Origin of the sequence: Rhodococcus sp. UNC23MFCrub1.1 (assembly GCF_000686025.1) — a bacterium.
Taxonomy (GTDB): domain Bacteria; phylum Actinomycetota; class Actinomycetes; order Mycobacteriales; family Mycobacteriaceae; genus Rhodococcoides.
Map to the genome: position 1 here is coordinate 571262 of NZ_JMLQ01000001.1, position 56407 is coordinate 627668.

Genomic DNA, 56407 nt, shown 5'->3' on the forward strand with positions numbered 1-56407 from the left:
GCGAGCGCTTCGCTCCCGGTTCCGACGCGGCACGGCTCCTCGTCCTCGGTGCCGCGATCATGTCGCTCATCCTGCTCGGCATCTTCCTGCTCGCCTCCGCGGGGATGCAGCGGCACTACCCGCTCGTCGCGCTGTTCGGCCTCGCTCTCAACATCGGCCTCAACGTCGCGCTCATCCCGAGGTTGTCCTACAACGGATCCGCCATCGCCACCGTCGTCACGTTCGGTGTCACGGTGATCATGCTGTGGGTCGTGATCGAGCGCAGCATGCCCATGTCGGGGCTGCTCGCCGTGTCGCCGATCCTCGTGCTCGCCGCCGTCACGGCCGCGGTGACGGTCGGGGCGACACTGCTCGTCGACGCGGCACCGTCCCTGTGGTTCCTGATCTCGGTCGTCGCGGCGCTCCTGGTCGCCGCGTGCGGGTTCCTCCTGACCAAGCGTGACTCGCGCAGCAACTCTCCTGCCCCGGAGGTCGCCTCGTGACTCCGGATCGCACCACCGTGTTCGTCGCGCACACCGCGAACATCTCGGGTGCCGAGAAGATGCTGCTGTCGCTGGTGTCCGAGGCACTGCGGGGGCCGGGCGACGTCACCGTCGTCTGTCCCGTCGGGGCGCTGTCCGAGGCGCTGCCCGACGCCGCGGTGCACGTCGCGATCCCCGAGCTGGGCCTGGGCGGAGAGCAGGGAGTCGCCCGCATCGGCGCCGCGGCGAGGATGGCGGCGCGGTGGGTGTCCGCCGCACGGACGCTGCGTGCGGTGACGCGACGGCCGGCGACCCACACCGTCGTCAACTCGCTGTTCGCCCTCCCCGCAGCGCGACTCGCCCGGCCACCGCACGGTGTCGCCTGGCTGGTGCACGATGCGATCGCGGCGGGACGCCAGCGCGCCGTGGCATCGGCGAGTCGAGGCGCCGTCCGCCGCGCGGTCGCGTGCACGTCCGCCGCGGCGGCACCGGTACGCGACCTCGGCATCGAGGTGGAGATCGTGCCCTACGGCGTGCCGTGGCCCGTGGAGGATTTCGCCGCCCCCACGCACTCGCCGCCCGTCGTGGGCATGCTCGCGCTCCTCACTCCGTGGAAGGGGCACCTCGTCCTGCTCGACGCGGTCGCGACGCTCGACGACGTGATGGTCGAACTTGCGGGCGGCAGCTTCTCCGGCGATCAGGCGTACGTCGACGAACTGCACACGCGGGCAGCACGTCCCGATCTCGCGGGACGTGTCCGCTTCCTCGGGCACGTCGATCCCGACAGCGCGCTGCGCCGGTGGGACGTCGTGGTGTCGGCCAGCGTTCTCCCCGAGGCGGGGCCCCTGTCCGTCCTCGAGGCCATGTCCCACGGGGTGCCGGTGGTGGCCACCGATCACGGCGGTCCCACCGAGTTCCTCGCTCGCGGGGAGGGCGTGCTGGTCCCGCCGGGTGACGCGGCGGCACTGGCCGACGCTCTGCGAAGGGTGCTCGGCGACGACGCGGCGCGCGCGGACATGGGAGCACGCGCGCGGGACACCGTCGCGACGCGTCACGACATCTCGGTCACCCTCCCCCGACTGTTGACGGAATTGACCGCATGAATGCCACGACAGAAAGAGCCATCATCCATTCCTCACGCGCCCAGAATGGGTACCGCGTCGGTTTCACGACGGCCCTCGGACCGATCTCCCGAACGGTGACACACGGCAATTCGCCTACGCAGGAATGGTCTCCGTCCCTGCGTAGTATCGAATGGGACATGCCGTCGACCGGGCATGACCGCACGCGCACCAGCAACTCGAGGAGATTCGGTTGGCGCCCGTAGACGACCCCGTGCACCGCGGAGACGTACCTCCGCCGATAGATCTCGCCGGGCACATGCGGGAACTGGGACGCGCGTTCCTTCCCGCTCTGATCATCGCGCTGATCGTCGGCGCCGGCGTCTTCGCCCTCCGCGAGTACGGCACCGAGAAGCAGTACGCGGCATCCGTCGTGACGGAGATCCGGGCGACCGGCGAGGTGATCCCCGGCGACGCGTTCATCGAGCAGCTGCGCGCCCCGTTCATCGGGCTGGCCGCGGACAACGACGTGCTCGATCAGGTGCTGTCGCAGGTCGACACAGGCTGGGACGCCGGTGAGCTCGCCTCCCACCTCGAGCTCGCCCCGGGAACGTCGCCGGCGCTGCTCACCTTCACCGTCACCGCGGACTCCCCCGAGCTCGCCCTCGAGGTCGCCCGCACCACGGTGACCACGGTGTCGCAGGCGTCGTCGGCCAACGCCGCCCGCAACGCACAGGGGCAGCTCGAGCAGGTCCAGGCCTCGATTGCCGCCGAGGAGGCGCGCAACTCCCAGCTCATCCCGGGCGACCCCGCCCGCTCCGCGTCGGACCAGTCGCTCGCCGACCTCCGCGACCAGCTGACACAGCTCCAGAGCACGGGCGGCGGGAACCAGCTGGTGGTGCTCGCCGTGCCCGAGCAGAGCACCGCCCCCGTCTCACCGATGCCGGCCTCGGAGGCCTCCGTCGCGGGTCTGGTGGCGTTCATCGTCGCCGCCGAGCTGATCGTGTTGCTGCGCAGTCGACTCGGGCGTCGTCCGCGGCCCGCGTGGGCCCGCCGCGTCGCTCGCAAGTACCAGGCCGACTTCGATCCGAAGGTGACCACGGGCCTGCCGCCCATCGTCGCCGCGACGGTGGCCGCGTCGGACCGGGGCGCGTCGTCGTCCAACGGGAACGGCAGCAACGGCAACGGCACCCGGTCGGCCGGCGCTCGCCACGCCGCTCACGGTCGCATCGAGCAGAACGTGCTGGTACTCGTCGGTGACGACGCCGTGTATCCGGCTCCCACCTCCCTCTCCACGGGCGGGCAGCCCCGCCACCCGGACGCACTCGTCGGGGCCGACCTCACGAGCGAGTGGTGGACCTTCGTCGACGTGCACGACGTCGAGACCGCGGTGGTACTACTGTCGTCCGGTGGACGCGACCGCCGAGCTGCCGAGGGAGTGCTGAAGCAGCTGCGGACGTTCGGCATCCACACTCACCTCGTCGTGCAACCGTCCGGCCGCAAGCGCCGGTCCGATCCCGCCCCGGGTGGACGCACGGCCTCCCAGCGCCCCGAGGAACAGGTCGGACACAATGCCAGACACTGACAAGATCGCGATCGTCCACGAGCGCTTCACCGAGATCGCCGGATCCGAGCACGTCGTCGAACAGCTCGCTCTGCAGTGGCCGGGCGCGCGCGTGTACGCACCCATCGCCCGTCCCGAGGGAACTCCCGCCGGGCTGACCACGCCGCCGAACACCACGTGGCTCAACTCGATCTACAACGGCATCGGTCAGCGGTCCTACGCCCCGGTCCTGCCGCTGATGCCGACGGCGTTCCGTCGTCTGCCGTTACGCGACGCCGAGGCCGTCGTCGTGAGCCACCACGCCTTCGCGACGCAGGCCGTGCACGCGACCGACGCTCCCGTCATCGCCTACGTGCACAGCCCGGCGCGTTGGGCGTGGGATCCGGAACTGCGGGCGGGTGAGGGCGGCGGCCGCGCAGGTGCCGCGATCCTCACGGCACTGTCGGCCGTCGCACGGCGCTGCGAGACAGGAGCCGCGCCGCGTCTGACCACCGTCGTCGCCAACTCGACCGCCGTCGCGGACCGCATCTCGCGCTGGTGGGGACGAGACGACGCCGTGGTGGTGCACCCACCCGTCGACACGGAGGGCTTCACTCCCGATCCGACGGTGGAGCGTGAGGACTTCTTCCTGCTCGCCGGTCGCCTGGTGCCGTACAAGCGTCCCGACATCGCGATCCGTGCGGCAGCCCTGGCGGACGTACCGCTCATCGTCGCCGGCGACGGCCGCGCGATGGAGCAGTGCCGCGCCCTCGCCGGACCGAAGACGGTGTTCCTCGGCCGCGTCTCGCACGAGAAGCTGCTCGAGCTCCACCGCTCCACGCGTGCACTGCTGATGCCCGGCATCGAGGACTTCGGCATCGTTCCTGTCGAGTCGATGGCCACCGGTACCCCGGTCATCGCGCTCGGTGAGGGTGGTGCCGTCGACTCGGTCATCCACGGCACCACCGGATTGCACGTGCAGCCCGGTACCGACGACGAGATTGTCACCGGTTTCGCCGACGCCATGACGTCGTTCGACCCGGCCCAGTTCGATCGAGCGCAGATCCGCGTCTGGGCGGAAGGATTCTCGCGAGCCAACTTCCGCTCACGGATGCAGGAGGTGATCGATGCCGCAGTCTGAGTACCCGTCGACCGAACTCGACCGCACGTTCGCGCCCGCCCAGAACCTGGCGGTCGTGGGACCCGTGGCGGGGCTCGACGTCGAGGCTGCGCGGGCCATGCTCGCCGCGGCGGAGAACGCGTCCCCCACCTCCCGCATCCGTCTCGATCCGCGTGCGGATCAGCGACACTGGGCGTACCGCACCGACATCGGCGCCGGCACCGCCGTCACCAGCAGGCCGGATCTGGCCACCGACGACCTCGGTGAGCTGATGGATCGCGTGCGTACCCGCGAGGGCGTGCGAGCCCCCGTGGAGATCGTGCTGTGCGGTGATTACGCCGTGGTCCACTACTCCCATGGAGTGGGCGACGGCCTGATGGGCGTGACCATGGTCGGTGCCGCTGCCAGCGACCCGGGCTTCGCGATGGCACGCAGCATGGCGCCGTCGCTGCCGAGAAACGCCACGTGGAGCGCTCTTCGACGGCACTACCGATCCAACCCTCGCGCGCTGCAGGACCTCCGGCGCCTGCGCGCCGTCCACAAGCGGCGTGACGCGACGGCCGACGGAGTGCCGACGCGCCGTATCGAGCACTGGGAGTCGACGAAGACCGCGCGCGCGGCCTACATGCGTCCCGAGCAGGTGGCAGCACTGCGATCGTGGTCGAAGGCGAACGCGCCGGGCGCCACCGGCGCGTCGGTCTCGGTGGCCCTGCTCGTCGCCGCTCTACGGTCCGAGGGTGTGCCCCTCGACGAGCACGTCATGATCCTCTTCAACTGCCGCCGATACCTCGACGAGAAGCACCGCGCGGAACACGGCAACTTCGCGATCGGTATCCCGGTCCGCCTGCCCGTGCTGCCGACGCCGGGTGACGTCGCCGGTGTCATGAAGCAGGTCATCGACTCCGGCTGGCCCATCGCCGTGCTCGGAATGGCCGATGCCCGAGCAACTCTCAAGGGTCACCGGACAGCCCCGGCACCGGCGCCGAGCGAGGACGTCGTCACGGTGCCCGACCGACCGCGACTCGCGGTGAGCGACCTGGGCACCCTCTCGATCTACGACCACCTTCCCTGGCTCGACGACGGTCGGCCCCGGCAGATGACGGCTTCTCTCGAACCAGACGGCCCGGACGGCATCTCGATCCTCGTCTCGCAGGTCCAGGGCGGACGTTCGTACTCGGCGTCGTTCTGCAGCGGCATGATCGAGACCGAGACGGTCGACCGTGCCCTCGCCCGCGCGTGTGCCGATCCCGTCGGCCTGCTGAGCCGGAACACGGCCGACCTGCGCTCCGACGGGGAGTGACGTGCGGTGGCCGCGATCGAGACGACGACCGCGCGCCGCCACGTCGCGCTGACCTGGCTGTCGGTGCTGGCCGTCCTCTGCGCGAGTTGCGCTGGGCTGCCGGGAGAGTCGGCCCCGGAGACGGCCGTCGACTCTCTCACCGACGTCGCCGCGGGCTCACTGCTGGGCACCCCTCGTGACTTCGCGGGCTATCCCGCGCTCGCCACCTTGACGGCGGTGTCAAAGACGGTGCTCTACCGTTCGACCTCCGGCATCGACGGCTCCGCCACCGAGGTGAGCGGGCTGGTCCTCGTTCCTCGCGGCGACCCACCGGCGGGTGGGTGGCCGGTCGTCTCCGTCGGCCACGCGACCACCGGTACCGACAGTCGGTGCGCGCCGTCCACCCACATCGGGCTGCTGGGGGCGCTCACCACCGTGATCCCGTTCCTCGCCAACGGTTACGTGGTCGCCATGACCGACTACGAGGGCCTGGGCACCCCGGGGCCGCACCCGTACCTCGATGCCGCCACGGCCGGCAACAACGTGATCGACGCGGTGCGCGCAGCGCGCGAGGTGGAACCGACGGCGTCCGACTCCTGGATCGGCTACGGCGTCTCCCAGGGCGGGCAGGCGGTGTGGGCCGCCAACGAACGGGCCGCCGACTACGGCAACGGACTCCGCCTCGTCGGCACCATCAGCATGTCCCCCGCGACCGACCTGAGCCCGCTCGTCGACGCGATGGTGGCCGGAACACTCACCGCCGAACAGGTCGCGCTGGTGCCGTCGGTCCTGACAGGGCTGTCCGTCGCGCACCCCGACCTCCAGGTGACCGACTACCTCCGCGGTGTGCTGTACGAACGCCGGGACGTCTTCGCCGCCTGCGAGGGCGAGAACGACGGGCTCGAGAGCGCGATCGCCGAGTCTGTCACACCGGCGGACTACGCACCGGTGGACGAGGCCGCCGCAGATCGTCTGCGCGCGTGGCTCACCGAGGCCGGAGTGCCGGGCGCCGCGGCGACCGCGCCCATGTTCGTCGGCTACGGCGAACTGGATCGACTCGCACTCCCGGAGTGGACAGTGGCCGCGGTGCAGCGAGCGTGCGCACTCGGCGACACCATCGAGATCCGCGAGGCACCGGGGCAGGGCCACGGCATCCTGAACCTCGGAAGTGCGCCGGCGGAATGGCTGGACGGCCGGTTCGCCGGGACACCGGCGCCGAGTACCTGCAACTAGGTCACTCCCCGCGCCACTCGCGCTCGAACGGCAGCCGCCACGCATCGGGCGCGACCAGACTGTGGATCGCGTTGGGACCCCACGATCCCGGCGCGTAGGACCGGACGGGCGGCGGGTCCTCGAGCAGCGGTGCCGAGACCTCCCACAGCCGCTCGATGCCCTCGGAGGTGGTGAACAGCGTGTGATCCCCGTGCATCGCATCGAGAATCAGCCGCTCGTACGCCTCCAGAACGTCTGCGGCACTCTCCGTCTCGTGCAGCGCGAACTGCATGCTGAGCTTGTCCAGGCGCATGCCCGGGCCCGGCCGCTTGCCGTAGAAGGAGAGCGACACCTTCGACGAGTCCGTGAGGTCGAAGGTCAGGTGGTCCGGCCCCTGGGCGCCGACGCCGGAGCCCGCCGGGAACATCGACTTGGGCGGCTCCCGGAACGCGATCGAGATGATGCGCTGCCCCTCGGCCAGCTTCTTGCCGGTCCGGAGGTAGAACGGCACACCCGCCCACCGCCAGTTGTCGATGTGGCACTTCAGGGCGACGAAGGTGTCGGTGTCCGAGTCGGGGGCGATGTCCTTCTCGCTGCGGTAGCCGGAGTACTGGCCGCGCACGACGTTCCGCGGATCGAGGGGAAGCATGGAGCGGAAGACCTTGTTCTTCTCCTCCTTGATCGCCTCGGGTTCCAGCGCGGTGGGCGGTTCCATGGCCGTGAAGGCCAGTACCTGGAACAGGTGGGTCACCACCATGTCCTTGAAGGCACCCGTCGACTCGTAGAAGCCGGCGCGGCCGTCCAGTCCCAGAGTCTCGGGCACGTCGATCTGCACGTGTTGGATGAACGTGCGGTTCCAGATCGGCTCGAAGAGACCGTTGGCGAAGCGGAACGCGAGGATGTTCTGCGCCGGCTCCTTACCGAGGAAGTGGTCGATGCGAAAGATCTGCTCCTCGGCGAAGGTCTCGTGCACAGCCGCGTTGAGCGCGACGGCGCTGGCGAAATCGGTGCCGAACGGCTTCTCCATGATGATGCGGGCCCGCTCGACGAGCGTCGCCTCGGAGAGCATGTCGATGACGGCGAGCGCCGCGGACGGCGGTACCGACAGATAGTGCAGCCGCTGCACGCCGTCCCCGAGTTCCTTCTCCGCCGCTGCCACCGCGTCCGACAACGCCTGCGGGCCGGCGGTCTGGGGCACGTAGGTCAGGCGAGTCGCGAAGCGGTCCCACTCGTCCTCCGTCGGTGTGCGCGTGGAGAACTGCTCGATCGCCTCCTTCGCCATCGCTCGGAACTCGTCCGACGTCATCTCCTGCAACGACGTACCGACGACGCGCATCCGCGGCGCCAGTTCGGACAGGACGAGGTGCATCATCCCCGAGAGCAGCTTGCGTTTGGCCAGGTCTCCGGTGGCACCGAAGAGGACGACCACCTGGGGCGGCAACGCGTCCGGGACGGAGGATCGGCGGCGAGTCGTGGTCATGCCCGCGATGCTTCCATCGAACCCGCACTCCCGCTCGGCGGGGGGTGAGCGCCGCGCACGCGCTACCGTGGTGGTCAGCGCCGTGTCGTCGCGCTGCCCGATTCCGCACCTTACGGAGCACCCGCATGTCGTCCCGTCCTGCCCTTCTCCGCACCGTTCTCCTGGCGTGCCTCGCGTTCGTGATGCTGCTGGCCTCGGCCTGCACCATCGGATCGAGTGACGGCGGCTCGGGAGGTGATTCCGGCGGCGCGCCGGAGACGACGCAGGCCGCACCCGCGCCGACCCTCACCCTCGACCCGCCGGACGGCGCGGCCGACGTCAACCCGCTCGCGCCGGTGAGCGTGACGGCGTCGAACGGCACCATCACCGCGGTGCGGATGACGAACGCGGACGGTGTCGTCGTCGACGGGGTCGTGACACCCGACGGATCCACCTGGAAGCCGGCCACCACGCTCGGCTACGGGAAGCAGTACTCACTGGAGATCGACACCGAGGCGACCGACGGCGCCGCGCACGAGCAGACGAGCACGTTCACGACCGTGGAGCCGGACAACTACACGCTGCCGTCCTTCGTGACGTCGGGCGGCAACCTGCTCACGGACGGGGGCACCTTCGGCGTCGGCATCGTCGCGGTGGTGCACTTCGACGAGCCCATCGGCGACCGCGCCGCCGCCGAGCGCACGCTGTCCGTCCAGACCACGCCCGCCGTGACCGGATCCTGGTACTGGGCCGACGACCAGAACGTCCACTGGCGGCCGGAGAACTACTACACGCCCGGAACCGCGGTGACCATCTCCGCGAAGGTGTACGGCGTCGAGGTCGGTGAGGGCCTCTTCGGACAGGAGGACGTCACCACGTCGTTCACCATCGGCGACTCGCACGTCTCCGTCGCCGACGACGACACCAAGCAGGTAGAGGTGTACGAGAACGGCACGCTCGTGCGCACCATGCCCACGTCGATGGGCATGGGCGGCAGCGAGACCGTCGGTGGCCAGACGTTGACGTTCTGGACTCAGCCCGGCGTCTACACCGTGCTGGACAAGGCGAACCCGGTGATCATGGACTCCTCGACGTACGGGCTGCCGGTGAACTCGCGCCTCGGGTACAAGGAGTCGATCAACTACGCGACGCGCATCAGCAACGACGGCATCTACCTGCACGAACTCGAGGACACCGTGTGGGCGCAGGGCAACACCAACGTCTCGCACGGCTGCCTCAACCTGAGCCGGGCCAACGCGTCCTGGTTCTACGACTTCTCGGTGCCCGGCGACGTCGTCGAGGTGCGCGACACCGGCGGTGCACCGCTGCAGCAGTGGCAGAACGGTGACTGGAGCGTCCCGTGGTCCGAGTGGCTCGCCGGGAGTGCGCTGGCCTGATCCGCTCGCGGTCGTCACCACCCCGCGCGCACCTTTACACTGTACGGAGACGCGCGAGGAAGGTTCATCAGGAATGCCGGGGACGACGACAGCACACAGCGCATGACGGGTGTGCTCGCATGATGAACGTGGTCGCGTGACGACCCGCGACGAGCTGTTCCCCGGCACGGACGCCACCTCGACCGCCCATCGCGAGTTCGACTGGTCGACGACGTCACTCGGACCGGTCGAGAACTGGCCGGACGCACTGGTGACCGCCATCCGCACGCTGTTCCCGTCCGAGGTGGGACAGCTCGTGTGGTGGGGCGAGGATCTGGTCCAGCTCTTCAACCACGCCTACACCCCGATGGCAGGCGACCTGTTTCCCGAGGCCGTGGGCCAGCGCGCCGCGGACTGCTGGCGCGTCGGCTGGGAGCAGCTCGGCCCGTTGGCGCACGACGCCCTGCGCGGCACCGCCGTCCATCGCACCCGTCAGCGCGTCCTGCTGGACCGTTTCGGCTACCTCGAGGAGACGTTCTTCACGTTCTCCTACAGCCCGATCCTCGGTTCCGGCGACACGGTGAACGGGGTCTTCGTCGCCACCACCGACGTGACCCAGCAGGTGCTGGCGGAGCGCCGCATGTCGGTGCTGCACGAGCTGGGCTCGATCTCCGTGGCCTCCCGCGACATCGACGACGTCTGCCGGGCGTCACTGGACCTGCTCGCCGGCAACGAGGCCGACGTGCCGTTCGCGTCCATCCACCTCCGCACCACCCACGACGCGGAACTCGGCGAGATCCGTCCCGTCGCCTCGACGTCCACGACGCTCCCCGGTCGGCCGCACACCGCCACGACCGTCGATCGCGGCGTGATCGATCGCGTCAGCACGAGCGGTGTCGGCGAGATCGTGGGCACGACCGCCGTCGTGCTCCCCCTGCACGCGTCGTCGGGCCGACCCGTCGGCGTTCTCGTGGCCGGCATCAGCGCGTTGCGGCGCTTCGACGAGCCGTACCGCGTGTTCCTCGATCTGGTGGCCGGACGCATCTCGACGGCGCTGACGGATGCGTACTCGTATGCGGCAGAACGCCGCCGGGCTCGCGACCTGGAAGAGCTGGATGCTGCCAAGATCCGGTTCTTCGAGAACGTCAGCCACGAGTTCCGCACCCCGCTGACACTGCTCCTGGGTCCGTTGGGCGACGTGGTGGACGACCAGGAGAACCCACTGCCGCCGCACCGGGTGCGATCGCTGCAGACCGCGCGGCGCGCGGCACTGCGACTGCAGCGACTGGTGGACACCCTGCTCGACGTCGCCCGCGGCGATGCCGACGGATTCGTCGTGTCTCTCGAACCGACCGACATCGTCTCGCTCACCACGGACTGCGCCTCGATGTTCCGCGACGCGACGGCGCGGGCCGGCGTGGAACTGCACCTCGCACTCGACGGCGTCACCCACCGCTTCGCCGAGATGGACCGCACGATGTGGACTCACGTGGTGATGAACCTGGTGTCCAACGCGGTCAAGTTCACGACGGCGGGATCGGTGACCGTGAGCCTGCGAGACGACGCGGACACGGTGACGTTGACGGTCACGGACACGGGACCGGGTGTCCCCGAGGCCGACCGAGCGAAGATCTTCGACCGGTTCTATCAGGTCGCGGCCGCCGCCGGTCGCAGCCGCGAGGGGTCCGGCGTCGGACTCTCCCTGGTGCGCGACCTCGTGGCCGCCCTGCACGGCACCATCGACGTGAGCGACGGCCCGGACGGCACGGGATCCACGTTCACCGTGACGCTTCCCCGCACGGTGGCGTCCGCGCCGCCCGCCTCCGACGCCACCACACAGGAGGTCGCGGAAGCGTTGGGCGCCGGGTACATCGGTGAAGCCGACACCTGGCGACCGCTGGACGGCGTCCGGACCGATCCGACACCCGATCAGCGCCAGGTGGTGCTCGTCGAGGACAACGCCGACATGCGCGACTACCTCGTCGGACTGCTCCGCGAACAGAACTGGCACGTGACCATGTTCGCCGATGTCGACTCCGCGATGGCGCACGCCCGCGCCCACCCGCCGGACGTCATCCTCAGCGACATCATGCTGCCGGGACGCTCCGGTCTCTCGCTCGTCGACGAGGCGAGGTCCGACGGCCGGCTGGTGCGCGTCCCGATCGTGTTGCTCAGTGCACGTGCGGGATCCGAGTCGGTCGTCGAAGGCCTCCGCCTCGGTGCGGACGACTACGTGACCAAGCCGTTCCAGCCGGCGGAGCTCGTCGCACGTGTCCGGGTGCACCTCGAGCTCGCCCGGTTGCGGGAGCAGCTGCTCGGCAGCGCGCAACGCGAGGTGTCCTCGCTGCGCACGGCGCTCGACAGCCGCAGTGTCCTGAGTCAGGCAGTGGGCCTGCTGATGGTCACGCAGCGGATGTCGCCGGAGGCGGCCTTCGACCACATCGCGACGATGAGTCAGGCCGCCAACGTCAAGGCTCGGGTGATCGCGGAGCAACTGGTCCGCGACTTCGTGGAGGAGCTCGGGTCCGACCCCGTCGGATAGGCACAGCAGCGCAGGAGGTCTCGTCGCATGACGGAACGCAAGCCGTCGGACATCAGTGTCCAGACGTGGGTGGACCGGCAGATCGCGTCCGCTCAGGAGAACGGCGCCTTCGAGAACCTGCCGGGCCTCGGCAAGCCGATCCCGCCGTCGAGCACCGACGAGTTGTCCTGGGTGCGGGGGTATCTGAAGCGCGAGAACCTCTCGGGCGATGCTCTTCTGCCGACGCCGCTCCGCCTGCGCAAGGAGGTCGAGCGTCTCCCGGAGGCGCTGCGGGACGTACGGTCCGAGGACGCGGTCCGTGCGATCGTCAAGGATCTGAACGCGCGCATCATGGACTGGCTGCGGGCGCCCGTGGGACCTCAGGTACCCATCGGCCGCGTCGACGCCGACGAGGTGGTCGCGCAGTGGACCCGGGACCGGTCAGCGGCTCGGGCAGCGCTCGCGGCGAAGAAGGCATCGCTGCAACAGGCCGGTCTCATGACGTCGGACCCCGCGCCGCCAGCACGCGCAGCGTCACGGGCTCGACGACCCTGGCTGCGATGGGTCCGGCGACGGCCATGATCAGCACGTAGGCCGTGGCGAGTGCGGCCAGCTCGCTCTCCACGGCGCCGGCCGCGACGGCCAGACCCGCGATGACGATGGAGAACTCGCCGCGCGCGATCAGTGCTGCCCCGGCACGCATCCGGCCCAGCTGTCCCACGCCGATCTGCTTCGCGGCCCACGCGCCGGTGGCCACCTTGGTCACCGCGGTGATGACCGCGAGCAGCACCGCGTACCCGAGGACGGGCGGGATCGAGCGCGGGTCGGTGTTGAACCCGAACACGACGAAGAAGATGGCCGCGAACAGGTCACGCAAGGGCTCGAGCACCCGGGTGGCGGCCTGGGCGGTGGATCCCGAGATGGCGATCCCGAGCAGGAACGCCCCCACGGCCGCGGACACCTGCATCGCCGACGCGATTCCGGCCACCAGGAGGGCGAGCCCGAAGACTTTCAGCAGCACCACCTCTCGGTCCCGGCTGGCGACCACCTTCGACACCACCCACCCGTACCGCAGTGCGACGACCAGCACGACGGCGACGACCAACAAGGAGATCCCCACGGCCTCGGCGCCGCCGAGAATGCTGACGCCGCCGAGCACCGCGGTGAGGATCGGCAGATAGAGCGCCATCATGAGGTCCTCGAACACCAGGATGGACAGCACGACGGGCGTCTCGCGGTTGCCCAGTCGGCCCAGGTCACCGAGCACCTTGGCGACGATGCCGGACGACGAGATGTAGGTGACACCGCCGAGCACCAGGGCGCCGATCGGTCCCCAGCCGAGAATCAGCGCTGTCACCGCACCGGGCACGAAGTTCAGCACCAGGTCGACCAGGCCCGCGGTCCACGACCGTTGCAGCCCGGTGACCAGTTCGTTCGCGGTGTACTCGAGTCCGAGGAGCAGGAGCAGCAGCACCACGCCGATCTCGCTCGCGAGATGGGTGAAGTCGTCGATGCCGTCGAGCTCGACGATGCCGCCGTTGCCGAAGAACAACCCGGCGAGCAGATAGAACGGGATGGGGGACATGCCGATCCGCGACGCGAGCCTGGCGAGCAACCCCAGCGCGAAGAAGACAGCGCCCAGCTCGGTCAGTCCGAGCGCAGTCTCTCCCACCCGTCAGCTACCGAGGATCTTCGCTGCGTGATCGAGACCGTCGCTCGTTCCGACGACGACGAGCAGGTCGCCCGAGACGAGGGTGAAGTTCGGCGGCGGCGACGGCTGGACCTGCCCCGCCCGCATGACCGCCACGATGGACACCCCGGTCTTGGTCCGCATGGCGGTGTCGCCGAGAAGTCGGCCGTCGAAGCGGGATCCCTCGTGGATCGGCAACTGCCGGGTCCGGATACCGGGGAGGTCGCGGTGCTCCTCCCCCAGCTGCGCGACGAGTTGCGGCGTGCCCAGCAGGTTGCCGAGCGCCGCCGCCTCCTCGTTCGTCAGCGTGATCGACGCCTGCGTCGAGTCCGGGTCCTCCTTCTTCGACACGATCAGCTCGTTCGTGCCGTCCTTGCGCGTGATGACCCCGATGCGTCGCCCCGTGGACAACGCGAAATCCTTGCGTACCCCGATGCCGGGAAGCAGGGTGACGTCGACGTTCATGCGGCGATGCTAGCCCCTCAGATCAGTCGTGACGGGTCCAACAGTCCCGTCTGCACCGCCTTCACCAGCCGACGCGGCACCCGGTGCGTCACGCCGCCGACGGTGACGGACACCAGATCCGGCGGCGTCGCCTTCCACTGCGAGCGTCGACTGCGCGTGTTCGAGCGGGACATCTTCCTCTTGGGAACAGCCACGGGTCAGGCCTTTCTCGTGCGGGTGCCGTAGCGACGCTCGAACTTCTCGACGCGTCCCTGCGTGTCCATCACCCGCGCCGCGCCGGTCCAGAACGGGTGCGACTCGTTGGTGACGTCGACGACCACCAGCGGATATGTGCGACCGTCCGAGTACTCGACGGTGCGATCGCTGGTGACGGTCGACCTCGTCAGGAACATCGATCCCGTCCCGGAGTCCTGGAATACGACCGGATGGTAGTCCGGATGTACGTTCTTCTTCACTGTGCAGCCCTTCTGTCGTCGTCCGCCCCGACGGCGGAACTGTCTGTCTCGCAGGGATCTTCGTGGTACTGCCCGAAAGGGTCGGCCCACTCGGCCCAGAGCTCGGGAGTCTCGAGCTCGTCCGGCGTGAGCAGCGCGTCGGACAGCGCCGCGTACACGTGCTCGGGATCTGCCTCGTGCACCAGCACCACCAGCGACTGCGCGCGGTCCCCGTACTCCTCGTCCCATGCGAGTGCGGCGAGAGCGCGGCGGGCGGTGGGCGCCTCCTCGTAGTCGTCCGGTGCCATGGCCGCGAGCCATGAGCCCGCGGAGGCAACCCGGAGCCCACCGCCGGCGGACTCGAGCCACAGCACGGCGTCGGGTTGCGTGGCCACCCACAGCCGACCGCGGGTGGCGACGACACCGTCGAGGAGAACGTCGATCGCGTCGTGCAGCCGGCCCGGGTGGAACGGCCGTCGGTCCGTGAACTCGACCAGGGTGACGCCGCACTCCGCCGACAGCGGCGGCTGCCCGTCGAGCAGTGGCGCGTGGGCGTCGTCGACGAGTCCTCGCCGCGCCGTCGCCGGAACGCGGGCCAGCAGGTCTCGCGGACGTTCGCCCGGCAGGATCCAGACCCGCGGCGCGCGTGGTGCGAGCCGCGCCAGTACCGCATCGAGGCGCGCGGCGTCCCACCGATCGACTCCGGTGTCCGCGACGACCAGCAGATCGGATCCTCGAACGGTGCCGACGGCGACCTGCGCGACGGTGCGGTCGTCGAGAAGATCCACGACCTGACCGCCGTCGGGCCCGGGCGGGAACGCCCGTTCGCCGACGAGCTCGTCGCCGGTGGCGTCGGACAGCCAGGTCGCGCCGTCGACGCAGCCGACGACCGCCTCGATGCGCACGTCTCGCGACGCCGTGGCGTCCACCCGGCCGACCATGCCGGTGACGACGGTGTTCTCGATCGCCCAGCAGATCGCCTCGACCTCCAGCGAGGGATCGACCCGGACGACGATGCGTCGCACGGACGAGTCCGCGGAGACCGATCGCAGCAGGGGCAGCAGATCCTCCCGCAGCAGGCAGGAGACGCAGCACCCGAGACCCGCCAGGTCGACGACCCGGGTGGTCGGCGTGCCGTCGTCGTCCATCCGGACCGTCCGCCGCCGCACGACACCGACGGTGGCGTCGGAGAGGTCGTGGTGCAGGACGATCGTGCCCGGCTCCTGGAACGTCGCGCTCACCGCGGCGCCGAGATCCTCCGGCCCGCACACCACGACCAGGGGCGTTCTCCTGTCGGGCGCCTCGAGGTTCTCCATCGGCACTGCACGTCCTTTCGGTTCTTCGAGTTGTCGACAACGATTGTCAGTTACCGGCGTCCGAGCGTACAGTTCCGATACAGCGCTTGTCGACAACTGTTGTCGATAAAGTCACCGGTCACCAGTCGACAGAGAGGAAGGGTTCGCGATGTCCGCGCACTGCGACGTCACAGGACGGGTCCCGAGCTTCGGGAAGTCCGTCTCGCACTCCCACCACCGCACGAGTCGGAGGTGGAATCCCAACGTGCAGCACAAGACCTACTTCGTACCGAGCCTCGGCCGACGAGTGCGGCTGACGGTTTCGGCGAAGGGGATCAAGACCATCGACCGCGACGGCATCGACTCCGTCGTCACGCGGCTCGTCGCGGCCGGAAAGAAGTTCTGACATGGCGAGCAAGAGCACCGACGTCCGGCCGATCGTGAAACTGACGTCGACCGCCGGCACCGGCCACACGTACGTCACCCGGAAGAACCGGCGCAACGATCCCGACCGACTGGTCCTGCGCAAGTACGACCCCGTCGTGCGTCGACACGTCGATTTCCGGGAGGAACGCTGATGGCCAAGAAGTCGAAGATCGCCCGCAACACCCAGCGGGCCGAGATCGTCGCCCGCCACGCGGCACGTCGCCACGAGCTGAAAGAGCTGATCCGGAGGCCCTCGACGAGCGACGAGGACCGGTTCGCGGCGCAGCGGGCTCTCCAGCGTCTACCGCGCGATGCGAGTCCGGTAAGATTGCGCAATCGAGACGCTGCGGACGGTCGCCCGCGCGGGTACCTCCGGAAATTCGGACTCTCCCGCATCGGCGTTCGAGAGAGAGCACATCGCGGGGAACTTCCCGGCGTCCACAAGAGCAGTTGGTGAGATGGAGAACTCATGGCAGTGAAGAGGGGCCCGTCCAAGAAGGATCGGGTCGAGAAGGATCGCAAGCCCAAGAAGAACCCGCTCATCGCGGCGGGCATCACCGAGGTCGACTACAAGGACGTGAACCTGCTGCGTCAGTTCATCTCCGATCGCGGCAAGATCCGTAGCCGCCGTGTCACCGGGCTGACCCCCCAGCAGCAGCGTCAGGTCGCCACCGCCGTGCGCAACGCACGCGAGATGGCGCTCCTTCCGTTCACCACCCGCTGAGTGTCGACCGGTAGGGGCTGACAGGCCCCCCGTGTCAGGAGTTCTCGCCGGATTCACCGTCATCTTCGTGGTCGTCTTCATCGGCTACGTCGTCGCCCGTACGGGCGTACTCGGTGAGTCCGGCGGACTCGTTCTGGGGCGGATGGTGTTCTTCGTCGCCACTCCGGCGCTGCTGTTCGACACCCTCGCCCGCGCCGACCTGTTGGTGATCTTCTCCCCCACACTCGCCATCACGGCCGTGGGGGCTCTGCTGGTCGGAGCCCTGTATCTGGTGATCGCCCTGACGATCACGAAGCGCACGGTCCCCGAGGCCACCATCGGGGCACTCGCCGCGTCCTACGTCAACGCGGCCAACCTCGGCATCCCCATCGCCGTGTACGTCCTGGGCGACGCCTCGTTCGTCGCGCCGCTGCTGCTCTTCCAGATCATGATCTACTCGCCGCTGGCCCTGACGATCCTGGACGTCTCGACGTCGTCGCGCGGCACCTCGCTGGTCGGTGTCGTGGCAGCCCCGTTCACCAACCCGATCGTCCTCGCCGGCCTCGCCGGACTGGCGCTCGCCGTGACGGGTCTGAGCCTGCCCGACCCCGTGATGCAGCCGTTCGCACTGCTCGGCGGCGCCAGCGTTCCCGGCGCCCTTCTCGCCTTCGGCATGTCGTTGCAGGGCGTACGCGTGCTCGAGCGGGGAGCCGGACCGCGCCGCGACGTCGCGCTGGCGACCTTTCTCAAGATGGCCGTGCTGCCCGTCCTCACCTACGTCCTGGCGCGGTGGGTGTGGCGCATCGACGGCCACGACCTCTTCGCCGTGGTGGTCATCGCAGCGCTTCCCACCGCGCAGAACGTGTTCATCTACGCCACCCGTTACGGCCGCGGAACCGTGCTGGCACGCGACACCGCGTTCGTCACGACGTTGGTGTCCGTTCCCGTCATCGCCCTCGTCGCGGCGCTGCTCGCGTGACCGTGGGAGCGAGCTCGGCCGGGCCCGCGCGCGGCCGCGCTACCGTGGAGGTCATGAGGTCGTTCGCCCTGGGGCTGCTGTTGTGTGTCGCACTCGGCGGATGCGGCTCCTCCGACCCCGGCGACGCCGGCGACCTCGAGACCGGCGCGGCGTCCCCCACCGACCTCGTGCCCGTCCCCGGCTCACCGCCGGTTCCCCACGAGGTGGCCGCGGACCAGGTGGGCACCGAGTTCACACCCGGCGCGTCGCTGGTGATGGCGCAGTCCACACCGTTCGAGGCGTGGACCGCGCTGCCGGGCAACCGGATCGCGGTGCACTTCGTCACCGGCACTCCCGAGTGCTACGGCGCCGACGCGACCGTGGAGGAGACCGAGGAGACGGTGGTGGTCACCGTCCGGACCGGCACCCTCGAATCCGCGAAGGACAAGTCCTGCATCATGATCGCCGTGTACGGGACCATGGAGCTGCAGCTCGCGGCCCCGGTGGGCACCCGCACGGTGCTCAACGGGACCTGAGCCGGCTCAGCGCTTCCTGCGGGCGCTCAGATAGTCGCTCACCACCGCGGCACCGAGTCCGTCCAGATCGGGTGCGACGACCCGCCCGCCCACGCGCTGGGCCATCCGGTCCACGACGCGGGCCAGACCGGGATCGTCTCCCAGCCGGAAGATCGTCACCTGCGCACCGATCTTCGCCAGGGTGTCGAGCTCCCTGACCGTCAACCCGAGGGTCCGCGGATGCGGCGGATAATCGAAGAAGGCGTGGCCGTCCGGTTCGAGATGGGCGGTCGGCTCGCCGTCCGTGACGATGAGCACCACGGGTTGGGCGTTGGGATTGCGCCGCAGGTGCGCCGTGGCCAGCATCAGCGCGTGGTGCAGGTTGGTGCCCTGGTCCCACGCGCCGTCGAGCCCCGCCAGTTCCGACGGTGTGAGCGTCTGCGCGTGTCGTCCGAAACCGATCATCGTCAGATCGTCGCCGCGGAACCGCGTGCTGACGAGGTGATTCAACGCCAGCGCCGTCCGCTTCATCGGAACCCAGCGACCCTCCATCACCATGGAGAACGACGTGTCCACCAGCAGGGCCACCACGGCCTGTGACCGTTGCTCGGTCTCGCTGATCTCGACGTCGGTGACGGCCAGACGCACTCCGGTCTCGCCGTCTCCGCGAGGTTCCGTCGCGGTGCGCAGGACGGCGTTGGTCACCGTCCGGACGACGTCCCACGGCTCGGTGTCGCCGAACTCCCAGGCGCGCGACGCACCGGTGGGCTCGCCCATCGCGCCCGCTCGGCGGGTGTCACGCTCACCGCGGCGCGATGCCATGCCGCCCGCGACGTCCTTCAGAGCCGATTGCCCCAACTGCCGCATGGCCTTCGGGGACAGGCGCCACTGTCCGTCGGCCCCCTTGTCGAGGAAACCCTCCTGCTGCAACGCCTTCTCCAGGTCCGCCAACGTCCGCGCGTCCGCGGCCGCCTCCGGACCCAGTTGGCGCAGCAACGCATCGGCGTCGATGTCGTCGAGCGCCGCACCGTTGTACTGCTGCGAGAGCTGGTCCCCCAGCTCCTCGAGTTCGGCGATGTCCTGCAGCACACCGGTCCCGTCGCCGAGTCCCATGCCCTCCTGACCGCGGAACTTCTGGGCGGAGTCCCAGTCCTCCCCCGGCCGGGCCGACTGCAGATTCGCGTCGAGTCGCGACAGCTGGTCCATCAGGTCCTGGCTGCCGAAGGCCTGCTGCGCCAACGCGTCCAGCTCGGCACGCTGCTCCGCGGAGAGCGAGTTCCGCAGCCTCTGCGCTGCTGCGGACCGCTCCGCGAGAGCATCGATCAGGTCGTCGATGGTCTCGGGATTCTCGGGGAAGAACTCACCGTGATCGCGCATGAACTTCTCGAACTGCTCGTCGGTGTTCTCCCCGCGTGCATGGGCGTCGAGCATGTCGTTGAGATCGGACAGCATCTCGGCGACCCGAGCACGGTCCTCCTCGGTGGCCCCCTCGAGTGCCTGCTTCATGCCCTTGAAGCGTTGATCGAGCACCTCGCGGCCGAGCAGATCCTTGATCTTCTCGTAGTTCTCCCGCGCCTCGCTGCTGCGCCAGTCGTAGTCGGCGAGCTCCTGCACGGCCTGCGCCGTCGACGGAGGCAGTTCGGCGATCTGCATCTCCTGGAAGCGGGCGTCGTCGTCCAGCGCACGGGCCAGGGTCTTGCGCTCCTCGAGGACCGCCTCGTCCAACAGCTCGCGCACCTCCTGCAGGGTGCCGTCGAGATTCTTGTTCTTCAGCAGTTCCCGCCGACGACGGTTCGCCCGCGCGGCGAGATCGTCCAGGCCGCGCATGTTCTTCGTCCCGCGACGCAACATCTCCTGCATCGCGCGGCGCGGCGACGCACCTTCGAGAACGTCCTGACCGATCGCGTCGAGCGCCTCCCGCAGATCGACGGGTGGCGCCAGCGGATCCGGACCGTCGACGTACGGCCCGTACCGGGAGTTGTGGCCCGCCATCAGCTGTACACCGTCTGCCCGTCGTCGCCGGTGTCCTTGCCGATGCGACGTGCGAGGTAGAGACCCTCGAGCGCGAGCTCGACAGCCGCGGCGCGCTCACCGTCGGAGGTCGCGCCCAGACGCTCGGCGATCTCGTCGATGACAGGAAGATCCGGCAACTCGTTCAGCAGCACCTTCGCGGTGACTCGATCACCGGTGATCACGGGCTCACCCTGCTCGACGGCCGTGACGAGAGTGCCCAGGTCGATACCGCCGAGCGAGTCCCGTGCGGTGTCGGCTGTGGCCCGCCGCAGCAGGTGGTTCAGAACCTCGATCTCCCGTCCCTCCTCGCCCGACTCGAACTCCACCTTGCCCCGCAGGACGTCGACGATCGTCTGGGTGTCGACGGGTCGAGCCACCGGATCGGACTCGCCCAGCACGGCGGCACGGTGCACGGCGGCCGCGCCGACGGTCTCGGCGGCGGCGACGGCGAACCGAGCCGAGACGCCGGAACGCTGGTCGACCGACGGCGATTCACGCAGCAGCCGGGTGAACCGCGCCAGCACCTCGAGCACGTGCGGCGGCACGACTGCGGTGAGGTCGGCCTCCTGCTCGATGACCGCGATCTCGTCGGTCAGCAGGATCGGATAGTGGGTGCGGATCTCGGCGCCGAACCGGTCCTTCAGCGGAGTGATGATCCGACCGCGGTTGGTGTAGTCCTCCGGGTTCGCACTCGCGACGAGGAGCACGTCGAGGGGCAACCGCACCGTGTAGCCACGGATCTGGATGTCGCGCTCCTCCATCACGTTGAGCAACGACACCTGGATGCGCTCGGCAAGGTCGGGCAGCTCGTTGATCGCCACGATTCCGCGGTGGGTACGCGGCACGAGGCCGAAGTGGATTGTCTCCGGATCGCCCAGGCTGCGGCCCTCGGCGACCTTCACGGGGTCGACGTCGCCGACGAGGTCGGCCACCGACGTGTCCGGGGTCGCCAGCTTCTCCGAGTACCGCTCGGAGCGATGGCGCCAGGACACCGGCAGATCGTCGCCGAGTTCGGCCGCCCGGCGGATCGAGGCGGGGGTGATGGGGTCGTAGGGATGCTCACCGAGCTCAGAGCCGTCGATGACGGGCGTCCACTCGTCGAGCAGCGTGGCGAGGGTACGGAGCAGGCGGGTCTTGCCCTGCCCGCGCTCGCCGAGGAGAACGACGTCGTGCTGGGCGAGGAGTGCGCGTTCGATCTGCGGAAGGACGGTGTTCTCGAATCCGAGAATGCCGGGCCATGCGTCGCGGCCCTCGCGCAGGGCGTCGAGCAGGTTGTCGCGGAGTTCGTTCTTGACTGTCTTCTGGACGTGTCCCGACGCGCGGAGTTCACCGAGGGTGGTCGCGCGCGGGTGTGGATCTCGACTACTGGGAGACTGGGTCACCCTTCCAACGTACGAGCGTCGAGCCGTTTCGGCACGTGCACAGCTCGATCAGTGCCCCGACGGGTCCGTCAGGTCCTTGCCCTCGGCGTTCTTGACGCGCTTGCGTTCGAGCAGGATCACTGTCAGACCGGCGGCCCAGAGGATCACGGTGGCCGGGAACAGGATCATCACCCACCCCTCGAAACCGCCTCCTGCGGCAGTGAGCCCGAGACCCATGGCCCCGAGGCCCAGTGCGATGAGGAAGTAGCCGGGCCAGTTCCGGGCATCGGCGATGGCCTCGCCGGCGTGTGCGCGGAAGGTCCGCTCGTCGTCGCGAGGCTCGCGCTCCGAGCTGCCCTCCTTCATTCCGCCGTCCGGGTCGCCGTCACGGTGGTCCTGAGTCATGGCCCGCGTCTACCCTCGCCGAGAACAGACCAAACACGATGTGGCCTCCTGCCGGTAGCGTCGAGCGGTGACCGAGACCAGTGCATACGACTTCACCGCCACCACCATCGACGGCGAGCCCGTCGACCTCGCCGCCTACAAGGGCAAGCCGCTCCTCATCGTCAACACCGCTTCGCAGTGCGGATTCACGCCGCAGTACGAGGGCCTCGAGGTGCTGAACAAGACGTACGGGCCGCAGGGGCTGGTGGTTCTCGGCTTCCCGTGCGATCAGTTCGGGCACCAGGAGCCCGGCGACGCCGACGAGATCAAGAACTTCTGCTCGCTGCGGTACGACGTCACGTTCCCGATGCACGAGAAGATCGAGGTGAACGGCGACGGCGCGCACCCGCTCTACAAGTGGCTGCGCGACCAGAAGTCGGGCGTGCTGGGCAGCCGGATCAAGTGGAACTTCACCAAGTTCCTCATCGACGCCGACGGCAAGGTGGTCGACCGTTTCGGGCCGACCACCAAGCCGGAGAAGCTCGCGAAGCCGATCGAGAAGGTCCTCGCGAAGAACTGAGCCCGGGGGGTCGAAGTTCGGGGGGGGGTCGAAGTTCGGGGGGTCGAGGTTCGAGAGAGGTCAGTGTGCGAAGTGGCGTGACCCGGTCAGGTACATGGTCACGCCCGCCTCGCGCGCTGCCTCCACGACCTCGGTGTCGCGGATCGATCCGCCGGGCTGCACCACCGCCGCCACCCCCGCTGCGGCGAGGATCTGGAAGCCGTCGGGGAACGGGAAGAAGGCGTCCGACGCGGCCACGGCGCCCGTGGTGCGGTCGCCGGCGCGGCGCACGGCCAGTTCGGCGGAATCGACCCGATTGACCTGTCCCATGCCCACTCCCACGGACGCACCGTCCGCGGCGATGAGGATGGCGTTGGACTTGACGGCGCGGCACGCCTTCCAGGCGAACTCGAGGTCGGCCAGCACTGCCTCGTCGGCGGGCTCGCCCACGGCCAGGGTCCACCCCGACGGATCGTCGCCCGCGGCGTCGAGACGGTCACGGTCCTGCAGCAGCAGGCCGCCCGAGATCTGCTTGATCTCCGGCACCGCCGTCGGCGGCTCGCACACGAGGACGCGGATGTTCTTCTTGCGCTGCAGCACTCCCAGCGCGCCGTCGGCGTAGGACGGGGCGATGATGACCTCGGTGAAGATCTCGGCGACCTGCTCCGCCATCTCGACGGTGATCTCGCGGTTGGACGCGATGACGCCGCCGTACGCGCTCACCGGATCGCAGGCGTGCGCCTTGCGATGCGCCTCGGCGATGGAGCCGGACGCCGACACCGCGATGCCACACGGGTTGGCGTGCTTGATGATCGCCACGCACGGGAGATCGTGGTCGAACGCGGCACGCCAGGCGGCGTCACCGTCGGTGTAGTTGTTGTACGACATCTCCTTGCCGTGCACCTGCTCCGCCTGCGCGATGCCGGCGGGAGCGGACGGGTCGACGTACAGAGCGCCGGCCTGGTGCGGATTCTCGCCGTAGCGCAGAACCGAGGCGCGCTCGTAGGTCGCGCCCATCCATGCCGGGAAGTGCTCGGACTCGTCGGAACCGCCGGCGACGAGGACGTCGGTCATCCAGGACGCCACCGCGACGTCGTATGCTGCGGTGTGCTGGAACGCCGTGGCGGCCAGCGCGATTCGCTGCTCGAGCGTGAAGCCGCCACCCTGCACCGCGGTCAGCACGTCGGCGTAGCGAGCGGGATCCACCACGACCGCCACCGACGGATGGTTCTTCGCCGCGGCGCGGACCATGGACGGGCCACCGATGTCGATCTGCTCCACGCACTCGTCCGGACTCGCACCGGACGCCACCGTCTCGGTGAACGGGTAGAGGTTGACGATGACGAGCTCGAACGGAGCGACGCCCAACTCGTCGAGCTGCGCGAGGTGTTCCGGCTTGCGCGTGTCCGCCAGGACGCCCGCGTGCACGCGCGGATGCAGCGTCTTCACGCGGCCGTCCAGGGTCTCGGGGAAGCCGGTGAGGTCTTCGACCCGAGTCACCGGTACGCCCGCCGCGGCGATGCGCCCGGCGGTCGATCCGGTGGACACGATCTCCACCCCGGCGGCGTGAAGGCCCACGGCCAGCTCGTCCAGACCGGTCTTGTCGTAGACGCTGACGAGTGCGCGCGAGACGGCGCGCGTGTTCTCTGGGTTAGTCACTGGGGATCTGGGCCTTTCGTCCATCGGTGATGACTCCGCGTGTGGCGACGGCGGCGACCACGTCGATCAGCAGCCGTCGTTCGACGATCTTGATGCGCTCGTGCAACGACTCCTCGGTGTCGCCGTCGAGCACCGGAACAGCTTCCTGCGCCACGATGGGCCCGGTGTCCACACCGCCGTCCACCAGGTGGACGGTGGACCCGCTGACCTTCACACCGTGGGCGAGGGCGTCGGCCACCGCGTGCGCGCCCGGGAACGACGGCAGCAGTGCGGGGTGGGTGTTGACGATGCGGCCACCGAAGCGTGCGAGGAACACCGGCCCGAGGATCCGCATGAATCCCGCACTCACGACGAGATCCGGTGACCAGGAGTCCACGACCTCGGTGAGGGCGGCATCCCACTCCGCGCGCGAACCGTGGTCCGACACGGCCACTCGCCGGGACGGCAGCCCTGCGCTCTCGGCGCCGCACGGCCGATCCACCACCACGGCGACGACCTCGGCCGGGAACTCGGGAGCGGACGCGGCCTCGACCAACGATCCGAGCAGTGATCCGACCCCCGAGGCGAGGACGACGACGCGGGCCGGGAGGTCCCGCCCGGGTGTCGAACGCGGGGCAGACAGCGTGCTTCTCCTCAGCTGCTCGGGCGGGTCAGGTGCTCTGTCGGCGTGGGATCACGCCGACAGGAAGCCTAGACGGCCGCCGTTCGCCTCCTCGATCGGCCTCGCTCGCGGAGGACGCGCGTCAGGGAGCGGTGTCGGTGCCGCCGGGCTTCTCGGGCTCGGCCGACTCGTCCGGCAGGTCGACGATCTCGGCGTCGACGACGTCCGCCTCCACGGCATCGTCTTCGGTCTCGACGGTGTCGGTGTCGGTGTCGGTGGTCTCGGCTTCGGTCTCGGCTTCCACGATGTCCGTGTCCGTCGGCGCGGCGTCCGGGGCTGCGGGGAGGGCGGCCGGCTCACCGAGCATAGATGTGCCCGCGGAGTCGTCGGATTCACTCTCCTCGGCTTCGTTGCCCTCGTGCCATCCGTGGATGTCGTGGCGCCGCATCGACCAGGCGGTGACGGCCGCGGTGAGCGCGCCCACCACGAGGCACCACGCGAAGGTGGTGACGCCGAGGAGCGGCGCGTCGACACCGAGATGGCCGAACGTTCCCACCGAGCCACCGGCGACGACGCCGATCAGGACGGCCGCCACGCTCACGCAGACCGCGGCGGCGGCGGCACTGCGCACCGCGTCCGCCAGGGACGTCGTCGCACGAGCACACGCACGCCCGAGCACCACGGCGGCGAGTGCGGGGACGACGAGCATGACCGGCCACCACACCTGGGCCGACGATTCGGGCATGACTGCCAGCACCGGGACGGCAGGAAGCTGACCGCCGGTCGTCTCGGTGACGGAGACCATCGCCGCGCCCACGTGGGCGGACGACCCGGTGACGACCGACGACGCGGCCACCACGATGTTGGGCAGATACAGCACCGAGATCGCGGTCAGGCCCAGCGCTCCGCCGATCCCGCCGCCGGTCTCGAGCAGCGTGCCGAGCGTGGAGAAGGACAGCGCGAGAGAGGTGGCGACGACGACGGCGCCACCGGCGAGCAGCACCGCGCCGGCACGCGCCGCCGGAGCGAAGGACGCTGCGAGCCACGGCGACAGGACCACCGTGCGCATGAGTGAGGGCCAGGTACCGCGGATGCAGCCGATCGCCGCACCGATGCCGTGCACGAGGATGACCCACCCGAAGGTGGCGAGTGCGTTGGGCGTGCTCAGGGCGATGACGGTGGACGCGTCGTGAATCATCGCGAGCATCACCGCCGCCATCGCGAGCGGACCCGCGATCGCCGCGCCGACGACCCATCCGATGTCGCGACGGGTGGAGGCGTCGGTCAGTGGCCGCGCGACCGCCGACGACACCGCGTGCACCAGCACAAGAGTGGGCAGCAGCGGAAGGATCGACAACGTCGCACCGGCGATGCCCAGCGGCACCTGATGCACGGCCAGCCACGTGGCGGCCAACGCGCCGAACGTCCCCGTCAGGTCGCTGTTCGCTGAGACGAGCGTCACCAGCACCACGGCCGTGACGACGGCCAGGAGTAGCCCGACGGGCCGGAACGCCACGGTGAGCAGCATTCGAGCCTCGTCGGGACTCGGACCGAAACGGCCCCGCGTGTGCGGTTCGCGATCGAGTAGTGAGGTCATCACCGATCAGGTTCTCACCGTCGGCACGGTGGAGAACCTAGGCGCGCCGACGACGTGGTTCAGCGGCGGTCGTCCGACCGATCGCCGAAGTCGAGTGCGCGGGTGGCTTCCGGTGCCTGCTGCTCGGGCGCCTGCTGCTCGGGTGCCTGTTGCTCGGGCGTGTGCTCCTCCGTGGTCGGCTGCTGCGCGGACGACTGCTCACCGGTGGGAGGTGTCGCGGACTCCGCCGATGCGGCGTGCGCGGGGGCGGTGTCCGCGGCGGTCTGGCCGACCGGCTGCCCGTAGCGCTCGGTCGGGGCGCTGTAGGGCGATCCGTAGCCCTGCGGCTGGCCGTATCCCTGCTGACCGTAGGCGCCGGGCTGCGCCTGACCCTGCTGGCCGTATCCCTGCGGCTGCCCGTAGGCACCCGGCTGGCCGTAACCCTGGGGCTGCCCGTAACCCTGCGGCTGGCCGTATCCCTGCGGCTGCCCGTAGGCACCCGGCTGCCCGTAACCCTGCGGCTGGCCGTAACCCTGCGGCTGGCCATAGCTCTGCGGCTGCCCGTAACCCTGCTGGCCGTATGCCTGTTGGCCATATGCCTGCTGCCCGTAGTTCTGCTGGCCGGGACCCTGCTGTCCCGGGCCACCCGGCTGGCCGAACTGCTGCTGCTTCGGACGCGGCGCCGGAACCGTCACGACTCCCGAGTCGACGAGAAGCGCACCGACGGCCGCGGCCACCTGCACGATGGCCAGGATCAGCACCAGGATCGACCCGATGCCGATACCGACGCGGACGGTCTCACCGAAGGCGGTGAACGCCGCCCCGCGGTTCACCAGCTGGAAGATCAGCGTGAGCAACGCGGTGACGGACAGCGCCGCGACCAGTCCCCGCGACGTCGTCTGCCGCGACAGGAGGCCCGCGGCCGTGACGAGCGCCGCGAGGAGGAGCAGCGCCACGGACGTCGGGTCGCCCAGCTCGCGTTCGAAGAAGTTGGAGGACTCACCGCCGAGCGCGAACTGCGCGGACAGACCGAGCAGGAACGCGAGGACACCGGTGCCGATGATGACGTACGACGCGATACGGGCGACCTGCGTCGTGCGCGCCGCGATCTGCTCGGTCGTGTTGTCGTCGGCGCCGGCCGCGTCCGCGTCGACGGACGGGGTCGCAGCGCCGTCAGTGCGGTCGATCGACGCTGAACGGTCGTCGACCTGCCCGGTCTCCGTGGACGGGTCTCCGAAGGTGGTCGTCCGCGGGTCCGTCCGGCCGTGGTCGTGGTCGGGTCCCCCTGGTGAGAAGGTCATCTCGATTCCTCTTCCTCGGTGCTGGTCGTCGGTCGGCCGCCGACTGCGGCGGCCGCGCCGCTCACCAACACTACGGACCCGCGGTGAGTGACTCCTCGCTCAGGCGACGCCGACGGGTTCGCGGTCACTCGCCCGCGCGGCCTCGATCTCCCGCACCAGCGGCAGAATCTTCGCTCCGAAGTACTCGATCTCCTCCTGGAAGTGCAGGAAACCGCCGAGGATGAGGTCCACGCCGCGGTCGCGGTAGTCGACGATGCGCGTCGCCACCTGTTCGGGCGTACCGATCAGCTGGGTCTTGAAGCCGTCGTTGTACTGCACGAGGTCCTCGAAGCTCGAGTCGGCCCACATGCCCTTCTTGTCCGACGTCGAACTGCCGGCCTGCTGCACGGCACCGCGGAACCCCTCGACTGCCGGCTTGTTCGCCTTCTCGATGATCTCGCGGAGGGTGTCCCTCGCCTCCTTCTCGGTGTCGCGGGCGATGATGAAGCCGTTGAGACCGAACTTCACCTCACGCTGATGGGCCTGTGCGACGCGCCGCACGTCGTCGATCTGCTCGGTGATGCCGTCGAAGTCCTTGCCGTTGGAGAAGTACCAGTCGGAGTACCGACCTGCGTTCTCCCGTGCCGCCGACGAATTACCACCCTGGAACAGTTCGGGATTGGGACGCGCGGGCGTGTTGAGCGGTTTCGGCTTGAGCGTGAAGTCGTGGATGCGGTAGAAGTCGCCGCGGAAATCGACGTCGTCCTCGGTCCAGATCTTGCGCAGCACCTGCAGGAATTCGGCGCTGCGTCGGTAACGCTCGTCGTGTTCGAGCCAGGGCTCACCGAGATGCGTGAATTCGTCCTTGAACCATCCACTCACCACATTGACGGCGAAGCGTCCGTTGGAGAGATGGTCCGCTGTCGCACCGAGTTTCGCGAGCACGGCCGGTTGCCAGAGCCCGGGATGCACGGCAGCGATGACCTTGAGGCGCTCGGTCGCGAGGAGCAGTCCCAGACTGAAGCTCGTGGACTCGTGTTGAAACTCGGCTCCGTAGCTGGCCTCGTACCGGACCTGGCTCAGCGCGTACTCGAACCCGTTGTTCTCCGCCGTCTGCGCGAGCTTCTTGTTGTACTCGAACTCCCAGCTGGTGCGTTGCTCGATGTCGCTGGTGACGAGGCCACCACTGACGTTGGGCACCCAGTAGGCGAACTTCACTTCGTCGGCGATCTTCTCTGTACTCATGCAGTCCTCGGTTCGATAATAGTGCGCGACATATGATTTCAGGAGTACCAGGTGGGTTGCGGCAACTCACCGGTGAGCACGTGGCGGCCGACCTCGCGGCGCTTGTAGGCCACCGGATCGTGCAACGTGTGCGTGCGCACGTTGCGCCAGAAACGGTCGAATCCGTGACTCGACGCGGTGGCGCGGGCGCCGAGCCCCTCGAAGATGCCCGACGTGATCTCCAGGGCGACCTCCGTGGCGCGTGCCTTCGCCGCGGCGACGCGCACCTCGTGCTCGCCGCGCTCGTGCTCGGTGACGGTCCAGGCGTTCTCGTGGATCCGCTGCTGCTCCGCGGCCACGGCGTCCGCGAGAGCCTCTGCGGCCCAGAGCTTCGCGGTCAGGTCTCCGTACAGGTCGATGATGTAGGGCTCGTCGAGCGCGTTGTCCACGGTGCTGTGCAGCCACGCTCGCGTGGTGGTGCGCGTGTAGTCGGCAGCGGTCTCGAGGGCTCCGCGTGCGATGCCGAGGTAGAAGTTGACGAACACCAGCTGGATGATCGGGACGTTGAGGGTGTTGTAGACCCGCGGCTCGAACGCCTTGTTCGCGAATCCGGCGGCCGAGCTCCAGTCGGTGCGGACGTGATCGATGGTGACACTGCCACTCTCGGTGCGACGCTGACCGATGTTGTCCCAGTCGTCGTGGAACGTCAGGCCCTCGGAATTCGACGGAACGATGGCGAAGACGTGGGTGTCGGTACCGGCGAGCACCCCCTCGAGCACGGTCACGTCGGAGACACGACTGCCCGTGGAGAACGTCTTGGCACCGTTGTAGACGATCGTGTCGCCCTCGTCGGTGATCTCGACGTCGTTGTCGCGCGGGTTGACCGCGCCGCCGAAGAACCAGGTGTTCTCGGTGGCGGCTTGTTCGACGGCAGCGATCTGCTCCTTCGTCCCGACCAGACGTGCCGCCCAGAACCACAGCAGGTGGTAGCCGAGCAGCTGTCCGATCGACCCGTCGGCGGCGGCCACGGCGCGGATCACCTGGTAGGCGGTCTCCCAGGTCTGCCCGCCACCACCGAACTCGATCGGCCCGAGGATCGTGACCAGACCGGACTCCTTCAACAACGTCACCTCCTCGTGCGGCGCCTCGGTGGCGCGATCACGGGCGACGGCGTCGACGGCGAGGATCGCGGCCACCTCGTGGGCACGGTCGATCCATTCCGCGGACGTCGTGGGAGCGGTGGTCCAGCGCGGTTCGGTGGCGGCGCCGGCGGGGCGGGTGTCGGTGATCGTCATGCCCGGAAGTACATCGCCCGGGTCGATGCGGAACCACCGTTGCGCTCTGGGTGATTCGAACGGTTCGCTCACTCGCCGGGTGCGGTGAAGTAGTCGGTGCCGTGCGAGTCGCGGACATGGACGATCCCGTCCCGGAGCATGCGGTGGTGCCACTGCCGCCGGGTCTTCAGGCCGTGGTGCCGACGGCACAGCGGCGCGAGGTTGCCGGTGACGGTCCAGCCGCCTCTCTCCGGGTCGGTGTGGTCGAACGGGACGACGTGGTCGAGGTCGCAGTCTTCGCTGGGCACAGCACATCCCGGATGGATGCATGTCGGATACAGCGCTGTCACCAGCGACGTGATCGCCTCGGACGGCCGGTACGTCAACGCCCCGGCCGGGGGTACGGCGAATCCCCCATGTCCGTCGGGGTCGGCGACGGCACGGTCCACCGCCGATGGTGCGAGCGCGCGGAGATAGTCGACCTGCTCCCTGGCTTTTCGGGCTGTCGTGCTGCCCAGTTTCCCCGTGGTCGGTGTCCACCCTGCGGGCATACGGCGGGTGCGGCGGACTTCCCGACCCGTGATCGGCACAGGCGGGTCGGGGACGGTGGGTGGGTCGTGTTCCGGGCATCGGCAGCTGCATCCCGCCCGCGGTTCAGTTCCGCGGGCTGCGGTGATGAGTGCTTGCCACGTCGCATCCCCGGCGATTCTCCGGGCCACGTCCGCAGGAACCGGACCCCAACCCACGAGATGCCCCGGCTCCCCCGCCAACCCCGCCGCCGTGGCCGCATCGAGCACGATCACCGCAGTGGCCTCGGTACGGGCGACCGTCTCCCGCTGTTCGCAGTCCTGGCCGGCACACTCACACGCGACAGCTCTGCCGGCGAGCACCGCGTGCGCTGCATCGAACAACCGCGCGGACAGCGGCCGCGGATCCGTCGCGCACACCCCACGCGCCGCCGACACGATCACCCGCCACATCGCCGCGACCTGCTCCGCCGAACCACGAATCGTCAGCTCGGCCTGACCGCGCGGGAGCTTCCGCACCGTTGCCGACCGCTCCCGCGTCGCCCGTTCACGCGCTTCCCGGTGCCACTGCGCGTCGAACTCCGCGAGGATCCGGTCGACCGCCGCTGCCACCGCACCCGGAGTGCACCTCGACGCGGCAGCGATCACCCGCTGCAGCAGCGCTTCGGTGGCGTTCGGAACCCCGGCCACCGACCTGCACACCGTCCGGAACGCCGCATACGCCAACCGGCCCGCATCGAACGCCTCCGCCACCGCAGGATGCGCGGTGCGGGTCAGGAACAACCACTCGGCCACCGTGCGCGTCGACACCGCCAACGCCGCCGCGACCTCCGCCACCGCACAGGTCTCAGCAGCTTCCGCGTCGAACACCCCACCCGGACCGAGCAAGGCCGGCCGGCGCGACGACTCCTGCACGTACGCACACGACGCCGACACGGTCCGGGCGAACGACGCTTGAGCGTCGACCTTCGCCGACACCAACACATCCACCGAAACCTCTGCGTCGTACACGAATTCACCCCCCGGTGATGCCCCGATCAGACCGCCCCCCGACGACCTGAACAGACAGTAACCCACCCCACCGACACACTTTCGGGTCACGCCGTCGGATGCGCGCTCCAGCTCCTCGATCCGTTTCGGCCGTCGATACATCTGCGGACATTGAGCGCAGATCGCCTTTCCACCAACACATTCCGTGCCCGAGAACACGGCCGGTCGTACTGACCGGACACGTCGATCGAGCTCAAGGCGTCCCGATCGGCGGTCAACTGGATGGGGGTGAGTGTGTTTCGGCCAGGACTTTCGCGAGTTGGCTGATGCGTGTGCGGGCTGCGTCTGGGGCGAGGACCTCGATGTGGTCGCCGAATTGCAGCAGTTGACGCACCGACTCGATGTCGGGGTAGCCGACGACGACGATGCATGTTCCGTTCTCCGGATCGGATACATCGTGGATGCGTGTCCCGAGGATGCGCCGCGCCAAGTCGAGGCCGTGTTCCGGCAGGCGAAAGGTCACGCTCACATGACCTCGACCCTCGGTGCGGTCCTTCAACGCGGCCCATGTGGTGCGGAGGGTTTCTCCGGGTCGGAGAGAGACTGGCGCGTCGAGTTGTTCGAAAGCCGCGAGTCGGTCCAGAGAGAACAGTCGTCCATCTCCTCGGTGGTCGGCGACGAGGTACCAGCGGCCGGACTTCGCCACGATCCCGTACGGGTCGACCACACGTGTCGAGGCCTCACTCTCGGCGCTCCGCCGGTATCGGATTCGCAATCGGCGTCGGTCCTGCAGGGCCGATGCCAGATCGGCGACGTCGACCGCTGCTTCTGAATCGGCAAACCACGGGGTGCTGTCCACCAGCACGAGGTCCGCCAGTCGCAATGGGCTCGTGCCCGTGGATGTCGCGGCCTGGCGGGCGGCGATCTTGCGTGCTGCCGACTCCCACATCGCCGACAAGCCCATGCGCTCACGTTGCGTGCTGTCCAGACCCGCCAGAGAAAGGGCTTCCAACTCCGGTGGTTCCAGGTGGGACGCGTTGAGCCGCGCACCGGGGAGCAGGACGATTCCACCGCTGCGGCCACGTTCGGCGTACACAGGCACTCCTGCTGCCGAGAGCGCCTCGACGTCCCGCAGCACGGTCCGCCGCGATACTTCCAGACGCGCGGCCAGCTCCGTGGTGGTGATGCGTTGGCGGGTCTGCAGCAACAGCAAGAGGTGCAGCAATCGGGCGGCCTTCATGCGTCCGATCTTCGCAGAAAAGGTGACAGGTTCTGTCGTGATAGGCCGGTCCACTGTGGCGGTACCGAGAATTCACCGAGTCGAGGAGCTCCTGTGCCCGCACCGAACCTATTCCTGATCGGCGTCCGCGACGGCGAGACCGCTACCAGCTTCTACAGCGACCTGTTCGAGATCGAACCGACCTTCATCAGTCCCCACTATGTCGCTTTCCAGGTAGCCCCCGGCGTCTTGTTCGCGCTGTGGACCGGCTACAGCGAGCACCTGGCCCCGGACACTCCAGGCACGACCGAGGTCGGACTGATGGTCCCCGGGTCGGCGTCTGCCGTCGACGAGGTCTTCGCGAACTGGGTCTCGAAGGGAGTCCGTGTCGTCGACGAGCCGTACGACGCGGTCTTCGGCCGCACATTTGTGGTCAGCGACCCCGACGGCAACCTCATCAGGGTCTCGCCGATCGACTGATCTACCGAACGACGACCACCTTCCCGATGGTGCCGCCACTTTCCACCCGCCGGTGCGCGTCCTGCAGGGTGTCCACGTCGAACGGTGACAGAGTCGTGGTGCGGGTGCTCCGCAGAGTTCCGTCGTCGATGAGTCGCGAGACCTCGTCGAGGATGGTGTGCTGAGAAGTGCTCTCCGGCAACGACAACGGCACCGTGAACATCAGTTCCCAGTGCCAGGTCTGGCTCTTGGCCTTCAGCGGCATCAGGTCCAGGCCGACCGGATCGTCGATCGCCACGACCTGACCGTGCACTGCCATCACCGCGGCGTAGGCGTCGACATTGCCCTCGGAGAACGGGGAGAACACGTACTCGACGCCGTCCGGCGCCAGGGCACCGACCTCGTCCACGAGGGAGTGCCGATCCACCACGTGATGGGCGCCCATCTCCGTTGCCCAGTCGCGGGATTCGCCGCGCGATGCCGCGGCAACGACGGTGAGCGAGGTCAGTGCCCGGGCGAGCTGGATGATCATCGACCCGGTACCGCCGGCGGCCCCCATCACGAGAAGTGTGCCGGTGCTGTCTTTCCCGAGTCCGAGCCGGACGAACAGCGATTCCCAGGCGGTGATGGCGGTCAGCGGCACGGCCGCGGCGTCCTCGGCGGACAGTGACGACGGCGCATGGCCGACGATCCGCTCGTCGACGAGTTGGTACTGGGCGTTGCTGCCGTCCCGAGCTATGGATCCCGCATAGAAGACTCGATCGCCGGGCTCGAAGATTCGGGCGTCGGAACCCACCGCGACGACCTCACCGACGGCGTCGAAACCGAGGACCTTCGGGCCGTCGGACGGATCGAAGGACGAGCGAACCTTCGTGTCCACCGGATTGACGGACACCGCGTCGACACGTACGAGAAGGTCGAATCCGGTGGGCGACGGAGTCTCTCGCTCGATCTGCACGAACGGCGAGTCGGGTTCGACGGAGACGATGGCGGAGTGAGTCGCGGGAATGCTCATACCTCGACGGTAGTCCCCCGGAACGACACGAGGGAGGCAAGCTTCCCGAGCGGGAAACCGGCCTCCCTCGTGTGAGAGAAGAAAGAGTGACTACTTCTTCTCGAGGATCTCGCGCGCGAGGGCAGCGGTCTCGGACGGCGTCTTGCCGACCTTCACCCCGGCCGCCTCGAGAGCGTCCTTCTTGGCCTGAGCCGTTCCCAGCGAGCCGGAGACGATGGCGCCGGCGTGGCCCATGGTCTTGCCCTCGGGAGCGGTGAAGCCGGCGACGTAACCGACGACGGGCTTGGTGACGTGCGCCTTGATGTAGTCGGCTGCACGCTCCTCGGCGTCGCCACCGATCTCGCCGATCATGACGATGATCTCGGTGTCGGGATCGTTCTCGAACGCCTCGATGGCGTCGATGTGCGTGGTGCCGATGACCGGGTCGCCGCCGATGCCGATGGCGGTGGAGAAGCCGAAGTCACGGAGCTCGAACATCATCTGGTAGGTCAGGGTGCCCGACTTCGAGACGAGGCCGATGGGGCCCTTGCCGGCGATGTTGGCGGGCGTGATGCCGACCAGTGCCTCGCCGGGGGTGATGATGCCGGGGCAGTTCGGCCCGATGATGCGGGTCTTCTTGCCCTTCTCGACGTTGTAGGCCCACGCGTACGCACTGTCCTGCACCGGGATTCCCTCGGTGATGACGACGAGCAGCGGGATCTCCGCGTCGATGGCCTCGACGATGGCGTCCTTGGAGAATGCCGGCGGCACGAACGCGATGGACACGTCGGCTCCGGTCTTCTCCATGGCCTCGGCAACGCTGGCGAACACGGGCAGCTCGACGTCGGAACCGTCGGCTGCGGTGTGCTTGACCGTGGTCCCGGCCTTGCGAGCGTTGACGCCGCCGACGACCTGCGTGCCGGCCTTGAGCATCAGGGCGGTGTGCTTCGTGCCCTCGCCGCCGGTGATGCCCTGGACGATGACCTTGTTGTTCTTGTTCAGGAAAATAGACATAGTTTCGGTGCCCTCTACTTCGCAGCCAGCTCGGCGGCCTTGTCGGCGCCTTCGTCCATGGTCTCGGCCAGTGTCACCAACGGGTGCGCAGCATCGGCGAGAATCTTCCGGCCTTCTTCGACCTTGTTGCCGTCCAGGCGGACGACCAGCGGCTTGGAGGCGGTGTCGCCCAGCGTCTTCAGAGCGCCGACGATGCCGTTGGCAACCGCGTCGCACGAGGTGATTCCGCCGAAGACGTTGACGAACACGCTCTTGACCTGCGAGTCGCCGAGGATGACGTCGAGGCCTGCGGCCATGACCTCTGCCGAGGCGCCGCCGCCGATGTCGAGGAAGTTGGCGGGCTTGACTCCGCCGTGCGCCTCACCGGCGTAGGCGACGACGTCGAGGGTCGACATGACCAGTCCGGCACCGTTTCCGATGATGCCGACCTGTCCGTCGAGCTTGACGTAGTTGAGGTCGTTCTCCTTGGCCTTCGCTTCGAGTGGGTCCGCCGCGTCGGCGTCCTCGAACTCGGCGTGGCCCTTCTGGCGGAAGTCCGCGTTGGCGTCCAGCGTGACCTTGCCGTCGAGAGCGAGGATCTCGTCGTTCGGGGTACGAACCAGCGGGTTCACCTCGACGAGCAGCGCGTCTTCCTTGATGAAGACGTCCCACAGCTTCTGGATCGTGTTGGCCGCGGCGTCGAGCACCTCGGCGGGAAGCTTGCCGGCCTCGGCGATCTCACGCGCGAAGGCGAGGTCGACACCCTTGACGGCGTCGACGGGGATGCGGGCGAGCGCGTCCGGGTTCTCCTCGGCGGTGACCTCGATCTCGACACCACCCTCGACGGAACACATCGCGAGGTACGTGCGGTTCGTGCGGTCGAGCAGGAAGGAGATGTAGTACTCCTCCGCGATGTCGCTGGCCTCGGCGACGAGGAGCTTCTTGACGACGTGGCCCTTGATGTCGAGTCCGAGGATCGCTTCCGCGTTCGCCTCGGCCTCGGCGACGTCCTTGGAGTACTTCACGCCGCCGGCCTTGCCGCGGCCGCCGACCTTCACCTGGGCCTTGACCATGACAGGCTTGCCGATTTCTTCGGCGATCTGTCGTGCACCGGCGACCGTGTCGGTGACACGACCTGCCGACGTCGGAACCTCGTGCTTGGCGAAGAGTTCCTTCGCCTGGTATTCGAAGAGATCCATCAGCTCACCATCTCGTCTGCGTTGACGCCCGCTCGAGGGGTAGGAGCGGGTCCGACTTGCGACTGTAACTTTCCACCGAGAGGCCTGATCGACAGCCCGTCGAACTTGTGGTTCAGATCACCGACCTGCGCCGACATCTACTCGCCAGTACGAAAAAATCCTGCCGCCACCAGCGCCGATGCCGCAGCGCCGACAGCGGTCACGAAGGCCCCCGACGACGCCGTCACGCCGGGGCCCGCGCCGCCGAGGATCGGGCTCAGCGCGACACCCGCCAGAGCCACCGCGGAACCGATCTGGAGCGCCGCGGCGCGCGACGACCGAGCGCGAGCCGCGACGGCGGCGCCGATCAGGACGGCGGCCACGAGTACCAGCCGCCCCCACACGTCCCACCCCCACGGCAGCGCCCCGATCCAGCCGCCGGTCTCCCCAACCACGTCGTACTGCGGCAGGAGCAGCCCCAGTGCGGCGACCCCGGCCGCGACGGCCAGCGCGGCTGCGAGGGGGCGCGAGGCCCCGTCCAGATCGCTGGTGTCGACGCCGTCCCGCTCCGAGGCGCCCGCCGCGGCGACGAGCACCAGCGTGAGCAGACCGAGCAGCGTGCCGACGACCAGCAGCCAGCCGCCCGCACCGACGGACACGCCGTCGATACCGACGCCCAGCACGAGCGCCTGCAGCACCGCGGCCGCGAGCGCCAGATGGCCCGTGACGATCAGCGGCACCGCAGGCCGCACCGCGGCGGCGAACTCCGAGAAGAGCAACAGCACGCCGCCGACGACGGTCACGACGGCGTACGCGGCCACCGCCCGATCCCCCACCACCGTCGGGACGGAGCCGGTCGAGACGTCGAGAAGCGGCAGGACGGCGCCGACACCGAGAGCGATGCCCGTCAGGACCGTCACCGCTCCCGCGACGACGTGCCGCCGCGTCGAGTTCGAGGGAGCGGCGGACCGTGCGAGCCGGGGCACGGAGGTCGTGGGTCGCGAGGTCGCGCGCGCCGTCGCCACCGTGGCCACGCCGAGGACGAAGAGCCCGCCGACTCCGACGACCGTGCCCGCGCCGAGGTCGATGCGGTCGCCCGCCCCCAGCGCGGCAGCCAGGCGGACGCCGACGACGGTCGCCGACGCCGCGACCACACCGGTCAGTGCGCCGACCGCCGCGGACCTGCTGGTCGACGAGAACGCGTAGGCCACACCCACCAGCACCGCGACCGCGGACAGTCCACCGCCGAGAGCCGACGCGACGGGTCCGGCGACCGGAGCGGGAGCGAGGACGACGGCATCGGTGCTCACGTACGCGGGCAGGAGGAACGAGGCGGCGAGTGCGAGAGCGCCCGCGACCCCCGCGGCGACCACGACCGATGCCGATCGACGAGCGACGGGATCCTCGTCGACGTCGTCCCACTCGACCGTCCGCGCCAGCGCGAGTGCCGCCAGCGCCCCGGCGACGACGACGAGCGCGTGCCCGAGCGTCACCACCACGGCTCCGGGGCCCGCCTCCAGCGCGCCGGCCGAGATCGGACGGAACAGCTCCAGCCGGTCGGCGTCGATCGCTCCGACGAACAACTGGAGATCGGCCACGATCGATCCCAGTGCGACGGCGCCCAACGTCGCGAGCACGGGGAAGACGATCGGCCGGGTCGCGCGCACCAGGAGCAGCAGGGCGATCGCCGCCCAGAGCGCCGACGAGACGGCGGCCGCGCCCCGCACCGGGGGACCCACGTCGGCGCCGCCGACGACGGGAACGTACGGAGCGGCCGCCACCGCCAGCGCTCCGACGACTCCGAGAGCGCGGGCACCGAGCCGGACGGGGTCGGACGCGGAACCAGAGGTACGACGGCCCGCGGATGTCGGCTGTGTCACGATGACGAACGGTATCCGGTCCTCGTTCCGCCGATCGTGATGCCGCTCGCCTCGATCACAGGAAGATCACCGATGTGCCTGATCGGCGTCGGGACTCGTCCTCGAGTAAACCCAGGACACCTTGTGAGCCACCTCACATATGTGACCCGAGAAGCCGTTTGGCTTGCGCCCGCCGCGACCATTTCGTTACCGTCCACGAGGTTCCACATCACGGGTAGGTCACGAATCAGGAGGACGGCAGGTCTTGCAGCACCACCGAACTCCGTTCACACGCTCACGCTTCGTCTCGGACGCCACCGACGACAGTCGGTTCGATTCCCAGCAGTACGAGGCCCAGCAGTTCGAGCACGACACCACCGTGTTCACGCCGGCGGACGGTCATCTGACCGACACCGGCCCCCTCGAAGCCCTCTCGACCGATGCAGCATCGTCCCCCTGGGACCGTGCGCACGAGTCCAGCGACTACGTGGCGTCCGCGCCCGCGTACACCCCGGCCCCCCTCGGCGATGCGCCCACGCGCCGCCGCCGCTCGGTACCGGCGACGTCCTTCCTCGTCACCGCCCCGGCCGGGGCAGCACCGTCGGTGACCTCGGCTGCCATCGCGGACGAGATCGCCGTCAAGCGCAGCGGCGCCCACCGCATCCCCGCTCCGCCGTCCGCCCTCAAGGGACGCGTCGCTGTCGTCGCCGTGGCCGCAGGTGCGGTCGTCGCTGCCGGCCAGGCCGCGATCGACAACGCGCAGCCCGCCGAGCGCACCGAGACCTCCGAGTACGCGCTGGCCGCCGGCCAGGCCCCGGCAGCTGCCGCGTCCGCAGGAATCGTCGACAGCTCCACCGCCGCCGGCATCGTCGCGGACCAGCCGGCCGCGCACGTCGACTCGGTGCCCACCGCCACGTCGACCGGAGCGCCCGTCACGGCCCCCTCCACGTCCGCGGCACCGCAGATCCTCAACATCGCCGCACCGGTCGACCTGGGCCAGTTCTCGGAGCTCCTGGCGAAGGGCCAGCGCTTCAGCGAGGAGCGCGAGGCTCGCGAGGCCGCTGCACGGCGTCCCCTCTTCGCACTGCCTGCGCTCGGCACCTACACCTCCGGCTTCGGCTCGCGGTGGGGCACGCTGCACGCCGGCGTGGACATCGCCAACGCCATCGGCACGCCGGTGTACGCCGTGGCCGACGGCACCGTCATCGACTCGGGCCCCGCGGCCGGCTTCGGACTGTGGGTCCGGTTGCAGCACGCCGACGGCACCATCACCGTGTACGGCCACATCGATTCGTCCGAGGTCCAGGTGGGCCAGACGGTCATGGCCGGCGACGAGATCGCCAAGATGGGCAACCGCGGCCAGTCCACCGGCCCGCACCTCCACTTCGAGGTCCACCTCACGGGGGACAACAAGATCGACCCGCTCCCCTGGTTGGCGTCCCGCGGTATCGCTCTCGGCCCCGAGCGCGACTGAGTTCCCACCTCCACTCACGTCGAAGGTCCGGCGCCACCGTCATGGACGGTGGCGCCGGACCTTTCTTCCGTGCCCTCTCACAGCTTGGTCATCGGCACTCCGCCGATGAGCATCATCTTCACGCGACCGGACGTGCCGAAGTCGATCAGCACCATCGCACGCTGACCTGATCCCTCGGACTCGACGACGGTCCCGAGACCGTACTTGTCGTGGCTCACGCGATCACCCACGGCGAGCGTCAGGGTGTTGTTGGACCGGGCCTTGCCGAAGCTGGGTGTCGGGGTGGCCGACGGCGACGACCCACCGGACCATCCACCACGGGGATTCGACGTCCAGTCGCGCTGGCGCCCCGAGCCACCACTGGAACCGAACCCGCTGCCGACGCCGGGATCCTCCCGTTTCCAGTCGATGAGATGCTGCGGAACCTCTTGCAGGAAGCGCGATTCGGGGTTGTTGATGGGCTGCCCCCACGCCGAGCGCATGATCGCGCGAGTGAGGTAGAGCCGGTGCCGCGCACGCGTGATGCCCACGTAGGCGAGTCGACGCTCCTCGGACAACTCCGCAGGATCACCGAGCGCTCGCATGTGCGGGAACTGGCCGTCCTCCCACCCGGTGACGAACACGACCGGGAACTCGAGCCCCTTGGCCGTGTGCAGCGTCATGAGCGTGACGACACCGTCGCCGTTGTCCGGGATCTGGTCGGTGTCGGCCACCAGCGAGACCCGCTCGAGGAAGGCGGCGAGCGAACCCGGCTCGGCCACACCGTCGGTGTCCTCTGGTTCTGCGGACGCGACGTCGAGGTCCGCGTTGATGTCGACCCCCACCTCGAGATCCTCGATGCCCTGAAGGTTGCGTGCGTCGGCACTGAACTCGCGGGCCACGCTGACCAGTTCGTTGAGGTTGTCGAGGCGAGCGCCGTCCTGGGGATCCGAGCTGGCCTCGAGTTCGGCGCGATACCGCGTGCGGTCGAGCACCGCCTCGACGATGTCGCCGATGTCCGCGACGTCGTTTCCGTCGGCATCGGTGGCGTTCATGGTGGCCCGCAGCTCGCCGATCATCTCCATGAACGACGCGATGGCGTTCTGCGCGCGCGTGTTGAGCAGCGCCACGGAGCCGGCCGCGGCATCGAGGAGCGCGGCGTTGAAGCTGATGTTCTTCCGCTCGGCGTGCACGGCGACACAGGCCTCGGCACGATCGCCGATGCCGCGGCGCGGGGTGTTGAGGATGCGCCGCATGCTCACCGTGTCGTCCGGATTGGCCAGCACGCGGAGGTACGCGACCACGTCGCGTACCTCCTTGCGCTCGTAGAAGCGCACACCGCCCACCACCTTGTAGGGCAGACCGAGGCGGATGAAGATCTCCTCGAGCGCGCGCGAGGAGTTGTTGGTCCGGTAGAACACCGCGACGTCGGAGTACTTGTAGTCGGTGCCGTCGACCAGCCGATCGATCTCCGACGCCACGAACTTGGCCTCGTCGTGCTCGTTGTCCGCCACGTAGCCGATGATCGGATCGCCGTCGCCGGTGTCCGTCCACAGCCGCTTGTCACGACGGTTGGTGTTGCGCGCGATGACGGCGTTGGCTGCCGCCAGGATGGTCTGGGTGGACCGGTAGTTCTGCTCGAGCAGGATGGTCCGCGCATCCGGATAGTCGCGCTCGAACTCCTCGATGTTGCGGATGGTCGCGCCGCGGAACGCGTAGATCGACTGGTCCGCGTCGCCCACCACGCACAGTTCGCTCGGGGGAACTGCCGCGACCTCGCCCTCCGCCGTCGATCCGGTGCCCACCAACTCGCGCACCAGCATGTACTGCGCGTGGTTGGTGTCCTGGTACTCGTCGACGAGGACGTGGCGGAAGCGGCGCCGGTAGTACTCGGCGACGTCCGGATGGCTCTGCAGCAGTGCCACCGTCTCGCCGATGAGATCGTCGAAGTCGAACGCGTTGGCCGCCCGCAGACGCTGCTGGTAGTGGCCGTAGACCTTCGCGATGACGGCCGGCAGCTCGGCCGGCTCCTTCTCCGCGTCGGCGACGGCCTGGTCCGGATCGATCAGCTCGTTCTTCAGATTGGAGATCTGCGTCGCCAGCAGACGCGACGAGAACTTCTTCGGATCGAGCTGCAGATCCTTGCCGATCATCGTGAGGAGCCGACGCGAGTCGTCCGCGTCGTAGATGGAGAAGTTCGAGTTGAGGCCGGGAAGCAGCGCCGCCTGGCTCCGGAGGATCCGCACGCAGCTCGAGTGGAACGTGCTCACCCACATGAAGTTGGCCCGCGGCCCGACCAACTGGACGACGCGTTCCCGCATCTCCGCCGCGGCCTTGTTGGTGAACGTGATCGCGAGGACCTGGCCGGGTGTGACATCTCTCTCCGCCAGGAGATACGCGATGCGACGGGTCAGCACCGCGGTCTTGCCCGAACCGGCGCCCGCCACGATGAGCAACGGTCCCCCCGAGTGCATCACTGCCTCGCGCTGCTGGGGATTGAGGCCCTCGAGGAGCTGGTCCGAGGACCTGGTGGCACGTGCGGGTGACTGTGTGTTCATCGTCCGTCCAGATTACCGGCGGTCACCGACACCGACACCATCACTCGGGCCGTGGGCGCCGAATCCCTGTCGTGTCGGAGTTCTGCCGCTCGCCGTATCACGCCGATCTGCAATTGCTCCTTCTTTACGTGGGGAGTGACACGGGCATACTCTTGCCCGGGCTCGACCGGCGAACGGCATCACACCGACTGCACCCGACCGTAGTGACCAGGCGTTTCGTGACTTCCGCGGAAATTCGTGGAAATCGCGTAACAGAACGTGAGAGCAGAGCGACACACGTTCTGACACGAGGAGTTGATATGAGCACAGCGATTCACACCACCGCAGCATCGGCGTCGTCCGAGTCGAACGATCACGCCGACGACGCGAACCTGCCGACGTCCGAAGCCGAGATCGACGAGCTCCGCAAGGAGATCGACCGCCTCGATGCCGAGATCCTCGCCGCCGTGAAGCGCCGCTCCGAGGTCTCCCGCACCATCGGTCAGACGCGGATGGCACAGGGCGGACCCCGCCTCGTCCACAGCCGCGAGATGAAGGTCCTCCAGCGCTTCAGCGACCTCGGCCAGGAGGGTCACACGCTGGCCATGCTCCTGCTCCGCCTGGGCCGCGGCCGCCTCGGACACTGAGTCCACCGCTCGTAGAGCTCGACCGGGAACCGCCCAGACGACGGGCGGTTCCCGTGCCTCACCGCATCACTGCAGGGCGATGTACTTGGTCTCGAGGTACTCCTCGATCCCCTCGCTTCCGCCCTCGCGACCGAATCCCGACGCCTTGATCCCACCGAACGGTGCCGCCGCGTCGGAGATCACCCCGCGATTGACACCCACCATGCCGGTCTCCACGGCCTCCGCCACACGCAGCGCCCGGTCCAGATCCCGCGTGAAGATGTACGCAGCCAGGCCGAACTCGGTGTCGTTCGCCGCAGCGATGCCGTCCTCCTCGGTGTCGAAGCCGCGCACCGCGAGCACCGGTCCGAAGACCTCCTCGCTCAGAATTCGGGCGTCACCGGGCACGTCGGTCAGCACGGTGGCGGGGTAGAACCAGCCCGGCCCGTCCTCCGCAGTGCCGCCGAGAGCGACGGTCGCGCCCTTGGACGCCGCGTCGTCGACGAGTTCGGCCACCGTGTCACGCTGCTCCTCGTTGATCAGCGGTCCGAGCTTCGTGTCCGGATCACTGCCCCGCCCGACCGTCATGGCGCGCATCTTCTCGGTCACCTTGGCGACGAACTCGTCCTTGACCGAGTTCTGCACGTGGAACCGATTGGCGGCCGTGCAGGCCTCGCCGCCGTTGCGCATCTTGGCGAGCATCGCGCCCTCGACGGCGGCGTCGATGTCCGCGTCGTCGAACACGACGAAGGGCGCATTGCCGCCCAGCTCCATCGACGTCCGCAGCAGAGTCTTCGACGACTTCTCCACGAGCATCCGCCCCACCTCGGTGGAGCCGGTGAAGGTCAACTTGCGCAGTCGAGGATCGTCGATCAACGGCCCGGTGACAGCGCTGGACTTCGACGTCGGCAGTACCGACAGCACGCCCTCGGGCAGCCCGGCCTCGGAGATGAGCTTCGCCAGGTAGAGCATCGTCAGCGGAGTCTCCGAGGCGGGCTTCACCAGGATCGTGCATCCCGCCGCCAGTGCGGGCCCGATCTTGCGGGTGCCCATCGCCAGCGGGAAGTTCCACGGCGTGATCGCCAGCACCGGGCCGACGGGCTGCTTGGTCACCAGAATCCGGCCGTTGCCCGCGGGCGCCGGCGTGTACCGCCCCGCGATGCGGACCGCCTCCTCGGAGAACCAGCGGAAGAACTCTCCGCCGTACTTCACCTCGGCCTGACTCTCGGCAAAGGCCTTGCCCATCTCCAGCGTCATGAGCAGTGCGATGTCGTCGGCGTGCTCGGTGATCGACTCGAAGACCGCCCGCAGGATCTCGCCGCGCTGTCGCGCCGGGGTGGCGGCCCAGGACTTCTGCACCGCGACGGCCTCGTCGAGCGCGCGTGCGGCGTCGGCGGGACTCGCGTCCGAGACCTCGGTGAGCACCTCCCCGGTCGAGGGATCCCGAACCGGGAACGTGGCACCGTTCTCCGCGTCGACCTGCTTGCCTCCGATCCACAACTTCGTGGGGACGGACGCGATCAGGTCCTTCTCCCGGGTCGTCGCTGCGCTGCTCGTTCCTTCGCTCACGTCTCTCGCACTCCTCGTCGCTGCTCGCCGGGTCGCCCGGTGGTACCGACTGTCTACCCCGTGGGGCGGGACTCGTCACGCACTCCCGCACGGCGATCGCATGTCAGCGGGCAGGCCGGAGGCCGGTCGGCATGTCCCAGCGGCTCGGGTGCCCAGCGATTAGGGTCAGGGCTCATGAGCGCCGACATCACGAGCACCGAAGCCTGGACCGAGCTCGTCACGCATCACGAGGCCGTGGCCGATCGCCACCTCCGTGACTTCTTCGCCGACGATCCGTCGCGTGGGAGCGAGCTGACCGTCACCGCGGGCGACCTGTACATCGACTACAGCAAGCACCGGGTCGAGCGGCAGACGCTCGAACTGCTGCTCGACCTCGCACGCGCAGCGGACGTCACCGGGCGTCGGGACGCCATGTTCGCGGGCGAGCACATCAACACCTCCGAGAACCGGGCCGTGCTGCACACCGCGCTGCGTCTGCCGTCGGACGCGTCACTCGAGGTCGACGGCCAGGACGTGGTGGCCGACGTGCACGAGGTCCTCACGCGGATGGGCGATTTCAGCGATCGAGTGCGATCCGGCGCGTGGACCGGCGCCACCGGTGAGCGGATCCGCACCGTCGTCAACATCGGGATCGGCGGCTCCGACCTGGGTCCGGTGATGGTGTACCAGGCTCTGCGGCACTACGCCGACGCGGGCATCTCGGCGCGCTTCGTCTCGAACGTCGACCCGGCCGATCTCGTCGGCACCCTCGCCGACCTGGACCCGGCGTCGACGCTGTTCATCGTCGCCTCCAAGACCTTCGGCACACTCGAGACGCTGACCAACGCCACGGCCGCCCGGCGATGGCTCACGGCCGCACTCGGTGACGACGCCGTCGCCCAGCACTTCGTCGCGGTGTCCACCAATGCGGAGAAGGTGTCGAACTTCGGCATCGACACCGCGAACATGTTCGGCTTCTGGGACTGGGTCGGCGGCCGCTACTCGGTCGATTCCGCCATCGGTCTGTCGGTGATGCTCGCCGTCGGCCGCGAGGCGTTCGCGGACTTCCTCGAGGGCTTCCACCTGATCGACCAGCACTTCCGCGAGGCGCCGCTCGAGTCCAACGCGCCGATCCTGCTGGGCACGCTGGGCGTCTGGTACTCCAGCTTCTTCGGCGCGCAGTCCCGGGCGGTGCTGCCGTACTCGAACGATCTGAACCGGTTCGCCGCCTACCTGCAGCAGCTCACCATGGAGTCGAACGGCAAGTCGGTGAGGGCCGACGGAACGCCCGTCACGACGGACACCGGCGAGATCTTCTGGGGCGAGCCCGGAACCAACGGCCAGCACGCCTTCTACCAATTGCTGCACCAGGGAACACGACTCGTGCCGGCGGACTTCATCGGCTTCGCCGAGCCGACGGACGATCTTCCCACCGCGGACGGCACGGGCAGCATGCACGACCTGCTCATGAGCAACTACTTCGCCCAGACCAAGGTGTTGGCCTTCGGCAAGACGGCGGAGGAGATCGCCGCCGAGGGCACGGACGCGGACATCGTGCCGCACAAGGTGATGCCGGGAAACCGCCCGTCGACGTCGATCCTCGCGCCGAAACTCACGCCTTCGGTGGTGGGTCAGCTCATCGCCCTCTACGAACATCAGGTCTTCGTCGAGGGCGTCATCTTCGGCATCGACTCGTTCGACCAGTGGGGAGTCGAGCTGGGCAAGACCCAGGCGCAGGAGCTGACGCCGGTGCTGACCGATGCGGACGGCCCGGGCGCGGACCTCGATTCGTCGACGAGTGCGCTGATCGACTGGTACCGCAGCGAACGCGGACGCTGACGTACAGCGAGACCGCGCCGGTCCGTCGGGTCGGGGGTCTGACGGACCGGCACGGTCTCACACACCATGTCGCCGCCACCCGTCCGGGCGTTACACATCGGGCGAACTTTCTTCGGCGGCCTCGTGAACAACCACAACCTGGCGTGGCAGCGGTACGGTCGAACCATGAACGTGCGGATCGAACGCCGAGGTCCGGTGGTCACGGTGATCCTCCACCGACCTGAGGCACGCAATGCCGTGGACGGTCCGACGGCGGCCGCTCTGGTGGAGGCCTTCGAGGAGTTCGACGCGGATCCGACGGCATCGGTCGCGGTGCTGTGGGGAGACGGCGGAACCTTCTGCGCCGGTGCCGACCTCAAGGCACTGGGCACCGAGCGCTCGAACGTGGCGACCGAGCACGGTGACGGGCCGATGGGGCCCACGCGCATGGAACTGTCCAAGCCCGTCATCGCCGCGGTGTCCGGCCACGCGGTCGCCGGCGGTCTCGAACTCGCGCTGTGGTGCGACCTGCGCGTCGCCGACGAGGACGCCGTGTTCGGTGTGTTCTGTCGGCGCTGGGGTGTGCCGCTGATCGACGGCGGAACGGTGCGATTGCCGCGGGCGATCGGTACGTCGCGGGCGATGGACATGATCCTCACCGGGCGTGCCGTCGACGCGCACGAAGCGCTGACGTTCGGACTCGCCAACCGGGTCGTCCCCACGGGCACCTGCCGCGCTGCCGCGGAGGAACTCGCCGCGTCCCTGGCCGAGTTCCCGCAGGCGTGCCTGCGCGGCGACCGACTGTCGGCGCTCGAGCAGGAGGGCCTGGACCACCGCGCGGCGATGGCGAACGAGTTCCGGCACGGTGCCACCTCGCTCGTCGACGCGTTCGACGGTGCACAGAAGTTCGCGTCCGGCGCCGGGCGACACGGAGCACCGCTCGAGTGACTCGCCTCTCCGTCGTCGACGAGATCTTCCTTCGCACACATCGAGGCTTCGGCATACCCGTTGCGATGCAGGGCCTCTGGGTCACCGAGGAGCCCATCACCCCCGGCGCTCTCGACCTGATCGACGCCCGGCTCGCCGAGGGACGTCTGGGTGTGCGGATCGTCAGCTCGCGTCTGCCCGGCGCGCGTCGGCGCTGGGTCCGGGCCTCGGGGCGCCCCGGCGTCCGGTGGACGGAGCCGACCGACGACCCGGTCCGCTGGGCCGAGTCGGGCGCCGACGTCTCGCTCGACCCCGAGTACGGACCGGGCTGGCGTCTGACCGCGGCGCCCTGCGGGAACGGAACCGCCGTCTCGTTGGTGTGCTCCCACGTCATCGCCGACGCACGCGGACTCATCGACGCAGCAGCGGCGGCGCTGTCCGGCGTCCCGGACCCGATCGCCCCGGACGACGGCACCACCGACACCGCCGATGCACTGGCCACACTGTCGACCGTCGTCGGCCGCACCGCCGTGGCCGTCTCCGCGCTCGCCGTCAGTCCCGCCCGGCGCGCCGAACTGATGCAGTACTTGCAGGCGTCGAGGACCGGAACTCCTGCGCCGGCCCGTCCCGACGCGTGGAAAGCGCTGTCCGTGAGCACCGATGTCGAAGCGACGCAGTGGGATCGGGTCGCCGCCGACGGAGCGGGCACTCCGAACGTGGTGTTCCTGTCCGTCGTCGCGGCCGTCGTCGCGACGTTGAGATGTTCGGGCACGTCCGGCGACACCGACGGGTCCGTCCTGCTCGGCGTCCCGATGAAGGTCGAGGCCGGCGGCGCCAACGCGATCTCGGTGACGGCGGTCCGCATCACGGAATCCGACTCACTGGCCGACATCCGTCGACGCGCGAAGACGGCGTACCGAAGCCCGCTGACCGGTCCCGCGGGCTTCCCCGACGAGTTGCTGCACGTGGTCCCCGAACGCGCCGCCGCGCTCCTCGCGCCGTCGACGGGCCGGCGAGATGCTCTGTGCTCCAACATCGGCCCGCTTCCCGAGGCGGTGCGCACCATCGGCGGCCGCCCCGCGGTGCGCGTCGCCGCGCGGGCGATCCACCCGGGACTCCGACACGAGCAGTCCGCCGCGTCGCCGACCATCCTGTCGGCCTATCTCTGCCGCCACGATCACGCCTACACGCTGTCGGTGGTGGTCACCGATCCTGCGGCGGCGCACTCGGTGGAGCAGGTTCGCGACGCGATCGCGACGGCACTCGGGCATCACCACCTCACACCCGACTTCTGGTGAGTACGGTGAACATCACCGACTTCAGAGAGGTGAGTGCGTTCATGAGTGAGACCGACATCTACGCGAAGATCAAGGACCTGGTCGACACCGAGCACGAGTTGCGTTCGCGCACCGAAGCAGGCGAGCTCGATCCGAGCGAGGAGCGGGCGCAGCTCGACCAGCTCGAGAAAGCACTCGACCAGTGCTGGGACCTGCTGCGTCAGCGGCGCGCCAAGAAGGACGCCGGACTCTCCCCCGACGACGCCGAGGCGCAGTCCGTCTCACAGGTCGAGAACTACCTGCAGTAGCTAGACGAGCCCGTCCGTGAGTCGACGAGGGAGCACGCGCAACACGACGTCGATCGCCTTCCAGGTGAGGCCCGGCAGCGCGGAGCGCGTGACCTCCTTCTCGATGGCCGCGACCATCGCGGAGACGCCGTTGTCGAGTGAGGACATCAGTCGACCGGCGTCTCCGGCGCGGGAGGACATGTCGGTGGCGACATATCCGGGCAGAACCGTGGTGACCGCGATGGGTGTGCGGCGGAGTTCGGCGACCAGCGCCTCGCCGAGTGCCGAGACTCCCGCCTTCGATGCGGAGTACACAGCCTTGGATCCGGGTAGTCCGCGATCGGCACTCACCGACGACACGAGGACGAGGTGACCGGCATTCTGCTCACGGAACACCGCCAGCGCTGCCTCGACCTGGGACACCACTCCGACGAAGTTGGTGCGTGCGGTCTCGAGGTTGGCGTCCGCGCGGCCGGTGCCGAGCCTCGCGCCCTTCCCGAGACCGGCGTTCACGATCACGCGGTCGAGCCCGCCGAGTGTCTCCCGCAGCGCGTCGATCCCCGACACCACCGACTCGTGATCCGTCACGTCCATCGCGGTGACCGCCACGGTGATGTCCGGATGCCGGGCGGTGAGCTCGGCGCGCAGAGCCTCGAGCCTGTCCACCCGCCGGGCACACAGCCCCACGTCGCGGCCCATCGCCGCGAACCGCCGCGCCATCTCCTCGCCCAGACCCGAACTGGCCCCGGTGATCACGATCTTCTGTCTCCCCATCGGGCACACACTAGCCACCACGACCCACTCAGAACTCTGGAGGATCAGTGAGCGACAGCAGCACCGACGAGTACGACGTCATCGTGATCGGCGGAGGGCCCGTCGGCGAGAACGCGGCGCAGTACGCGATCGCGGGCAGTGATCGCACTGCCGCCATCGTCGAGCACGAACTGGTGGGCGGTGAGTGCTCGTACTGGGCCTGCATGCCCAGCAAGGCGTTGCTCCTGCCCGCCTCCGTGCTGAACCAGGCCCGAGCGATGCCCGGGGTCCGCGAGATCGTCGGCGACGCGCGACTCGACGTCGACGCGGTGTTCGCCCGCCGCGAGAGCTTCACCCACGGGCTCGACGACTCCTCCCAGGTGTCGTGGGCCGAGGGCGCGAACATCCACGTCGTGCGCGGTCACGGCCGGGTGTCCGGCGAGCGCGAGGTGACAGTGGGCGATCGGGTCCTGCGCGCTCGGCACGCGGTGGTCCTCGCGACCGGCACCACGGCCACGGTGCCGCCGATTCCCGGACTGCGCGAAGCACTTCCGTGGACGTCCCGCGATTCGACCAACCTGCACGAGGTGCCGGAGCGGATCATCGTGATCGGCGGGGGCGTGGTCGCCTGCGAGTCGGCGACATGGTTGCTGGCCCTCGGCGCCGAGGTCACGATGATCGTGCGCGGAACCTCGCTGCTGGCCGGATCGGAGCCGTTCGCCGGGGCGGCGGTGGCCGACGCTCTGACCGCCGCGGGTGCGCGCATCCTGTTCGAGTCGCAGGTCGCCACGGTGTCGCGGCCCGACGCGCAGGACACCGGGTACGGCCACCTCCACGGTGGGCCCGCCTCGGTGACGATCGGCGACGACACACTCGAGGTAGACGAGATCCTGGTCGCCGCCGGCCGACGGCCGGCCACCAAGGACCTGGGACTCGACGCGGTGGGCCTCCCCACCGGGGACTCGATCGCCGTCGACGACCATCTGACGGCGAAGGACGAGTGGCTCTACGCGGTGGGCGACGTCAACGGTCGCGCCCTGCTCACCCACATGGGCAAGTACCAGGGACGCGTGTGCGGCGACGTCATCGCCGCGCGCGCCGACGGTCGATCGATCGACGGCAGCAGGTTCCGGGCGAGTGCCGACCACGGCCAGGTGCCCCAGGTCGTCTTCACCACCCCCGAGGTGGCGTCGGTGGGCCTCACCGAGAAGAAGGCGCGGGCCGCCGGTCTGCCGGTGCGGGTGGTCGAGATGGACATCGCCGTCGCGGGAAGCTCCCTGCGCCAGGACGACTTCGCCGGACACGCGTCGATGGTGATCGACACGTCGAGCGACGTGATCGTCGGATTCACGCTGGTCGGCCAGGGCGTCGCGGAACTCCTGCACGCGGCCACCATCGCGGTGGTCGGCCGCGTCCCGCTGGAGACCCTGTGGCACGCGGTCCCGTCCTACCCGACGATGAGCGAGGTGTGGTTGCGCCTGCTCGAGGCCGCTCGCAGCGGAAGCTAGCCGCGCGGCAGCGGCTGGGCGCGCCGTACGGACAGTGCTGCTCGCTCGGGGTCGAGTGGGACCGGGGAGATCACGACGCCGTGTCCGACTCGCAGCGTGCCCGAGCTGATCGGCGCGGTGCGCAGACCACCGCGTCCTATCAACGCCTTGCGGGTGCCGTCCACCACCATGCTGTCCATCCACGCGCACGGGTGCGCGGGACGCCCCCCACGCAGGAGCACCGGGCCGTCACCGGTGTCGATGACGAAGTCCTCGCCCCGGAGCGGGTCGAGTTCGAGACCACGCACGACGATGTTGCGGCGGGCCACGCTCACGTCCCCGTCCCACGGCTCGTCGTCCGGGTGCAGGGCGTTCGCCTCCGCGACCGCCGTCTCCCACGCCTCGACGGCCAGGAACGTGATCGCCGCCTCGGTGTGCGCCTGGACGCCGAAGAACCGGTCGCCCCGGATGCCCTTCCCGGTCACCACCTCGACGGACGACGGCAGCTGCGTGCGGACGTCGGCGGCGGGCCCGTCCTTGCTGCGACCGAAGTAGGCATGTGACGGAGACACGAGAAGCTGCACGATCTCGATGGGACAGGTGAACGTCATACCCCGAGTGTGCTCACTCGGCTCTCCGTATAGTCGGCCGGATGGGGCAGGGAGACTTTTCGACAGAGATCACCACGAGCGAGGGGCGGGTCCGCGGATTCGTCGCGCGCGGTATCGCGCAGTGGCGGGGCATCCCGTACGCGCAGCCGCCGGTCGGACCGCTGCGGTTGCGGGCACCGCAGCCGCCGACGGCGTGGGAGGGCGTCCGGGACGCCACCCGCTGGGGTGACGCGGCGGTCCAGGACTCGGGCCGCTCCCCCATCGGTCCCATCAAGGGACAGGGCACCAGCGAGGACTGCCTGACGCTGAACGTCAGCGCGCCGGCCACCACGCCCGCCGGCCCCCGCCCCGTTATGGTGTTCATCCACGGCGGCGCCTACACGCTGGGAACGTCGGCCACCTCCATGTACTCGGGCACGTCGCTGGTCCGCCGCGGCGACATCGTCTACGTCTCGCTCAACTACCGGCTCGGCGCCCTCGGATACCTCGACTTCCGACAGTTCTCGACGCCCGACCGGACCTTCGACAGCAATCTCGGGCTGCGGGACCAGGTCGCCGCGCTGCAGTGGGTCCAGCGCAACATCGCCGCATTCGGCGGCGATCCGGACAACGTCACCATCTTCGGCGAATCGGCCGGCGGCAACGCCGTCACCACGTTGACGACCGTGCCCGCCACGAAGGGCCTCTTCCACAAGGCCATCTCGCAGAGCTCGGCGCCGGGCATGGTCGCCACGTCCGACCGTAGCGAGAAGTGGGGACGCGACTTCGTCGAGTTGCTCGGTGCCACTCCGGACACCGCCGCCGACACGCTCGCGGGAGCCGACGTGGCCGACCTGCTGAAGGCGGCTCACCGGCTGGGTTCGAAGAGCCTGAAGGAGACTCCGGGGCTCATTCCGTTCGGCCCCAGCGTCGACGGGGACTACGTGCCGGAGGCGCCGCTCGAGGCGTACCGATCGGGCCGCGCGCATCCCGTCCCGATGATCATCGGCAGCAACGAGCACGAGGGCACCCTGTTCCCCAAGTGGCTCGACGCCCTTCCCACGAATGCCGAGCGCATCGACCGCCTGTTCGCGAACACCGACCCGTCGGCCAGGGATCGCATTCTCGCCGAGTACCCCGGATACCCGAAGGGCCTGTCCGCCATCGACTTCGGCGGCGACATCACCTTCTGGCGACCGTCGCTGGAGATCGCGGACGCGCACACCGAGCACGCGCCCACCTACGTGTACCGCTACGACTACTCACCGCGGTTGTTCGACCTGCTGAAGCTGTACTCGACGCACGGTTCCGAACTGTTCGCCGTGTTCGGCGTCTACCGCGCCCGCGTCGGGAAGTTCTTCGCGATCCTGGGCGACTGGGGCAGCTCGGTGGCTGTCACCGACGAGGTGCAGAAGCAGTGGCTCGCCTTCGCGAGAACCGGTGCGCCCGAAGCGGACTGGACTCAGTACGAGGTGCCCGGGCGCGCCACTCGGATCTTCGACAGCGCGACGCGGATGGAGAACGATCCGCTCGGATCCCGTCGCGCTGCGTGGGAGGGCTTCAGCGGCTACGACACACCGACCGGATCCTCGGCCGGTTCGGAGAACGAGTCGTCGCAGGACTTCCGCTGATCGGCTACTTCACGAGACGGGACAGACGGCGGTCGGCGAGAATCCGGCCGCCGGTCTGGCACGTAGGGCAGTACTGGAACGACCGGTCGACGTAGGAGACCTCGCGAACGGTGTCACCGCAGACCGGGCAGGGCATGCCCGTCCGCGCGTGCACCCGCATACCGGACCGCTTCTCGCCCTTGAGCCGTGCCGCGTCCTGACCCTCGGACCGCGCGACGGCGTCGAGCAGGACCGAGCGCATCGTGGTCCACAGCAGGGTCACCGACTCGGGGGTGAGCGAGGCGGTGGTGGCGAACGGCGAGAGCTTCGCGGTGTGCAGGATCTCGTCGCTGTAGGCATTGCCGATCCCGGCGAGCAGTTGCTGATCCACCAATGCGGTCTTGAGCCGAGAACTCTTGCGGGCGAGTAGTTCCGCGAACTCCGGCTCCGTCACCGCGAGGGCGTCCGGGCCCAGGCGGGCGATGCCGGGCACCTCCTGCGGATCGCGCACGACCCACACGGCGAGCCGCTTGCGCGTCCCCGCCTCGGTGAGGTCGAACGCGGGGGTGAGCCCCTCGGGCGTGAAGAGATGGACGCGGAGTGCGAGCGGCCCCTTGCCCGGCTTGGGCGGCGCCGACGACGGATTGTCCGTCCACCGCAGCCAGCCACCGCGGGACAGATGCGTGACGAGCCAGAGCCCGCCGGCCTCGATGCCGAGGTGCTTGCCCCACCGGGCCGCGCCCGTGACGTCCTTGCCCTGCAGATCGGTGACCGGCGGGTCGAAGGTCTTGAGAACGCTCAACGCGGCCACGTCGATCCGCCCGATCACCGCTCCCAGCGCATGCTCACGGAGGAAGCCCGCGAGAGCCTCGACCTCGGGTAATTCCGGCACACCTCGACCCTAATCGGAAGTCACGGTCGATGGACGAGATAGGTGTCCATCACCCAGCCGGCCTCGGCCCGCAGAGCCGCCCGGCGCGCGACGATCTCGTCCCCGATGTCGTCGACGGGGCCCGCCAGGGTCACCTCGCCGGGCGTGCCCAGGTTCGCACCCCACCACACGTTCCACCCGGGCAGTGACCGGAAGCTGCAGTCCGAGTCGAGCATCACCACGGCCGCCGTGACGCCGTCGGGCAGGCCCTCGTCACGAAGCCGGCGACCGGTGGTGGTGAGGACCGGCTCCCCCACTCGGTTCATCACGATGCGGTGCGCGGCCGCGAGCGCCGACGGACTGGTGACACCCGGGATCACCGAGACCTCGAACGGGCTGTCGAGCACCGCGCGCACCCGCTCCACCACGCGCAACGTGCTGTCGTAGAGCGACGGGTCGCCCCACACCAGCATCGCGCCGACCGACTCGGACGGCTCCGCGTCCACGAGGTCGGCGAGCATCCGGGCGCGGAGGTCGTGCCAGGTGTCGACGGCGTCGTCGTAGTCCGACGGCGCGCGGTCGCGCGGCGGATCGGTGAACTCGACCACGCGATGGTCGGTCGGCACGTGCTCGCGCAGGATGCGGGTGCGGACGTCGACCAACTCCTGCTTCTGCGCGCCCTTGTCGATGACGAAGAAGACGTCGACGGTGTTCATCGCCTTGATCGCCGCGACGGTCACCTGGTCGGGATCCCCCGCGCCGATACCGATCACGTGCATGGTCCTCATCTGCCTGAGCCTAAGGTGTAGCCATGGTCGCGACGCCCTACGAGGATCTGCTCCGCCGCGTGCTCGCGGAGGGCACGCCCAAGTCCGACCGCACCGGGACCGGCACCACCAGCCTGTTCGGCCACCAGATGCGGTTCGATCTGTCCGAGGGATTCCCGCTGGTGACCACCAAGCGCGTGCATCTCAAGTCGATCGTGCACGAGCTGCTGTGGTTCCTAAGAGGCGAGTCCAACGTCGCCTACCTGCGCGAGAACGGCGTCACCATCTGGGACGAGTGGGCCGACGAGAAGGGCGACCTGGGGCCGGTCTACGGAGTGCAGTGGCGCTCGTGGCCCACACCGTCGGGCGACCATATCGATCAGATCTCGCAGGTGATCGACACCATCCGCCGCGACCCCGATTCCCGACGCATGATCGTCTCGGCCTGGAACGTGGCGGAGATCCCCGACATGGCGCTGGCTCCGTGCCACGCCTTCTTCCAGTTCTACGTCGCCGACGGAAAGCTGTCGTGCCAGCTGTACCAGCGCAGCGCCGACATGTTTCTCGGCGTGCCGTTCAACATCGCGAGCTACGCCCTGCTCACGCACATGGTCGCCGCGCAGACCGGCCTCGAGGTGGGCGACTTCGTGTGGACCGGCGGCGACTGCCACATCTACGACAATCACGTCGACCAGGTGCGCGAGCAGTTGACGCGAGACGCGTTCCCCGCCCCCACGCTCCGACTCGCTCCACGTGACTCGATCTTCGCTTACACCTTCGACGACATCGAGATCGTCGACTACCAGCACCATCCCGCGATCAAGGCACCCGTAGCGGTATGACGATCGGGTTGGTGTGGGCGCAGGCGCACGGCGGCGTCATCGGCAAGGACGGCACGATTCCGTGGCGGGTGCCCGAGGACATGGCGCACTTCCGTGAGGTCACGGGATCCAGCCGCGTCGTCATGGGACGGCGTACCTGGGACTCGTTGCCCGCACGGTTCCGCCCTCTGCCGGGCCGGACGAACATCGTGCTCAGCCGTGACGCGTCCTGGTCAGCGGAGGGTGCCGCACGTGCCGCCACGATGGACGAGGCGCTGCTCGGCGGCCACGACACGTGGATCATCGGCGGCGCGGACATCTACCGGCTCGCCCTGCCGCACGCCGATGTCGTCGAGATGACCGAGAT

Annotated in this window: 54 protein-coding genes (2 of these 54 cut by a window edge); 27 read left to right on the forward strand and 27 right to left on the reverse strand. The window is 69.1% G+C overall.

Features of this window, described 5'->3' with window-relative positions:
• The 6 genes from BR07_RS23055 to BR07_RS0102830 form a co-directional block, all read left to right on the forward strand.
• Positions 1-482, forward strand: partial view of a flippase gene (locus BR07_RS23055; RefSeq protein ID WP_081821048.1) — the 3' portion only. It extends 1069 nt beyond the left edge of the window; the window shows 482 of its 1551 coding nt (coding positions 1070-1551); the start codon falls outside the window, past its left edge; its stop codon occupies positions 480-482.
• Positions 479-1564 carry a glycosyltransferase family 4 protein gene (locus tag BR07_RS0102810; RefSeq protein ID WP_027504127.1) on the forward strand — a complete coding sequence of 362 codons (1086 nt, stop codon included), beginning with the start codon at positions 479-481 and terminating at the stop codon, positions 1562-1564. Before BR07_RS23055 ends, BR07_RS0102810 begins: the two co-directional genes overlap by 4 nt.
• 211 nt (positions 1565-1775) lie before the next feature.
• Positions 1776-3107 (forward strand): hypothetical protein, encoded by a 1332-nt coding sequence (locus tag BR07_RS23060; protein WP_197027710.1) that lies wholly within the window; start codon positions 1776-1778, stop codon positions 3105-3107.
• Entirely contained in the window at positions 3094-4206 is a 1113-nt protein-coding gene (locus BR07_RS0102820; protein ID WP_027504128.1) for a glycosyltransferase, read from the forward strand. The genes BR07_RS23060 and BR07_RS0102820 overlap by 14 nt, the downstream gene beginning before the upstream one ends.
• On the forward strand, positions 4193-5485 hold the full coding sequence (locus tag BR07_RS23065) for a hypothetical protein (RefSeq protein ID WP_051612966.1): 1293 nt from the start codon (positions 4193-4195) through the stop codon (positions 5483-5485). The genes BR07_RS0102820 and BR07_RS23065 overlap by 14 nt, the downstream gene beginning before the upstream one ends.
• 6 nt (positions 5486-5491) lie before the next feature.
• Complete coding sequence (locus BR07_RS0102830; RefSeq protein WP_231476142.1) at positions 5492-6697, forward strand: lipase family protein; 1206 nt, start codon at positions 5492-5494, stop codon at positions 6695-6697.
• Between the two features lies 1 nt (position 6698).
• Here BR07_RS0102830 and zwf read toward each other — a convergent pair whose 3' ends face one another.
• The gene (zwf, locus tag BR07_RS0102835; protein WP_027504130.1) at positions 6699-8156 is read right to left on the reverse strand and encodes a glucose-6-phosphate dehydrogenase; all 1458 of its coding nucleotides are present in this window, start codon (positions 8154-8156) and stop codon (positions 6699-6701) included.
• Between the two features lie 125 nt (positions 8157-8281).
• Between zwf and BR07_RS0102840 the strand changes: the two genes are divergently transcribed.
• The 3 genes from BR07_RS0102840 to BR07_RS0102850 all read left to right on the forward strand — a co-directional run bounded on the left by BR07_RS0102840 (position 8282) and on the right by BR07_RS0102850 (position 12614).
• On the forward strand, positions 8282-9532 hold the full coding sequence (locus BR07_RS0102840) for a L,D-transpeptidase (RefSeq protein WP_027504131.1): 1251 nt from the start codon (positions 8282-8284) through the stop codon (positions 9530-9532).
• Between the two features lie 136 nt (positions 9533-9668).
• A complete protein-coding gene (locus BR07_RS0102845; RefSeq protein ID WP_037183966.1) occupies positions 9669-12053 on the forward strand; it encodes an ATP-binding protein in 2385 nt (794 codons plus the stop codon).
• Positions 12054-12080: 27 nt separating this feature from the next.
• Positions 12081-12614 carry a J-domain-containing protein gene (locus BR07_RS0102850; RefSeq protein ID WP_027504133.1) on the forward strand — a complete coding sequence of 178 codons (534 nt, stop codon included), beginning with the start codon at positions 12081-12083 and terminating at the stop codon, positions 12612-12614.
• On the opposite strand, the gene BR07_RS0102855 is transcribed toward BR07_RS0102850, so the two are convergent.
• The 5 genes from BR07_RS0102855 to mrf are packed head-to-tail and all read right to left on the reverse strand — an operon-like array spanning position 12529 to position 15937.
• The gene (locus BR07_RS0102855; protein WP_027504134.1) at positions 12529-13704 is read right to left on the reverse strand and encodes a cation:proton antiporter; all 1176 of its coding nucleotides are present in this window, start codon (positions 13702-13704) and stop codon (positions 12529-12531) included. The genes BR07_RS0102850 and BR07_RS0102855 overlap by 86 nt on opposite strands.
• 3 nt (positions 13705-13707) lie before the next feature.
• Positions 13708-14187 carry a cation:proton antiporter regulatory subunit gene (locus tag BR07_RS0102860; RefSeq protein ID WP_027504135.1) on the reverse strand — a complete coding sequence of 160 codons (480 nt, stop codon included), beginning with the start codon at positions 14185-14187 and terminating at the stop codon, positions 13708-13710.
• 17 nt (positions 14188-14204) lie between these two features.
• Positions 14205-14381, reverse strand: coding sequence for a 50S ribosomal protein L32 (gene rpmF / locus BR07_RS0102865; RefSeq protein ID WP_027504136.1), 177 nt, complete (start codon positions 14379-14381; stop codon positions 14205-14207).
• A 3-nt stretch (positions 14382-14384) separates the two neighbouring features.
• Positions 14385-14642 carry a type B 50S ribosomal protein L31 gene (locus tag BR07_RS0102870; RefSeq protein ID WP_027504137.1) on the reverse strand — a complete coding sequence of 86 codons (258 nt, stop codon included), beginning with the start codon at positions 14640-14642 and terminating at the stop codon, positions 14385-14387.
• Positions 14639-15937, reverse strand: coding sequence for a ribosome hibernation factor-recruiting GTPase MRF (gene mrf, locus BR07_RS0102875; protein WP_027504138.1), 1299 nt, complete (start codon positions 15935-15937; stop codon positions 14639-14641). Before mrf ends, BR07_RS0102870 begins: the two co-directional genes overlap by 4 nt.
• Before the next feature lie 148 nt (positions 15938-16085).
• Here mrf and rpmB point away from each other — a divergent pair, with 148 nt between their 5' ends.
• From rpmB to BR07_RS0102905, 6 genes are read left to right on the forward strand one after another with little or no spacing between them, the layout of a single operon-like run.
• Entirely contained in the window at positions 16086-16322 is a 237-nt protein-coding gene (rpmB, locus tag BR07_RS0102880; RefSeq protein ID WP_027504139.1) for a 50S ribosomal protein L28, read from the forward strand.
• Position 16323: 1 nt separating this feature from the next.
• Positions 16324-16494 (forward strand): 50S ribosomal protein L33, encoded by a 171-nt coding sequence (gene rpmG / locus BR07_RS0102885; RefSeq protein WP_027504140.1) that lies wholly within the window; start codon positions 16324-16326, stop codon positions 16492-16494.
• Positions 16494-16799 (forward strand): 30S ribosomal protein S14, encoded by a 306-nt coding sequence (rpsN, locus tag BR07_RS0102890; protein WP_027504141.1) that lies wholly within the window; start codon positions 16494-16496, stop codon positions 16797-16799. Before rpmG ends, rpsN begins: the two co-directional genes overlap by 1 nt.
• A 12-nt stretch (positions 16800-16811) precedes the next feature.
• Positions 16812-17066 (forward strand): 30S ribosomal protein S18, encoded by a 255-nt coding sequence (gene rpsR, locus BR07_RS0102895; protein WP_027504142.1) that lies wholly within the window; start codon positions 16812-16814, stop codon positions 17064-17066.
• 31 nt (positions 17067-17097) lie between these two features.
• The gene (locus BR07_RS0102900; RefSeq protein ID WP_027504143.1) at positions 17098-18024 is read left to right on the forward strand and encodes an AEC family transporter; all 927 of its coding nucleotides are present in this window, start codon (positions 17098-17100) and stop codon (positions 18022-18024) included.
• Between the two features lie 53 nt (positions 18025-18077).
• Positions 18078-18539 carry a hypothetical protein gene (locus BR07_RS0102905; protein WP_027504144.1) on the forward strand — a complete coding sequence of 154 codons (462 nt, stop codon included), beginning with the start codon at positions 18078-18080 and terminating at the stop codon, positions 18537-18539.
• Positions 18540-18545: 6 nt separating this feature from the next.
• Here BR07_RS0102905 and BR07_RS0102910 read toward each other — a convergent pair whose 3' ends face one another.
• Genes BR07_RS0102910 through BR07_RS0102920 form a run of 3 tightly spaced genes read right to left on the reverse strand, consistent with a single transcriptional unit; the run spans position 18546 to position 22297 of the window.
• Positions 18546-20510 (reverse strand): vWA domain-containing protein, encoded by a 1965-nt coding sequence (locus BR07_RS0102910; protein ID WP_027504145.1) that lies wholly within the window; start codon positions 20508-20510, stop codon positions 18546-18548.
• Positions 20510-21913 carry a sigma 54-interacting transcriptional regulator gene (locus tag BR07_RS0102915; RefSeq protein ID WP_027504146.1) on the reverse strand — a complete coding sequence of 468 codons (1404 nt, stop codon included), beginning with the start codon at positions 21911-21913 and terminating at the stop codon, positions 20510-20512. The genes BR07_RS0102910 and BR07_RS0102915 overlap by 1 nt, the downstream gene beginning before the upstream one ends.
• Positions 21914-21961: 48 nt before the next feature.
• On the reverse strand, positions 21962-22297 hold the full coding sequence (locus tag BR07_RS0102920; RefSeq protein ID WP_081821049.1) for a hypothetical protein: 336 nt from the start codon (positions 22295-22297) through the stop codon (positions 21962-21964).
• A gap of 67 nt (positions 22298-22364) precedes the next feature.
• Between BR07_RS0102920 and BR07_RS0102925 the strand changes: the two genes are divergently transcribed.
• Complete coding sequence (locus BR07_RS0102925) at positions 22365-22856, forward strand: glutathione peroxidase (RefSeq protein ID WP_027504148.1); 492 nt, start codon at positions 22365-22367, stop codon at positions 22854-22856.
• A 60-nt stretch (positions 22857-22916) separates the two neighbouring features.
• Here the strand turns inward: BR07_RS0102925 and purH are convergent, their stop codons facing one another.
• The 8 genes from purH to BR07_RS0102965 form a co-directional block, all read right to left on the reverse strand.
• Positions 22917-24518, reverse strand: a complete 1602-nt coding sequence (gene purH, locus BR07_RS0102930; protein ID WP_051612967.1) for a bifunctional phosphoribosylaminoimidazolecarboxamide formyltransferase/IMP cyclohydrolase — start codon at positions 24516-24518, stop codon at positions 22917-22919.
• On the reverse strand, positions 24487-25131 hold the full coding sequence (gene purN, locus BR07_RS0102935; protein WP_081821050.1) for a phosphoribosylglycinamide formyltransferase: 645 nt from the start codon (positions 25129-25131) through the stop codon (positions 24487-24489). The genes purH and purN overlap by 32 nt, the downstream gene beginning before the upstream one ends.
• A gap of 106 nt (positions 25132-25237) precedes the next feature.
• Complete coding sequence (locus BR07_RS23070; protein WP_051612968.1) at positions 25238-26692, reverse strand: cell division protein PerM; 1455 nt, start codon at positions 26690-26692, stop codon at positions 25238-25240.
• Between the two features lie 59 nt (positions 26693-26751).
• Complete coding sequence (locus BR07_RS23075; protein WP_051612969.1) at positions 26752-27972, reverse strand: DUF5336 domain-containing protein; 1221 nt, start codon at positions 27970-27972, stop codon at positions 26752-26754.
• 99 nt (positions 27973-28071) lie between these two features.
• Entirely contained in the window at positions 28072-29196 is a 1125-nt protein-coding gene (sfnG, locus tag BR07_RS0102950) for a dimethylsulfone monooxygenase SfnG (RefSeq protein ID WP_027504151.1), read from the reverse strand.
• 38 nt (positions 29197-29234) lie between these two features.
• A complete protein-coding gene (locus BR07_RS0102955; protein WP_027504152.1) occupies positions 29235-30470 on the reverse strand; it encodes an acyl-CoA dehydrogenase family protein in 1236 nt (411 codons plus the stop codon).
• Between the two features lie 68 nt (positions 30471-30538).
• Complete coding sequence (locus BR07_RS0102960) at positions 30539-31966, reverse strand: HNH endonuclease signature motif containing protein (RefSeq protein WP_027504153.1); 1428 nt, start codon at positions 31964-31966, stop codon at positions 30539-30541.
• A 274-nt stretch (positions 31967-32240) separates the two neighbouring features.
• Positions 32241-33206 (reverse strand): helix-turn-helix transcriptional regulator, encoded by a 966-nt coding sequence (locus BR07_RS0102965; RefSeq protein WP_027504154.1) that lies wholly within the window; start codon positions 33204-33206, stop codon positions 32241-32243.
• A gap of 93 nt (positions 33207-33299) precedes the next feature.
• Between BR07_RS0102965 and BR07_RS0102970 the strand changes: the two genes are divergently transcribed.
• A complete protein-coding gene (locus tag BR07_RS0102970) occupies positions 33300-33665 on the forward strand; it encodes a VOC family protein (protein ID WP_027504155.1) in 366 nt (121 codons plus the stop codon).
• 1 nt (position 33666) lies between these two features.
• Here BR07_RS0102970 and BR07_RS0102975 read toward each other — a convergent pair whose 3' ends face one another.
• The 4 genes from BR07_RS0102975 to BR07_RS23080 form a co-directional block, all read right to left on the reverse strand.
• Positions 33667-34659, reverse strand: a complete 993-nt coding sequence (locus BR07_RS0102975; protein WP_027504156.1) for a zinc-binding alcohol dehydrogenase family protein — start codon at positions 34657-34659, stop codon at positions 33667-33669.
• Positions 34660-34749: 90 nt separating this feature from the next.
• Positions 34750-35652: a succinate--CoA ligase subunit alpha gene (sucD, locus tag BR07_RS0102980; RefSeq protein WP_027504157.1), complete on the reverse strand. Its 903-nt coding sequence runs from the start codon at positions 35650-35652 to the stop codon at positions 34750-34752.
• Positions 35653-35666: 14 nt separating this feature from the next.
• Positions 35667-36830, reverse strand: a complete 1164-nt coding sequence (gene sucC / locus BR07_RS0102985; RefSeq protein WP_027504158.1) for an ADP-forming succinate--CoA ligase subunit beta — start codon at positions 36828-36830, stop codon at positions 35667-35669.
• Between the two features lie 137 nt (positions 36831-36967).
• Complete coding sequence (locus BR07_RS23080; protein ID WP_051612970.1) at positions 36968-38689, reverse strand: hypothetical protein; 1722 nt, start codon at positions 38687-38689, stop codon at positions 36968-36970.
• Positions 38690-38933: 244 nt separating this feature from the next.
• On the opposite strand from BR07_RS23080, the gene BR07_RS0102995 reads away from it, so the two are divergent.
• Positions 38934-40142 carry a M23 family metallopeptidase gene (locus BR07_RS0102995; protein ID WP_027504159.1) on the forward strand — a complete coding sequence of 403 codons (1209 nt, stop codon included), beginning with the start codon at positions 38934-38936 and terminating at the stop codon, positions 40140-40142.
• A 77-nt stretch (positions 40143-40219) separates the two neighbouring features.
• On the opposite strand, the gene BR07_RS0103000 is transcribed toward BR07_RS0102995, so the two are convergent.
• Positions 40220-42679, reverse strand: a complete 2460-nt coding sequence (locus BR07_RS0103000; RefSeq protein WP_027504160.1) for a UvrD-helicase domain-containing protein — start codon at positions 42677-42679, stop codon at positions 40220-40222.
• Between the two features lie 299 nt (positions 42680-42978).
• On the opposite strand from BR07_RS0103000, the gene BR07_RS0103005 reads away from it, so the two are divergent.
• On the forward strand, positions 42979-43305 hold the full coding sequence (locus BR07_RS0103005) for a chorismate mutase (RefSeq protein WP_027504161.1): 327 nt from the start codon (positions 42979-42981) through the stop codon (positions 43303-43305).
• A 66-nt stretch (positions 43306-43371) separates the two neighbouring features.
• Here BR07_RS0103005 and BR07_RS0103010 read toward each other — a convergent pair whose 3' ends face one another.
• A complete protein-coding gene (locus BR07_RS0103010) occupies positions 43372-44853 on the reverse strand; it encodes an NAD-dependent succinate-semialdehyde dehydrogenase (RefSeq protein WP_051612971.1) in 1482 nt (493 codons plus the stop codon).
• 174 nt (positions 44854-45027) lie between these two features.
• Here BR07_RS0103010 and pgi point away from each other — a divergent pair, with 174 nt between their 5' ends.
• The 4 genes from pgi (at position 45028) to BR07_RS0103030 (ending at position 49162) form a co-directional block, all read left to right on the forward strand.
• On the forward strand, positions 45028-46671 hold the full coding sequence (gene pgi / locus BR07_RS0103015; protein ID WP_037183970.1) for a glucose-6-phosphate isomerase: 1644 nt from the start codon (positions 45028-45030) through the stop codon (positions 46669-46671).
• Positions 46672-46836: 165 nt separating this feature from the next.
• A complete protein-coding gene (locus BR07_RS0103020) occupies positions 46837-47598 on the forward strand; it encodes a crotonase/enoyl-CoA hydratase family protein (RefSeq protein WP_027504164.1) in 762 nt (253 codons plus the stop codon).
• Positions 47595-48875 carry a hypothetical protein gene (locus BR07_RS23085; RefSeq protein WP_051612972.1) on the forward strand — a complete coding sequence of 427 codons (1281 nt, stop codon included), beginning with the start codon at positions 47595-47597 and terminating at the stop codon, positions 48873-48875. The genes BR07_RS0103020 and BR07_RS23085 overlap by 4 nt, the downstream gene beginning before the upstream one ends.
• A 41-nt stretch (positions 48876-48916) precedes the next feature.
• On the forward strand, positions 48917-49162 hold the full coding sequence (locus BR07_RS0103030) for a DUF2630 family protein (protein ID WP_027504165.1): 246 nt from the start codon (positions 48917-48919) through the stop codon (positions 49160-49162).
• Here BR07_RS0103030 and BR07_RS0103035 read toward each other — a convergent pair whose 3' ends face one another.
• Positions 49163-49915 (reverse strand): SDR family oxidoreductase, encoded by a 753-nt coding sequence (locus BR07_RS0103035; RefSeq protein ID WP_027504166.1) that lies wholly within the window; start codon positions 49913-49915, stop codon positions 49163-49165.
• A gap of 47 nt (positions 49916-49962) precedes the next feature.
• Here BR07_RS0103035 and BR07_RS0103040 point away from each other — a divergent pair, with 47 nt between their 5' ends.
• On the forward strand, positions 49963-51402 hold the full coding sequence (locus tag BR07_RS0103040; protein WP_027504167.1) for a dihydrolipoyl dehydrogenase family protein: 1440 nt from the start codon (positions 49963-49965) through the stop codon (positions 51400-51402).
• On the opposite strand, the gene BR07_RS0103045 is transcribed toward BR07_RS0103040, so the two are convergent.
• Positions 51399-51992, reverse strand: a complete 594-nt coding sequence (locus tag BR07_RS0103045; RefSeq protein ID WP_027504168.1) for a hypothetical protein — start codon at positions 51990-51992, stop codon at positions 51399-51401. The genes BR07_RS0103040 and BR07_RS0103045 overlap by 4 nt on opposite strands.
• 41 nt (positions 51993-52033) lie before the next feature.
• On the opposite strand from BR07_RS0103045, the gene BR07_RS23090 reads away from it, so the two are divergent.
• Positions 52034-53602 carry a carboxylesterase/lipase family protein gene (locus tag BR07_RS23090; protein WP_051612973.1) on the forward strand — a complete coding sequence of 523 codons (1569 nt, stop codon included), beginning with the start codon at positions 52034-52036 and terminating at the stop codon, positions 53600-53602.
• 4 nt (positions 53603-53606) lie between these two features.
• Here BR07_RS23090 and BR07_RS0103055 read toward each other — a convergent pair whose 3' ends face one another.
• Both BR07_RS0103055 and cobF read right to left on the reverse strand, forming a co-directional pair.
• Positions 53607-54473, reverse strand: coding sequence for an Fpg/Nei family DNA glycosylase (locus tag BR07_RS0103055; RefSeq protein ID WP_027504169.1), 867 nt, complete (start codon positions 54471-54473; stop codon positions 53607-53609).
• Between the two features lie 20 nt (positions 54474-54493).
• A complete protein-coding gene (gene cobF, locus BR07_RS0103060) occupies positions 54494-55240 on the reverse strand; it encodes a precorrin-6A synthase (deacetylating) (protein ID WP_027504170.1) in 747 nt (248 codons plus the stop codon).
• A gap of 23 nt (positions 55241-55263) precedes the next feature.
• Here cobF and BR07_RS0103065 point away from each other — a divergent pair, with 23 nt between their 5' ends.
• Both BR07_RS0103065 and BR07_RS0103070 read left to right on the forward strand, forming a co-directional pair.
• The gene (locus tag BR07_RS0103065; protein WP_027504171.1) at positions 55264-56061 is read left to right on the forward strand and encodes a thymidylate synthase; all 798 of its coding nucleotides are present in this window, start codon (positions 55264-55266) and stop codon (positions 56059-56061) included.
• A protein-coding gene (locus BR07_RS0103070) for a dihydrofolate reductase (RefSeq protein ID WP_027504172.1) crosses the window boundary here: on the forward strand, positions 56058-56407 show its 5' portion. Its footprint extends 130 nt past the window's final position; 350 of the gene's 480 nt are visible here — the first part of the coding sequence; the start codon lies at positions 56058-56060; the stop codon falls past the right edge of the window. Before BR07_RS0103065 ends, BR07_RS0103070 begins: the two co-directional genes overlap by 4 nt.

What these genes read in the sequence shown, in the direction of transcription:
- BR07_RS0102820 (WP_027504128.1), top strand. Translation starts at nt 3,094, where the DNA reads ATGCCAGACACTGACAAGATCGCGATCGTCCACGAGCGCTTCACCGAG.
- BR07_RS23065 (WP_051612966.1), top strand. Translation starts at nt 4,193, where the DNA reads ATGCCGCAGTCTGAGTACCCGTCGACCGAACTCGACCGCACGTTCGCG.
- zwf (WP_027504130.1), bottom strand. Translation starts at nt 8,156, where the DNA reads ATGACCACGACTCGCCGCCGATCCTCCGTCCCGGACGCGTTGCCGCCC.
- BR07_RS0102840 (WP_027504131.1), top strand. Translation starts at nt 8,282, where the DNA reads ATGTCGTCCCGTCCTGCCCTTCTCCGCACCGTTCTCCTGGCGTGCCTC.
- BR07_RS0102850 (WP_027504133.1), top strand. Translation starts at nt 12,081, where the DNA reads ATGACGGAACGCAAGCCGTCGGACATCAGTGTCCAGACGTGGGTGGAC.
- BR07_RS0102860 (WP_027504135.1), bottom strand. Translation starts at nt 14,187, where the DNA reads ATGAACGTCGACGTCACCCTGCTTCCCGGCATCGGGGTACGCAAGGAT.
- mrf (WP_027504138.1), bottom strand. Translation starts at nt 15,937, where the DNA reads ATGGAGAACCTCGAGGCGCCCGACAGGAGAACGCCCCTGGTCGTGGTG.
- rpmB (WP_027504139.1), top strand. Translation starts at nt 16,086, where the DNA reads ATGTCCGCGCACTGCGACGTCACAGGACGGGTCCCGAGCTTCGGGAAG.
- rpmG (WP_027504140.1), top strand. Translation starts at nt 16,324, where the DNA reads ATGGCGAGCAAGAGCACCGACGTCCGGCCGATCGTGAAACTGACGTCG.
- rpsN (WP_027504141.1), top strand. Translation starts at nt 16,494, where the DNA reads ATGGCCAAGAAGTCGAAGATCGCCCGCAACACCCAGCGGGCCGAGATC.
- rpsR (WP_027504142.1), top strand. Translation starts at nt 16,812, where the DNA reads ATGGCAGTGAAGAGGGGCCCGTCCAAGAAGGATCGGGTCGAGAAGGAT.
- BR07_RS0102905 (WP_027504144.1), top strand. Translation starts at nt 18,078, where the DNA reads ATGAGGTCGTTCGCCCTGGGGCTGCTGTTGTGTGTCGCACTCGGCGGA.
- BR07_RS0102910 (WP_027504145.1), bottom strand. Translation starts at nt 20,510, where the DNA reads ATGGCGGGCCACAACTCCCGGTACGGGCCGTACGTCGACGGTCCGGAT.
- BR07_RS0102920 (WP_081821049.1), bottom strand. Translation starts at nt 22,297, where the DNA reads ATGACTCAGGACCACCGTGACGGCGACCCGGACGGCGGAATGAAGGAG.
- purH (WP_051612967.1), bottom strand. Translation starts at nt 24,518, where the DNA reads ATGGACGAAAGGCCCAGATCCCCAGTGACTAACCCAGAGAACACGCGC.
- BR07_RS23070 (WP_051612968.1), bottom strand. Translation starts at nt 26,692, where the DNA reads ATGACCTCACTACTCGATCGCGAACCGCACACGCGGGGCCGTTTCGGT.
- BR07_RS23075 (WP_051612969.1), bottom strand. Translation starts at nt 27,972, where the DNA reads ATGACCTTCTCACCAGGGGGACCCGACCACGACCACGGCCGGACGGAC.
- sfnG (WP_027504151.1), bottom strand. Translation starts at nt 29,196, where the DNA reads ATGAGTACAGAGAAGATCGCCGACGAAGTGAAGTTCGCCTACTGGGTG.
- BR07_RS0102955 (WP_027504152.1), bottom strand. Translation starts at nt 30,470, where the DNA reads ATGACGATCACCGACACCCGCCCCGCCGGCGCCGCCACCGAACCGCGC.
- BR07_RS0102965 (WP_027504154.1), bottom strand. Translation starts at nt 33,206, where the DNA reads ATGAAGGCCGCCCGATTGCTGCACCTCTTGCTGTTGCTGCAGACCCGC.
- BR07_RS0102975 (WP_027504156.1), bottom strand. Translation starts at nt 34,659, where the DNA reads ATGAGCATTCCCGCGACTCACTCCGCCATCGTCTCCGTCGAACCCGAC.
- sucD (WP_027504157.1), bottom strand. Translation starts at nt 35,652, where the DNA reads ATGTCTATTTTCCTGAACAAGAACAACAAGGTCATCGTCCAGGGCATC.
- sucC (WP_027504158.1), bottom strand. Translation starts at nt 36,830, where the DNA reads ATGGATCTCTTCGAATACCAGGCGAAGGAACTCTTCGCCAAGCACGAG.
- BR07_RS0103000 (WP_027504160.1), bottom strand. Translation starts at nt 42,679, where the DNA reads ATGAACACACAGTCACCCGCACGTGCCACCAGGTCCTCGGACCAGCTC.
- BR07_RS0103005 (WP_027504161.1), top strand. Translation starts at nt 42,979, where the DNA reads ATGAGCACAGCGATTCACACCACCGCAGCATCGGCGTCGTCCGAGTCG.
- pgi (WP_037183970.1), top strand. Translation starts at nt 45,028, where the DNA reads ATGAGCGCCGACATCACGAGCACCGAAGCCTGGACCGAGCTCGTCACG.
- BR07_RS0103020 (WP_027504164.1), top strand. Translation starts at nt 46,837, where the DNA reads ATGAACGTGCGGATCGAACGCCGAGGTCCGGTGGTCACGGTGATCCTC.
- BR07_RS0103030 (WP_027504165.1), top strand. Translation starts at nt 48,917, where the DNA reads ATGAGTGAGACCGACATCTACGCGAAGATCAAGGACCTGGTCGACACC.
- BR07_RS0103035 (WP_027504166.1), bottom strand. Translation starts at nt 49,915, where the DNA reads ATGGGGAGACAGAAGATCGTGATCACCGGGGCCAGTTCGGGTCTGGGC.
- BR07_RS0103045 (WP_027504168.1), bottom strand. Translation starts at nt 51,992, where the DNA reads ATGACGTTCACCTGTCCCATCGAGATCGTGCAGCTTCTCGTGTCTCCG.
- BR07_RS23090 (WP_051612973.1), top strand. Translation starts at nt 52,034, where the DNA reads ATGGGGCAGGGAGACTTTTCGACAGAGATCACCACGAGCGAGGGGCGG.
- cobF (WP_027504170.1), bottom strand. Translation starts at nt 55,240, where the DNA reads ATGAGGACCATGCACGTGATCGGTATCGGCGCGGGGGATCCCGACCAG.
- BR07_RS0103065 (WP_027504171.1), top strand. Translation starts at nt 55,264, where the DNA reads ATGGTCGCGACGCCCTACGAGGATCTGCTCCGCCGCGTGCTCGCGGAG.